General features: G+C 70.0%; 58 protein-coding genes (1 of these 58 cut by a window edge). 29 read left to right on the top strand and 29 right to left on the bottom strand.

Features of this window, described 5'->3' with window-relative positions; translation table 11 throughout:
• On the bottom strand, positions 1-744 hold the beginning of the coding sequence (locus NQ151_RS00835) for a DEAD/DEAH box helicase (protein ID WP_257526720.1). The gene continues 1,089 nt to the left of window position 1, outside the view; the window shows 744 of its 1,833 coding nt (coding positions 1-744); its start codon is at positions 742-744; the stop codon falls past the left edge of the window.
• 68 nt (positions 745-812) lie between these two features.
• Here NQ151_RS00835 and NQ151_RS00830 point away from each other — a divergent pair, with 68 nt between their 5' ends.
• Positions 813-1,685: an SGNH/GDSL hydrolase family protein gene (locus tag NQ151_RS00830; RefSeq protein ID WP_257526719.1), complete on the top strand. Its 873-nt coding sequence runs from the start codon at positions 813-815 to the stop codon at positions 1,683-1,685.
• Positions 1,686-1,702: 17 nt separating this feature from the next.
• Positions 1,703-1,924 (top strand): hypothetical protein, encoded by a 222-nt coding sequence (locus NQ151_RS00825; RefSeq protein WP_257526718.1) that lies wholly within the window; start codon positions 1,703-1,705, stop codon positions 1,922-1,924.
• A 132-nt stretch (positions 1,925-2,056) separates the two neighbouring features.
• Here the strand turns inward: NQ151_RS00825 and NQ151_RS00820 are convergent, their stop codons facing one another.
• On the bottom strand, positions 2,057-2,572 hold the full coding sequence (locus tag NQ151_RS00820; protein ID WP_257526717.1) for a glycosyl-4,4'-diaponeurosporenoate acyltransferase CrtO family protein: 516 nt from the start codon (positions 2,570-2,572) through the stop codon (positions 2,057-2,059).
• Positions 2,573-2,777: 205 nt separating this feature from the next.
• Between NQ151_RS00820 and NQ151_RS00815 the strand changes: the two genes are divergently transcribed.
• A complete protein-coding gene (locus tag NQ151_RS00815) occupies positions 2,778-3,221 on the top strand; it encodes a bleomycin resistance protein (protein ID WP_257526716.1) in 444 nt (147 codons plus the stop codon).
• Here NQ151_RS00815 and NQ151_RS00810 read toward each other — a convergent pair.
• On the bottom strand, positions 3,218-4,024 hold the full coding sequence (locus tag NQ151_RS00810) for a TrmH family RNA methyltransferase (RefSeq protein ID WP_257526715.1): 807 nt from the start codon (positions 4,022-4,024) through the stop codon (positions 3,218-3,220). The two genes, NQ151_RS00815 and NQ151_RS00810, sit on opposite strands and share 4 nt — an antisense overlap.
• A gap of 371 nt (positions 4,025-4,395) precedes the next feature.
• Here NQ151_RS00810 and NQ151_RS00805 point away from each other — a divergent pair, with 371 nt between their 5' ends.
• The gene (locus tag NQ151_RS00805; protein ID WP_257527801.1) at positions 4,396-5,235 is read left to right on the top strand and encodes a Sir2 family NAD-dependent protein deacetylase; all 840 of its coding nucleotides are present in this window, start codon (positions 4,396-4,398) and stop codon (positions 5,233-5,235) included.
• A gap of 35 nt (positions 5,236-5,270) precedes the next feature.
• On the top strand, positions 5,271-5,891 hold the full coding sequence (locus NQ151_RS00800; RefSeq protein ID WP_257509910.1) for a histidine phosphatase family protein: 621 nt from the start codon (positions 5,271-5,273) through the stop codon (positions 5,889-5,891).
• Here NQ151_RS00800 and NQ151_RS00795 read toward each other — a convergent pair.
• From NQ151_RS00795 to NQ151_RS00775, 5 genes are read right to left on the bottom strand one after another with little or no spacing between them, the layout of a single operon-like run.
• Entirely contained in the window at positions 5,888-6,676 is a 789-nt protein-coding gene (locus NQ151_RS00795) for an HpcH/HpaI aldolase/citrate lyase family protein (protein WP_285891718.1), read from the bottom strand. The genes NQ151_RS00800 and NQ151_RS00795 overlap by 4 nt on opposite strands.
• A 26-nt stretch (positions 6,677-6,702) precedes the next feature.
• Positions 6,703-7,206: a MaoC family dehydratase gene (locus tag NQ151_RS00790; protein WP_257509912.1), complete on the bottom strand. Its 504-nt coding sequence runs from the start codon at positions 7,204-7,206 to the stop codon at positions 6,703-6,705.
• A 5-nt stretch (positions 7,207-7,211) separates the two neighbouring features.
• Complete coding sequence (locus NQ151_RS00785) at positions 7,212-8,381, bottom strand: acyl-CoA dehydrogenase family protein (RefSeq protein WP_257509913.1); 1,170 nt, start codon at positions 8,379-8,381, stop codon at positions 7,212-7,214.
• Positions 8,378-10,291, bottom strand: coding sequence for an acetyl/propionyl/methylcrotonyl-CoA carboxylase subunit alpha (locus NQ151_RS00780; RefSeq protein WP_257526713.1), 1,914 nt, complete (start codon positions 10,289-10,291; stop codon positions 8,378-8,380). Before NQ151_RS00780 ends, NQ151_RS00785 begins: the two co-directional genes overlap by 4 nt.
• 1 nt (position 10,292) lies before the next feature.
• Positions 10,293-11,864, bottom strand: a complete 1,572-nt coding sequence (locus tag NQ151_RS00775; protein WP_257526712.1) for a carboxyl transferase domain-containing protein — start codon at positions 11,862-11,864, stop codon at positions 10,293-10,295.
• A gap of 107 nt (positions 11,865-11,971) precedes the next feature.
• Between NQ151_RS00775 and NQ151_RS00770 the strand changes: the two genes are divergently transcribed.
• Positions 11,972-12,568: an SACE_7040 family transcriptional regulator gene (locus NQ151_RS00770; RefSeq protein ID WP_257526711.1), complete on the top strand. Its 597-nt coding sequence runs from the start codon at positions 11,972-11,974 to the stop codon at positions 12,566-12,568.
• 31 nt (positions 12,569-12,599) lie between these two features.
• Here NQ151_RS00770 and NQ151_RS00765 read toward each other — a convergent pair whose 3' ends face one another.
• From NQ151_RS00765 to NQ151_RS00755, 3 genes are read right to left on the bottom strand one after another with little or no spacing between them, the layout of a single operon-like run.
• Complete coding sequence (locus NQ151_RS00765) at positions 12,600-13,913, bottom strand: dihydrolipoamide acetyltransferase family protein (protein WP_257526710.1); 1,314 nt, start codon at positions 13,911-13,913, stop codon at positions 12,600-12,602.
• The gene (locus tag NQ151_RS00760) at positions 13,910-14,920 is read right to left on the bottom strand and encodes an alpha-ketoacid dehydrogenase subunit beta (protein ID WP_257526709.1); all 1,011 of its coding nucleotides are present in this window, start codon (positions 14,918-14,920) and stop codon (positions 13,910-13,912) included. Before NQ151_RS00760 ends, NQ151_RS00765 begins: the two co-directional genes overlap by 4 nt.
• Positions 14,917-16,053: a thiamine pyrophosphate-dependent enzyme gene (locus tag NQ151_RS00755; RefSeq protein WP_257526708.1), complete on the bottom strand. Its 1,137-nt coding sequence runs from the start codon at positions 16,051-16,053 to the stop codon at positions 14,917-14,919. The genes NQ151_RS00760 and NQ151_RS00755 overlap by 4 nt, the downstream gene beginning before the upstream one ends.
• 168 nt (positions 16,054-16,221) lie before the next feature.
• Here NQ151_RS00755 and NQ151_RS00750 point away from each other — a divergent pair, with 168 nt between their 5' ends.
• Positions 16,222-16,695, top strand: coding sequence for an Lrp/AsnC family transcriptional regulator (locus tag NQ151_RS00750; protein ID WP_257526707.1), 474 nt, complete (start codon positions 16,222-16,224; stop codon positions 16,693-16,695).
• A gap of 178 nt (positions 16,696-16,873) precedes the next feature.
• Here NQ151_RS00750 and NQ151_RS00745 read toward each other — a convergent pair whose 3' ends face one another.
• Positions 16,874-17,893 carry a DMT family transporter gene (locus NQ151_RS00745; RefSeq protein WP_257526706.1) on the bottom strand — a complete coding sequence of 340 codons (1,020 nt, stop codon included), beginning with the start codon at positions 17,891-17,893 and terminating at the stop codon, positions 16,874-16,876.
• A 73-nt stretch (positions 17,894-17,966) separates the two neighbouring features.
• On the opposite strand from NQ151_RS00745, the gene NQ151_RS00740 reads away from it, so the two are divergent.
• Complete coding sequence (locus NQ151_RS00740; RefSeq protein ID WP_257526705.1) at positions 17,967-18,527, top strand: CGNR zinc finger domain-containing protein; 561 nt, start codon at positions 17,967-17,969, stop codon at positions 18,525-18,527.
• Here the strand turns inward: NQ151_RS00740 and NQ151_RS00735 are convergent.
• Positions 18,487-19,386 carry an alpha/beta fold hydrolase gene (locus NQ151_RS00735; RefSeq protein ID WP_257526704.1) on the bottom strand — a complete coding sequence of 300 codons (900 nt, stop codon included), beginning with the start codon at positions 19,384-19,386 and terminating at the stop codon, positions 18,487-18,489. The two genes, NQ151_RS00740 and NQ151_RS00735, sit on opposite strands and share 41 nt — an antisense overlap.
• A gap of 70 nt (positions 19,387-19,456) precedes the next feature.
• Here NQ151_RS00735 and NQ151_RS00730 point away from each other — a divergent pair, with 70 nt between their 5' ends.
• Positions 19,457-20,200, top strand: coding sequence for a 3'-5' exonuclease (locus tag NQ151_RS00730; RefSeq protein ID WP_257526703.1), 744 nt, complete (start codon positions 19,457-19,459; stop codon positions 20,198-20,200).
• Between the two features lie 102 nt (positions 20,201-20,302).
• Here NQ151_RS00730 and NQ151_RS00725 read toward each other — a convergent pair whose 3' ends face one another.
• The 3 genes from NQ151_RS00725 to glgA all read right to left on the bottom strand — a co-directional run bounded on the left by NQ151_RS00725 (position 20,303) and on the right by glgA (position 22,649).
• Positions 20,303-20,554, bottom strand: coding sequence for a type B 50S ribosomal protein L31 (locus NQ151_RS00725; protein WP_257509925.1), 252 nt, complete (start codon positions 20,552-20,554; stop codon positions 20,303-20,305).
• A gap of 97 nt (positions 20,555-20,651) precedes the next feature.
• Positions 20,652-21,446: an ABC transporter ATP-binding protein gene (locus NQ151_RS00720; RefSeq protein ID WP_257509926.1), complete on the bottom strand. Its 795-nt coding sequence runs from the start codon at positions 21,444-21,446 to the stop codon at positions 20,652-20,654.
• Positions 21,447-21,455: 9 nt separating this feature from the next.
• Positions 21,456-22,649 carry a glycogen synthase gene (glgA, locus tag NQ151_RS00715; protein WP_257526702.1) on the bottom strand — a complete coding sequence of 398 codons (1,194 nt, stop codon included), beginning with the start codon at positions 22,647-22,649 and terminating at the stop codon, positions 21,456-21,458.
• 75 nt (positions 22,650-22,724) lie between these two features.
• On the opposite strand from glgA, the gene glgC reads away from it, so the two are divergent.
• Together glgC and serB are read left to right on the top strand one after the other, a co-directional pair.
• Positions 22,725-23,969 (top strand): glucose-1-phosphate adenylyltransferase, encoded by a 1,245-nt coding sequence (gene glgC, locus NQ151_RS00710; protein WP_257526701.1) that lies wholly within the window; start codon positions 22,725-22,727, stop codon positions 23,967-23,969.
• A gap of 33 nt (positions 23,970-24,002) precedes the next feature.
• Positions 24,003-24,635, top strand: coding sequence for a phosphoserine phosphatase SerB (gene serB / locus NQ151_RS00705; protein ID WP_257527800.1), 633 nt, complete (start codon positions 24,003-24,005; stop codon positions 24,633-24,635).
• A 155-nt stretch (positions 24,636-24,790) separates the two neighbouring features.
• Here the strand turns inward: serB and fabG are convergent, their stop codons facing one another.
• The gene (fabG, locus tag NQ151_RS00700; RefSeq protein ID WP_257509929.1) at positions 24,791-25,501 is read right to left on the bottom strand and encodes a 3-oxoacyl-ACP reductase FabG; all 711 of its coding nucleotides are present in this window, start codon (positions 25,499-25,501) and stop codon (positions 24,791-24,793) included.
• A 112-nt stretch (positions 25,502-25,613) separates the two neighbouring features.
• On the opposite strand from fabG, the gene NQ151_RS00695 reads away from it, so the two are divergent.
• From NQ151_RS00695 to NQ151_RS00680, 4 genes are read left to right on the top strand one after another with little or no spacing between them, the layout of a single operon-like run.
• Entirely contained in the window at positions 25,614-26,195 is a 582-nt protein-coding gene (locus tag NQ151_RS00695; protein WP_257509930.1) for a DUF4190 domain-containing protein, read from the top strand.
• 41 nt (positions 26,196-26,236) lie between these two features.
• Positions 26,237-26,599 (top strand): DUF3099 domain-containing protein, encoded by a 363-nt coding sequence (locus NQ151_RS00690; RefSeq protein ID WP_257526700.1) that lies wholly within the window; start codon positions 26,237-26,239, stop codon positions 26,597-26,599.
• On the top strand, positions 26,596-26,799 hold the full coding sequence (locus NQ151_RS00685) for a hypothetical protein (RefSeq protein ID WP_257509932.1): 204 nt from the start codon (positions 26,596-26,598) through the stop codon (positions 26,797-26,799). Before NQ151_RS00690 ends, NQ151_RS00685 begins: the two co-directional genes overlap by 4 nt.
• An 11-nt stretch (positions 26,800-26,810) precedes the next feature.
• Positions 26,811-27,698, top strand: a complete 888-nt coding sequence (locus tag NQ151_RS00680) for an SURF1 family cytochrome oxidase biogenesis protein (protein WP_257509933.1) — start codon at positions 26,811-26,813, stop codon at positions 27,696-27,698.
• Positions 27,699-27,734: 36 nt separating this feature from the next.
• Here NQ151_RS00680 and NQ151_RS00675 read toward each other — a convergent pair whose 3' ends face one another.
• On the bottom strand, positions 27,735-29,333 hold the full coding sequence (locus NQ151_RS00675; protein ID WP_257509934.1) for an ABC-F family ATP-binding cassette domain-containing protein: 1,599 nt from the start codon (positions 29,331-29,333) through the stop codon (positions 27,735-27,737).
• 170 nt (positions 29,334-29,503) lie between these two features.
• Here NQ151_RS00675 and NQ151_RS00670 point away from each other — a divergent pair, with 170 nt between their 5' ends.
• The 6 genes from NQ151_RS00670 to NQ151_RS00645 all read left to right on the top strand — a co-directional run bounded on the left by NQ151_RS00670 (position 29,504) and on the right by NQ151_RS00645 (position 35,230).
• Positions 29,504-30,193 (top strand): DedA family protein, encoded by a 690-nt coding sequence (locus tag NQ151_RS00670; protein ID WP_257526699.1) that lies wholly within the window; start codon positions 29,504-29,506, stop codon positions 30,191-30,193.
• A 188-nt stretch (positions 30,194-30,381) separates the two neighbouring features.
• The gene (locus NQ151_RS00665; RefSeq protein WP_257526698.1) at positions 30,382-31,410 is read left to right on the top strand and encodes an iron-siderophore ABC transporter substrate-binding protein; all 1,029 of its coding nucleotides are present in this window, start codon (positions 30,382-30,384) and stop codon (positions 31,408-31,410) included.
• Between the two features lie 5 nt (positions 31,411-31,415).
• Positions 31,416-32,462 (top strand): FecCD family ABC transporter permease, encoded by a 1,047-nt coding sequence (locus NQ151_RS00660; RefSeq protein WP_257526697.1) that lies wholly within the window; start codon positions 31,416-31,418, stop codon positions 32,460-32,462.
• The gene (locus NQ151_RS00655; RefSeq protein WP_257526696.1) at positions 32,459-33,484 is read left to right on the top strand and encodes a FecCD family ABC transporter permease; all 1,026 of its coding nucleotides are present in this window, start codon (positions 32,459-32,461) and stop codon (positions 33,482-33,484) included. Before NQ151_RS00660 ends, NQ151_RS00655 begins: the two co-directional genes overlap by 4 nt.
• The gene (locus NQ151_RS00650; protein WP_257526695.1) at positions 33,481-34,341 is read left to right on the top strand and encodes an ABC transporter ATP-binding protein; all 861 of its coding nucleotides are present in this window, start codon (positions 33,481-33,483) and stop codon (positions 34,339-34,341) included. Before NQ151_RS00655 ends, NQ151_RS00650 begins: the two co-directional genes overlap by 4 nt.
• Positions 34,328-35,230 (top strand): siderophore-interacting protein, encoded by a 903-nt coding sequence (locus NQ151_RS00645; protein WP_257526694.1) that lies wholly within the window; start codon positions 34,328-34,330, stop codon positions 35,228-35,230. Before NQ151_RS00650 ends, NQ151_RS00645 begins: the two co-directional genes overlap by 14 nt.
• Positions 35,231-35,457: 227 nt before the next feature.
• Here NQ151_RS00645 and NQ151_RS00640 read toward each other — a convergent pair whose 3' ends face one another.
• The 7 genes from NQ151_RS00640 to sufB form a co-directional block, all read right to left on the bottom strand.
• Entirely contained in the window at positions 35,458-36,819 is a 1,362-nt protein-coding gene (locus NQ151_RS00640; protein WP_257526693.1) for an MFS transporter, read from the bottom strand.
• On the bottom strand, positions 36,816-37,991 hold the full coding sequence (locus NQ151_RS00635) for a MalY/PatB family protein (RefSeq protein WP_502883544.1): 1,176 nt from the start codon (positions 37,989-37,991) through the stop codon (positions 36,816-36,818). Before NQ151_RS00635 ends, NQ151_RS00640 begins: the two co-directional genes overlap by 4 nt.
• Positions 37,992-38,093: 102 nt before the next feature.
• Positions 38,094-38,423 carry a metal-sulfur cluster assembly factor gene (locus NQ151_RS00630; protein WP_257509958.1) on the bottom strand — a complete coding sequence of 110 codons (330 nt, stop codon included), beginning with the start codon at positions 38,421-38,423 and terminating at the stop codon, positions 38,094-38,096.
• Between the two features lie 9 nt (positions 38,424-38,432).
• Entirely contained in the window at positions 38,433-39,203 is a 771-nt protein-coding gene (gene sufC, locus NQ151_RS00625; protein WP_257509959.1) for a Fe-S cluster assembly ATPase SufC, read from the bottom strand.
• Between the two features lies 1 nt (position 39,204).
• Positions 39,205-39,531, bottom strand: a complete 327-nt coding sequence (locus tag NQ151_RS00620; protein ID WP_257509960.1) for a non-heme iron oxygenase ferredoxin subunit — start codon at positions 39,529-39,531, stop codon at positions 39,205-39,207.
• Positions 39,528-40,718 carry a Fe-S cluster assembly protein SufD gene (gene sufD, locus NQ151_RS00615; RefSeq protein WP_257526692.1) on the bottom strand — a complete coding sequence of 397 codons (1,191 nt, stop codon included), beginning with the start codon at positions 40,716-40,718 and terminating at the stop codon, positions 39,528-39,530. Before sufD ends, NQ151_RS00620 begins: the two co-directional genes overlap by 4 nt.
• The gene (gene sufB / locus NQ151_RS00610) at positions 40,718-42,136 is read right to left on the bottom strand and encodes a Fe-S cluster assembly protein SufB (protein WP_257509962.1); all 1,419 of its coding nucleotides are present in this window, start codon (positions 42,134-42,136) and stop codon (positions 40,718-40,720) included. The genes sufD and sufB overlap by 1 nt, the downstream gene beginning before the upstream one ends.
• A gap of 250 nt (positions 42,137-42,386) precedes the next feature.
• On the opposite strand from sufB, the gene NQ151_RS00605 reads away from it, so the two are divergent.
• On the top strand, positions 42,387-43,319 hold the full coding sequence (locus NQ151_RS00605) for a COX15/CtaA family protein (RefSeq protein ID WP_257526691.1): 933 nt from the start codon (positions 42,387-42,389) through the stop codon (positions 43,317-43,319).
• A gap of 84 nt (positions 43,320-43,403) precedes the next feature.
• Positions 43,404-43,850 carry a dinucleotide-utilizing enzyme gene (locus tag NQ151_RS00600; RefSeq protein WP_257526690.1) on the top strand — a complete coding sequence of 149 codons (447 nt, stop codon included), beginning with the start codon at positions 43,404-43,406 and terminating at the stop codon, positions 43,848-43,850.
• A 148-nt stretch (positions 43,851-43,998) separates the two neighbouring features.
• On the opposite strand, the gene NQ151_RS00595 is transcribed toward NQ151_RS00600, so the two are convergent.
• Positions 43,999-44,856, bottom strand: a complete 858-nt coding sequence (locus tag NQ151_RS00595; RefSeq protein ID WP_257526689.1) for an endonuclease domain-containing protein — start codon at positions 44,854-44,856, stop codon at positions 43,999-44,001.
• Positions 44,857-45,072: 216 nt separating this feature from the next.
• Positions 45,073-45,996 carry a heme o synthase gene (locus NQ151_RS00590; RefSeq protein ID WP_257510118.1) on the bottom strand — a complete coding sequence of 308 codons (924 nt, stop codon included), beginning with the start codon at positions 45,994-45,996 and terminating at the stop codon, positions 45,073-45,075.
• Positions 45,997-46,259: 263 nt separating this feature from the next.
• On the opposite strand from NQ151_RS00590, the gene tkt reads away from it, so the two are divergent.
• From tkt to pgl, 6 genes are read left to right on the top strand one after another with little or no spacing between them, the layout of a single operon-like run.
• A complete protein-coding gene (gene tkt / locus NQ151_RS00585; RefSeq protein WP_257509966.1) occupies positions 46,260-48,359 on the top strand; it encodes a transketolase in 2,100 nt (699 codons plus the stop codon).
• The gene (gene tal / locus NQ151_RS00580; protein WP_257526688.1) at positions 48,356-49,471 is read left to right on the top strand and encodes a transaldolase; all 1,116 of its coding nucleotides are present in this window, start codon (positions 48,356-48,358) and stop codon (positions 49,469-49,471) included. The genes tkt and tal overlap by 4 nt, the downstream gene beginning before the upstream one ends.
• Entirely contained in the window at positions 49,468-51,093 is a 1,626-nt protein-coding gene (locus tag NQ151_RS00575) for a phosphoglucose isomerase-related protein (RefSeq protein WP_257526687.1), read from the top strand. The genes tal and NQ151_RS00575 overlap by 4 nt, the downstream gene beginning before the upstream one ends.
• An 8-nt stretch (positions 51,094-51,101) precedes the next feature.
• Entirely contained in the window at positions 51,102-52,652 is a 1,551-nt protein-coding gene (gene zwf / locus NQ151_RS00570; protein ID WP_257509969.1) for a glucose-6-phosphate dehydrogenase, read from the top strand.
• Entirely contained in the window at positions 52,649-53,596 is a 948-nt protein-coding gene (locus NQ151_RS00565; protein WP_257526686.1) for a glucose-6-phosphate dehydrogenase assembly protein OpcA, read from the top strand. Before zwf ends, NQ151_RS00565 begins: the two co-directional genes overlap by 4 nt.
• Positions 53,589-54,374, top strand: a complete 786-nt coding sequence (gene pgl, locus NQ151_RS00560; RefSeq protein WP_257509971.1) for a 6-phosphogluconolactonase — start codon at positions 53,589-53,591, stop codon at positions 54,372-54,374. The genes NQ151_RS00565 and pgl overlap by 8 nt, the downstream gene beginning before the upstream one ends.
• A 194-nt stretch (positions 54,375-54,568) precedes the next feature.
• Here pgl and NQ151_RS00555 read toward each other — a convergent pair whose 3' ends face one another.
• The gene (locus NQ151_RS00555; RefSeq protein WP_257509972.1) at positions 54,569-54,922 is read right to left on the bottom strand and encodes an RNA polymerase-binding protein RbpA; all 354 of its coding nucleotides are present in this window, start codon (positions 54,920-54,922) and stop codon (positions 54,569-54,571) included.
• 1 nt (position 54,923) lies between these two features.
• Positions 54,924-55,172 carry a preprotein translocase subunit SecG gene (gene secG, locus NQ151_RS00550; RefSeq protein WP_257509973.1) on the bottom strand — a complete coding sequence of 83 codons (249 nt, stop codon included), beginning with the start codon at positions 55,170-55,172 and terminating at the stop codon, positions 54,924-54,926.
• Between the last annotated feature and the right edge of the window lie 122 nt (positions 55,173-55,294).

Genomic DNA, 55,294 nt, shown 5'->3' with positions numbered 1-55,294 from the left:
GGTACGCCAGCGCATCTGTCCGGCATAGACCAGGAACAGCACCGGACGCACGACACCGTCGGCCAACGCCCGCCCGTAGCCGTAGTTGTAGTCGGTGCGGGAGAGACGGATGCCTTTGGAGTTCGGGTGATATTCCACGAATGGAATGGGCGCGGTGTCGCTGCGGAACGGCGTACCGGACAGCAGCAGCCGGCGCGTGGCGCGGTGGTACGACTCCCGCAGCGCCTCCCCCCAGCTGAGGGCGTCACCGCCGTGGTGCACCTCGTCGAGGATCACCAGGGTGCGCGCGTCCTCGGTCAGGCGCTGGTGCACGGAGGACTTCACCGCGACCTGCGCGTACGTCACCGCGACGCCGTGGTAGTGCCGGGCCGGGGCGACGTGACGGTTGCTGAAGTTCGGGTCGAGGCGGATGGACACGCGCGCCGCGGCATCCGCCCACTGGGTCTTCAGGTGCTCGGTGGGCGCCACCACGACGATGCGGTCGATGATGCGCCGCCGCAGCAATTCGGTGGCAAGTCTCAGCGCGAACGTCGTCTTTCCAGCACCCGGCGTCGCCGCCGCGAGGAAATCGCGGGGTCCGCCGCCGGCGCCATCGGGGCCGTCCATGGCGAAGTACTGGTCGAGCGCTTCGGCCTGCCAGGCCCGCAGGCGCTGGGCTGTGCCCCACGGTGCGCGCTGCGGGAAGGATGGCGAGAGGTGCTCGGCAGCGAAACTGCCGAAATGCTCCTGCTGCTGCTCATCCACGACGGACCAGCCTAAGTCAGTCACTGAGGGGCTAGCCTCGGAGTCGGTCACAAAGCCGAGGAGGAACCATGCGGCCCAACGATCCAACCCCTGAAGATCAGCTCCCCCCGTTCGCCCCGAGCGACATCGCGCACCCCTGGCGGCGCATGGTCGCGATCGGCGATTCGTTCACGGAGGGAATCGGCGACCCCGATCCCTCTTCCCCCGGCGGGCACCGCGGCTGGGCCGACCGCGTCGCCGAAGTGCTGGGCTCGCAGGTGGACGACTTCGCCTACGCCAACCTGGCGGTGCGCGGCAAGCTCATCGGGCAGGTCATCGCCGCGCAGATCGAGCCGGCGCTGGCCCTCAACCCCGACCTCATCACGTTCTCCGCCGGCGGCAACGACGTGATCCGCCCGGGCTCGGACCCTGATGCCGTCGCCGCCCAGTTCGAGGATGCCGTCATGCGGCTGACCTCCACCGGCGCGACCGTGCTGGTGTTCACCGGGATCGACACGAACTTCACGCCGGTCTTCCGCGGCATCCGCGGTCGCGTGGCGATCTACAACGAGAACATCCGCGCCATCGCCGAGCGCTACGACTGCATCGTGGCCGACCAGTGGGCGCTGAAGGAAGTGCAGGACATGCGCTTCTTCGACGACGATCGGTTGCACTACAACACGCTCGGCCACCACGAGGTCGCCCGTATGGTGATGCGGGCGCTCAACGTGCCCAACGACCTGCAGCCGATGCAGCCGGAACCGCTCCCGCGCCCCACCTGGCGTGCGGCCCGGGTGAACGATTTCGTGTGGGCACGGTCGCACCTCATGCCGTGGGTGCTTCGCCGCGTGCGGCATCAGTCCTCCGGCGACGCGATCACCGCCAAGCGTCCCGATGCCCTGCCGATGACGACGCTCGCGCCGGGACCGGATGCCGCGGCGACGCCGGGCAAGCCGGCGTAGGGTCGGCGGCCGTGGCTATGAGCGGTCAAGCTGACCAGACGCGGCTTCGGTCGGCGCTGCGATGGATCAACGTCGCGGCCGTTGTCGCCGCGGCCCTGCTCGTTGCCCTGTTCGTCGTCGGCCTGCTCGGTGCGAACTCGGCGCAGCTCGTCGCCGCGGGCATCGGCTTTGCCGGGGTGATGGCGGGCTGGTCAGCGGGTTACGCGGTGATCACGTCGAAGCTGCGCGCCGCGCCGTAGCTGCACTCTGCGACGATGAGCAGATGAGTTCGACTGCAGCGGATCCGGCACTCGTCCCCGAGTTGCTCCGGCTCCCCCGCGGACAGGCCTTCCCAATCCTTTGCCGTGCCGAGGAGAGCCGACAGCAGTCCTTCAGCGTCCGCTTCCATTGATGTTGGTTCGGCGGCTGGTGATCCTAAAGCGGGTGATGCGCTGGATCATGACGGGATACAAGTGAAGTATCGTCCCGAGAAGCAGGATCTGTGCAGCACCTCGAGGGTGTGATGTAGCCGCGGCCACAATGGCCAGTACTGCGGTGGCGGAGAAGCCGAGAAGGTGACCGGTTTCGGACTTCTCGCTCCCTCTAAGGAAGCGGGCTCTCCACGATTCTCCTTGCTCTGTTCGACGCATCTGTTTGATGAGCCTGTTCCAGCCGACGAGGTCGAGCAAGCGCCGGAGTGCCTCCGCTCCTAGCAGGGTGTAGATCCGTGGCTCGAACGGTGTGACCCGGTAGCGGTAGCGGGCAACGTCCACCAGCGCTGGACCTGTCAGGAGCGCCATGAAGAGAAAGGCGCCCTGCACAACGAACGCGTAGACGAGGTGATCGGGTCCTATGGCGAACCAGCCGGCGACCGCTAGTCCGAGACCGAATACCAGGCCCGCAGTCACCGAGCCAGTTTGTCCGCTACGCGCTGCCATCACATCAGCCCTGTGACCGGAGATCCATGCTTCGTCGGCTATTCATCGGTGCGTGCTGCCGCTCTTATTCGACGATGCCCCGTTGTCATGCCCCCGAGTCTAGCCAGCGCCTTCCTCCGGGCTGTCCCTTGGGGCGATCCGCCGCGCCCGAGTAACACTCTGCAACGATGAGTGGATGAGTTCGCCTGCACCGGATCCGGCACTCGTCCCCGAGTTGCTCGTCAGTGACACGAGCAGGAGCATCGAGTTCTGGTGCGGACTCTGCGGGTTTGAGATCGCCTATCAACGCCCCGAAGAGGGCTTCGCCTACATCACCCTCGGCTCCGCGCACATCATGCTCGAGCAACGCGGCATCGGCCGGAATTGGATCACCGCACCGCTGGAGAATCCGCTTGGACGAGGCATCAACTTCCAGATCAGCGTCCCCAGCCTCCACCCGATCTTGGCCGCGCTGCGCGAGCACTCCTCCCCCCTGTTCATGGAACCGGAGACGAAGTGGTACCCCATCGGGAACCACGACGAGGCCGGGGTGCGTCAGTTCCTCGTGACCGATCCCGACGGGTACCTCATCCGCTTCCAGGAGTCACTCGGACACCGGCCGCGCAGGCAGACGCCCTAGCTGCGGCCGTCGTGCGTCAGCGACCACAGCGCCACCGCGCTCGCGGCCGCGACGTTGAGCGAGTCGACGCCGCCGAACATCGGGATCGTGACGACGGTGTCCGCCGCTTCCAGGGCGCGGCGCGACAGTCCGTCGCCCTCGGCGCCGAGCATCAGCGCCACCCGCTCGGGTCGGGCTGCGGCGAACTCGTCCAGCGGCACGGCGCCGTCGGCGAGCGCGAGGGCGGCGAGGTGGAAGCCCGCCTCATGCAGGATGCCGCGCGCTTCGGGCCACTCCGGCAGCCGCGTCCACGGCACCTGGAACACCGTGCCCATGCTCACCCGCACACTGCGGCGGTACAACGGATCGGCGCAGCGCGGCGACACCAGCACGGCATCCGCTCCCAGCGCCGCGGCGCTTCGGAACGCCGCGCCCACATTGGTGTGATCGACGATGTCCTCGAGAACGACGACCAGCCGGGCGCCGGCGACGACATCGGCCACTGCGGGTTCGGCGGGACGGTGCATGGCGGCGAGCGCGCCACGATGCACGGCGTAGCCGGTGAGCTGCTCGGCCACTTCGGGCGGTACGACGTACACCGGTGCGTCGCCGGCGACCTCGCGGACATCCTCGAGCCACTTCTCCTGCACCAGCACCGACCGCGGCCGGTGCCCCGCCGCGACGGCTCGCGCGATCACCTTCGCCGACTCCGCGATGTACAGGCCGCCTTCCGGCTCCAGCACGCGGCGGAGCGCGACGTCGGTGAGGTCCCGGTAGTCGGCGAGCCGCGGATCGGTCGGGTCGTCGATGCGCTCGATAGGCATTGCTCCACTCTCCCACGCGGTGCCGCAGTCGCCGGGATGCGGAGATCCGCCGGAGAGGGCCCCTGGCCCCCAGGCATCCGCATTCCGGCCGATCACCGCACTCCGGCAAACTCTGCGAGCCCTGATGCCGAAACGAGGAGATCCGCCGGAGCGAGGGCCCCTGGCGCCCAGGCATCCGCATTCCGGCAGATCACCGCACTCCGGCAAAACCCCGGATGCCGAAACGAGGAGATCCGCCGACGCGAGGGCCCCTGACCCCCAGGCATCCGCGTCCCGGCAGATCACCTCATCCCGGCACACCCGAAGCCGAACCCGGAGCCAGCCGTAACCTCCCGGCAAACTCGGGAGCCTAGACTCGGCGGGTGACCACGGTGCTGCAACTCGACGCGCCGACCGCTGAGCTGGTCGGCACTGCCGTCGCCGCGCTCGCCGGCAGGCGCATCGCGGTGCTCACCGGCGCCGGGGTGTCCACCGACTCCGGCATCCCCGACTACCGCGGCGAGGGCGCACCGGCGCGCACCCCGATGACCGCGCAGCAGTTCCTCTCCAGCGAGGCGGCCCGGCGCCGCTACTGGATCGGCAGCCACCTGGGCTGGCGGGCCTTCGCGAGCGCCTCCCCCAACGCCGGGCACACCGCGCTCGCCGCCCTCGAGAACGCCGGCATCGCGACGGGCGTCGTCACGCAGAATGTCGACGGCCTGCACGTACGCGCCGGCAGCCGCCGCGTCGTGGAACTGCACGGCACCATGCGGCGGGTCTTCTGCACGCACTGCGGGCAGGTGTTCGACCGCCGCGACCTCGCCGTGCGTGTCGAAGCCGCCAACCCCTGGCTCGATGTCCCCGACGACGTACTGCTCGGTCCCGACGGGGACGTGCTGCCCGAGACGGCGGACGGGTTCGTCGTTCCCGACTGCAGCGTGTGCGGCGGCATGCTCAAGCCGGACGTGGTGTTCTTCGGCGAGTTCGTGCCGATCGAGCGCTTCCAGGAAGCCGAGCAGCTCGTCCGCACCAGCGAAGCCCTGCTGGTGGCGGGCTCGTCGCTCGTGGTCAACTCCGGCGTCCGCCTGGTCGAGCGCGCACGGCGCCGCAAGCTCCCGGTCGTCATCGTCAACCGGGGCATCACCCGGGCCGACCAGCATGCCACCGTCAAGATCGACGGCGGCACGAGCCCGGTCCTCACCGCACTCGCCGAGGCGCTCGCCGCACAGTGAGGCTTCTCCCTGGAACCCGCGGTTAGGCTCGAAACGTGACCCTGCTGACCCTTGTGCGCCACGGCGAGACCGACTGGAACCGCGCCAGGCGCATTCAGGGAGCCACCGACATCCCGCTCAACGACACCGGTCGCGCGCAGGCACGCGAAGCAGCCGAACGCCTGCGGGCACGCCTGGACCCGGCCGCCCCGGTCTTCGTGGTCTCCAGCGACCTGTCCCGCGCCCGAGAAACCGCCGAGATCATCGCCGACGCGTTAGGCCTTCCGGCGCCGAAGCTGTATGCCCAGTTGCGCGAGCGCGCGTATGGCGAGGCTGAAGGGGTGGATGCCGCGGAGTTCCTGGAGCGGTGGGGAGACTGGCACGCCGCCGAGATCCCCGGCGCCGAACCGCTGCCGGACCTGCGTGACCGCGCCCTGGCGGGCCTGCAGCAGATCGCCCGTGACGTGCGCCGCACCACGGCGCCTGGTTCGGCATCCGTCATCGCCGTCGCGCACGGTGCGCTGATCCGCGAGATCATCCGCCACGCCACCGGCGGACAGCTCCCCCCGGTGGGTTTCCGGCTGCCGAACGGGTCGAGCTACGACCTGCTGCTGGAGCGCGACCGGCTGCGGCTGCTGTCGGATGCCGGGGTCCCGGCCGACGCTCGCGCCGTTTAGCGTCCGTCTTCCGCGCGGCGCAGCAGGGTGCGGGCGTGCCGCAGCACCGGCTCGTCCACCATGCGCCCCCGGTATGTGAAGACCCCGCCCTCGCGCTGCGCGGCCACCAGCACGTCGCGCGCCCACGACAGCTGCTTCTCGGCGGGCCGGTAGGCGGCGCGGATCACCGCCACCTGGGTGGGGTGGATGCAGGCGGTTGCTGCGAATCCGCTCGCGGCGGCATCCGCGGCCTCACGGGCGAGCCCCCTCACATCGGCGATGTCCAGATGCACTGCGTCGATGGCTGCCTTGCGCTGGGCCCCCGCCGCCACCAGTACGCGCGAGCGGGCATAGCGGGCGACGTCGCGGTAGCGCCCGGTGGGCTTGCGGCTGGACGTGCCGCCGAGCGAGGCGACGAGGTCCTCGGCGCCCCACATCAGCGCCGTGACGTTCTCCAGGGCCGCGATGCGCTCGACCGCGTCCACCCCGCGCGCGGTCTCGCACAGCGCGATGACGCGGTACCGGCCGTCGATGCGGGCGATGCGCTCGGCGGACTCCGCCTTCGCGATCATGATCGTGCGGATGTCGGTCTGCGACAGGGTGGCCAGGTCCGCCTCGAAGTCGGGCGTTTCCACCGGGTTGACGCGCACGATCACCCGCTCCGGGTCGAGGTCGGCGTCGATCAGCGCGCCGCGGGCGGCGGTCTTCGCGGATGCCGCGACGGCGTCTTCCAGGTCGATGATCACCCCGTCGGCGCGCGCCAGCGCCGACGCGAACCGCTCGGGCCGGTCGGCGGGGCAGAACATCAGCGCCGGGCCGGCGTCGAATGCGCTCACGCGGGGTCCTCCTCGTGGGTGCGGCACCACATCAGTGCCGTGCGGGTCGCGATGGCCACCACCTCGCCGTCCTGGTTGCGCCCGGTGTGGCGCATCGTCACGATGCCCTCACCGGGGCGCGAGGCGGACAGGCGGGTATGGATGATCTCGGTGTCGGTGTAGAGCGTGTCGCCGGGGAACAGCGGCGCGGGAAAGGTGATGTCGGTCAGTCCCAGCTGGGCGACGAGCGTGCCCTGCGTCAGCTGTCCGACGGATGAGCCGATCATGGTGGCCAGCGTCCACATCGAGTTGACCAGCGGACGGCCGAACGGCTGCGTGCGGGCGTAGGCCTCATCCACGTGCAGCGCCTGCGCGTTCATCGTCAGCGCCGAGAACAGTGCGTTGTCGGCCTGCGTGATGGTGCGGCCGGGGCGGTGCAGGTAGCGCGACCCGACCTCGAACTCCTCGAACCACAGCCCCCGCTGCACGATCTCGCGCGCCGCCTCCGGGGTGTGGGCCATGTCGTTCACGCTACCCCGAGCGCGCGGGCGATGACGAGCAGCTGCACCTCGGTGGTCCCCTCGCCGATCTCCAGGATCTTGCTGTCGCGGTAGTGGCGCGCGACGGGGTATTCGTTCATGAACCCGTTGCCGCCGAAGATCTGCGTCGCGTCGCGCGCGTTGTCCATAGCCGCATCGCCGGAGACGAGCTTGGCGACGGCCGCCTCGGTCTTGAACGGCCGGCCCGCGTCGCGCAGATGCGCGGCCTGCAGCCATGCCAGCCGCGCAGTGTGCACGCGGGCCTGCATGCGGGCGAGGGTGAATTGGATGCCTTGACGGGTGGCGAGCGCGGATCCGAACACGACCCGCGACCCGGCATAGGCCAGCGCCGCCTCCAGGCATCCTTCCGCCGCTCCCGTGGCCAGAGCGGCGATCGCGATGCGGCCCTCGTCGAGGATGTGCAGGAAGTTCGCCAGGCCCCGGCCGCGCTCGCCCAGCAGGTTCGCCTCCGGCACCCGGCAGCCGTCGAAGGTCAGCGGGTGGGTGTCCGACGCGCGCCAGCCGACCTTGTCGTAGGCGGGCCCGACAGTGAACCCCGGCGTGCCGCTCGGCACGATGATCGTGGAGATCTCGGGCCGCTCGCCGTCGCGGCCGGTCACGGCGGTGACGGTGACGAACCGGGTGATGGGGGTGCCGGAGTTGGTGATGAACTGTTTGCTCCCGTCGATCACCCACTCCCCGTCCTCTTGACGTGCCGTGGTGCGGGTGGCGCCGGCATCCGACCCCGCCTCCGGCTCGGTCAGCCCGAAGCCGGCCAGCGCGCGTCCGGCCAGCAGGTCGGGCAGCAGCTCGGCGCGCTGCGCGTCGGTGCCAAACCGGAACACCGGCATGGCGCCCAGACTCACGGCCGCTTCGAGGGTGATCGCGATCGACTGGTCGGCGCGGGCGAGCGCCTCGATAGCGAGGCCCAGGGCGAGGTAGGTGCCGCCCTGCCCGCCGACCTCCTCGGGGAACGGCAGCCCGAACAGACCCAGCTCCCCCATCTGCGCCACGACGTCCATCGGCAGCGTGTGCGTGCGGTCGGCCTCGTACGCCTGGGGCGCGACGACCTCGTCGGCGAACGCGCGCACCATGCGGGCGAGCTCGATCTCGTCGTCTTCCAGCGGATACGAGCGCAGGTCGATGGGTCCGGTCATGGCGTGTCCTCCTCGGGGATGTCGTGCATCTCGGCGAGCACCTCGTCGCGGCGCACCTGCGCGCCGACAGCGACGAGGATCCGTGCCACGCCGTCGTGTGGCGCGGTCACGGTGTGCTCCATCTTCATGGCTTCGATCGTCACGAGGCGGGCGCCGGATGCCACCCGCGCGCCGTCCTCGGTGTGCACCGCGACCACCGTTCCCGGCAGCGCCGCCCGCACGTGCGGTTCGGCGGGTGCTTCGGTGTGCGAGCGCCGCGCACGGCGCCGTCGCGATGCCTCACGGCGGGGCACCGGTCGCAGCCGCTGGGTCTCGCCGCCGGAGTGCACCCACACATCGCCGTCGGCGTCGCGGGCGACCGTGGCGCCATCGATGGGGGCAGCGGATGCCGCGACGAGCTGCCCCGCCTCCGTCTGGAACACGTGCTGTCGCGGCTCGTGCCTGCCCCCGAGGCGCCAGCCGTCGCCGCGGTGCCAGGGCGATGCATCCGGCGGCGCGGGTGTCTCCAGGAACGCGGCCGCCGCGGCGAGCGCGCGGACGGACGGGGCGGGGGCGACCACCGGCGGCATCGCGTCGATGACGTGGGTGTCGAGGTCCCCGGCGCGCACGGCGGGCCGGGCCAGCAGCGACCGCAGGAACGCGATGTTGGTATCCACGCCGAGCACGACCGTCTCGGCGAGCGCGGCATCCAAGCGCCCCAGTGCCTGAGCCCGGTCGGCGGCGTGGGCGATGACCTTCGCGATCATCGGGTCGTAATCGGCGGTGACGACCGATCCGGTCTCCACCGCCCCATCGACCCGCACGCCCTCGGGCGCCCGCCAGGCGATCACCTCGCCGGTGGCGGGCAGGAACCCGCGTGCCGGGTTCTCGGCGTACACGCGCGCCTCGATCGCGTGTCCTGTCAGGCGCACCTCGTCCTGCCGGAACGCCAGCGGCAGGCCCGCCGCCACCCGCAGCTGTTCGGCGACGAGGTCCACCCCGGTGATGAGTTCGGTCACCGGGTGCTCCACCTGCAGCCGCGTGTTCATCTCGATGAAGAAGAACTCCTCCGGCCGGTCTGCCGCCATGAGGAACTCCACCGTGCCCGCCCCGCGGTAGCCGACGCTCGCCGCGGCCCGGCACGCCGCCTCACCGAGGCGCTGCCGGGTGGCTTCGTCGACGGCGGGTGACGGGGCCTCCTCGATCACCTTCTGGTGCCGGCGCTGCAGTGAGCACTCGCGCTCGCCGAGGTGCACGACCGCGCCGTGCGCGTCGGCGAGCACCTGCACCTCGATGTGACGGGGACGCTCGATGAGTCGCTCCAGCAGCAGCGTGTCGTCTCCGAACGCGGCGGTGGCCACGCGGCGGGCCGCGGCGAGCGCGTCGGGGAGCGCGGCGGCATCCGCGACGACCTGCATCCCCTTGCCGCCGCCGCCGGCCGACGGCTTCACCAGCAGCGGGAACCCTTGCGCCGTCGCGGCCGCGATGATGGCGGCATCCGTCATCCCCGCGGCGCTGAGCCCGGGGACGACGGGCACCCCGTGTCCGGCGACGTGCTCCTTGGCGCGGATCTTGTCGCCCATCACCCGCAGCGCGTGCTCCCCGGGGCCGATGAACACCAGGCCGGCGTCGGTGCACGCCCGGGCGAAGTCGGCGTTCTCGGAGAGGAACCCGTACCCGGGGTGCACGGCCTGCGCCCCGGCGTCGCGGGCCGCGGTCACGACGGCGACCGCGTTCAGGTACGACGCCGCCGCGGCGGCGGGCCCGATGCGCACGGCGACATCGGCCTCACGCACATGGGGTGCACCGGCGTCGGCGTCGCTGTAGACGGCGACCGAGCGGATGCCGAGACGGCGCAGCGTCCGGATGATCCGCCGCGCGATCTCGCCGCGGTTGGCCACGAGCACGGTCTGGAACAGGGGCGCGTCCATGTCACATCCGGAACAGGCCGAAGCCGGGGTCGGGGAGCGGCACCCGCGAGACGACGTCCAGGGCCAGCCCCAGCACGTCGCGGGTGTCGACGGGGTCGATGATGCCGTCGTCCCACAGCCGGGCGGTGGCGTAATACGGGTCGCTCTGCAGGGCGAACTGCGCCCGCACGGGTGCTTCGAAGGCGGCGCGGTCCTCGGCGCTCCAGCTTTCGTCCCGGGCCGTGAGTTGGTCGGCTTTCACGGTGGCGAGCACGGATGCCGCCTGCGCGCCGCCCATCACCGAGATGCGGCTGCCCGGCCAGCTCCACAGGAACCGTGGCGAGTAGGCGCGGCCGCACATGGCGTAGTTGCCGGCGCCGAAGGAGCCGCCGATCACGACGGTGAGCTTGGGCACCCGGGTCGTGGCGACCGCGGTGACCATCTTCGCGCCGTCCTTGGCGATGCCGGCAGCCTCGGCGTCGCGGCCCACCATGAACCCGGAGATGTTCTGCAGGAACACCAGCGGAATGCCTCGTTGGTCGCACAGCTCGATGAAGTGCGCGCCCTTGAGCGCCGATTCGCCGAACAGCACCCCGTTGTTGGCGAGGATGCCGACCGGGTGACCGTGGATGCGGGCGAACGTCGTGATGAGGGTGGTGCCGTACTCCCGCTTGAACTCGTGCCCGCTGTCGCCGTCCACGATGCGGTCGATGACCTGGCGGGCGTCGTAGGGCTGGGCCACGTCGACCGGGACGATGTCGTAGAGGTCGGCGGCCGGCGCCTGGGGCTCGGCCGGCTCGTGCACCCGCCACGCGGGGTCCGCCGGCGGCGGCAGTGTCAGTACGATGTCGCGGATGATCTCCAGGGCGTGCTCGTCATCCTCGGCGAGATGATCGGCGACGCCGGACCGGCGGGCGTGCAGTTCTCCCCCGCCCAGCTCCTCCGCCGTGACGACCTCGCCGATGGCCGCCTTCACCAGCGGCGGCCCGCCCAGGAAGATCGTGCCCTGTCCGCGCACGATGACGGTCTCGTCGCTCATCGCCGGCACATACGCACCACCGGCGGTGCACGATCCGAGCACCGCCGACAGCTGCGGGATGCCGGCGGCGGACAGCCGCGCCTGGTTGTAGAAGATGCGGCCGAAGTGGTCGCGGTCGGGGAACACCTCGTCCTGCATCGGCAGGTAGGCCCCGCCGGAGTCGACGAGGTAGATGCAGGGCAGCCGGTTCTCCAACGCGACCTCCTGCGCGCGCAGGTGCTTCTTGACGGTGAGGGGGTAATACGTGCCGCCCTTGACGGTGGCATCGTTGCAGATCACCATCACCTGACGGCCCTGCACCAGGCCGATCCCGGCGACGACGCCGGCGGCGGGCGCCTGAGCGTCGTAGAGTCCTTCTGCCGCCAGCGGAGCCAGTTCCAGGAACGCGCTGCCCTCGTCGAGCAGGCGCGTGATCCGCTCCCGGGGCAGCAGTTTGCCGCGGGCACGATGCCGTTCCCGGGCCGCGTCTCCCCCGCCGGCGGCCACGGCGGCGAGGCGCGTGCGCAGGCTTTCCGCGAGTTCCCGCTGAGTGGGTTCGGCGACCGGTGCGCTCATGCTGTCTCCGTCGACGTCACGATCGCGTCACACCCGCTTGTGAGGCGGGCGAGGCACGTGGTTAGTTGTCCCTAACCGAGACTTCAGGTTAGCGAGGATTAACTGAGATGGCAACGGGACCGACCCACCGCGACCGCGCGAAGGCGGACCGCCAGGCGGCGCTCGTGCGCGAGGCCGCTCGGCTGTTCGCCGACCGCGGGTTCGCCGGGGTGAGTCTGGAGGATCTGGGCACGGCCGTCGGCTTTTCCGGCCCGGCCGTGTACCGGCATTTCCCCAACAAGCAGGCTCTGCTGGGCGAGATCCTGGTGGGAGTGAGCCGCACCCTGCTCGAGGGCGGCCGCGAGGTGGTCGCCGCAGGCGGTACCCCCGACGAGGCGCTGGATGCGCTCATCGCGTTTCATGTGGACTTCGCGCTGTCGTCAGCGGACGTCATCCGCGTGCAGGACCGGGAGCTGGCCAGCCTCGGCGACGCCGACCTCCACACCGTGCGTCGCCTGCAGCGCGAATACGTCGAGCTGTGGGTCGAGGTGCTCTCGCGCCGTCGGCCGTCGCCGTCGGCCGCCGACCAGCGGGTGCGCGCGCATGCCTGCTTCGGACTCATCAACTCCACGCCCCACAGCCTGCAGGCCGCCCGTGACGGTTCTGCGGACGCAGATGTGCGAGGCATCCTGCGCGAGATGGCGCGCGCCAGCCTCACCGCCTGAGGACGGCCGCACTCCCCCGGCTCGCAGCAGGTCACGCGACCAGCATCGCCCGGCCCGGCTCCCGCAGCAGCGCGCCCACCTCCGCCAGGAACCGCGCACCCTGCTCGCCGTCGACAAGCCGGTGGTCGAACGACAGGCTGAGGGTCAGCACATCACGCAGCGCGATCTGCCCGTCGTGCTCCCACGGGGTGCGTCGCACGGTGCCCAGCGCCAGGATCCCCGCCTCACCCGGATTGAGGATCGGGGTGCCGGCATCCACTCCGAACACGCCGACGTTGGTAAGGGAGAACGTCCCGCCCGCCAGTGCAGCCGGCGCCGTACGGCCGGCACGCGCGGTCTCGGTCAGCTGCGTGATCGCGTCGGCGAGTTCGACCAGCGTGAGGGTGCCGGCATCCTTCACGTTCGGCACCACGAGCCCCCGGTCGGTGGCCGCGGCGATGCCCAGGTGCACCCGGTGGAACTGCACGATCTCCTCGCCCTCCCAGCGGGCGTTGAGCATCGGATGCCGCGGCAGTGCGAGGCACACCGCCTTGGCGACGACGGCGAGAATGCCGATGCGGTGGCCGGTCAGCTGCCGGTCCTCGCGCAGCGAGGCGAGCAGCCGCATCGTCTCGGTCACGTCGACGGTGAGAAAGACGGTGGCGTGGGGCGCCGTGAAGGCGCTGCGCACCATTGCCTCGGCGGTGTGACGACGGATGCCGCGAACGGGGATGCGGGTGACCTCGCCCTGGGTCGCCGGGGGCGGTGTATCCGCGTGCCGCGCGAACGCCTCGACGTCGGCGCGGGTTGCCAGGCCCTCGGCTCCGGTGGGGGTCACCTGTGCCAGATCGACGCCGAGTTCCCTGGCCAGCCGGCGCACCGGCGGAGTGGAGCGGGGGCGCTCGCCGTGCGGGTGCTCAGGTTCCAGGGTGCGGACGGCATCGTGCGGCGCCGCCTGCAGTACATCGGCGTCGGCGGCGACTGCTGTGCGGATGGTGCGCCTGCGGCGTTGCGGGCGGCCGGAGGATGGCGGTGCGGCGCCGTAGCCGACCAGATGCGCGGCCGGCGCGGGTTCGGCGGTCTCCGGTTGGGGCGCCGGGGTCGCTTCGGCGAGCGCGTCGGTCTCGGTCGTGACCTCGACCGAGACGATCACGCTGCCCACGGCGATCACCTCGCCGGGTGCCGCGTGCAGCGCCGCGATGCGCCCCGCGTGCGGCGAGGGCAGCTCCACAATGGCCTTGGCGGTCTCCACCTCCGCGAGGGTCTGGTTCAGCGTCACCTCGTCACCCTCCGCCACGAGCCAGGTCACCAGCTCCGCCTCCGGCAGGCCTTCACCCAGATCCGGCAGCCGGAACTCGGCGATCACAGCTCCACCCCGGTGAGGCTGTTGGGCCGCTGCAGCACCCGGTCCACGGCGTCGAGGATTCGGTCGAGGTCCGGCAGGTGGTGTCGCTCGAGCTTCGCCGGCGGGTAGGGGATGTCGTGCCCGGTGACCCGCACCGGCGGCGCCTCGAGGTGGTGGAAGCAGCGCTCGGTGATGCCGGCGGACACCTCCGCGCCGACGCCGGCCTCCCCCGGCGCCTCGTGGGTGATGACGACGCGTCCGGTCTTGCGCACGGATGCCGCGACGGTGTCGTAGTCCACCGGCGACAGCGATCGCAGGTCGGTCACCTCCAGCGACAGCCCGTCGTCCTCCGCGGCCGTGGCCGCCTGCAGTGCAGTGGTGACCTGTGCGCCGTAGGTGACGACCGTGGCATCCGTCCCCTCCCGGACGATCCGCGCCAGGCCCATCGGCGGGGCGTCGGCCAGGTCCGCGTCGAGGTCGACCTCGCCCTTGGCGTGATAAAGCCGCTTCGGTTCGAAAAAAACGACCGGGTCGTCGGAGGCGATCGCCTGCCGCAGCATCAGATAGGCGTCCGCCGGGTTCGACACGGCGACCACACGCAGCCCCGAGGTGTGCACGAAGTACGCCTCCGGTGACTCGGAGTGGTGCTCGGCGGCCCCGACACCGCCGGCCCAGGGCAGGCGCACCGTCAGCGGCATCCGCACCGCCCCACGCGTGCGATAGTGCATCTTGGCGACCTGGCACACGATCTGGTCGAAGGCGGGGTACACGAAGCCGTCGAACTGCAGCTCGACCACCGGGCGGAACCCGCGGAACGCCAGGCCGACCGCGGCGCCCATGATGCCGGATTCGGCCAGCGGCGTATCGATCACCCTCGCGGCGCCGTGGCCGGCCAGCAAGCCGTCGGTCACCCGGAAGACGCCGCCGAGCGCACCGATGTCCTCGCCCAGCAGCAGCACGGCCGGGTCGTCGGTCAGCGCGCGATCCAGCGCGGCGTTGAGGGCCTTGGCCATCGTGAGTTCGGTCATCGCTGGTCCTCCTCGAATCCGGCGAGATAGGCGGCATAGGCGCGGCGCTGACGCTCCAGCCCGGTGTGCGGCTCGGCGTACACCTCGTCGAAGATCGTCAGCGGCTCCCGGGTGCGGTACGACAGGCAGGCAGCGCGCATCTGCGCGGCCAGGTCGTCGGCCTCCGCGGCGATATCGGCGGCGGCGGCATCGTCCAGCGCGCCTCGTGCGCGCAGCAGCGTCTCGACGCGGGTGAGCGGATCGCGCCCGCGCCACAGTTCCAGCTCGGCAGGGTCGCGATAGCGGGTGGGGTCGTCAGCGGTGGTGTGGGGACCCATGCGGTAGGTCACCGCCTCGATGTAGGCGGGACCGGCGCCGCTGCGGGCGCGCTCCAGTGCCCACCGCATCGCCGCGAAGCCGGCCAGCACGTCGTTGCCGTCGATACGCAGGCTCGGGATGCCGAACGCGGGTGCGCGCCCGGCCAGCGGGAACCGCGATTGCACCGCGACCGGCTCGGAGATGGCCCACTGGTTGTTGCAGCACACGAAGACGACGGGCGCGCCGAAGGATGCCGCGAACACCATCGCCTCGTTGACATCGCCCTGGCTGGACGCCCCGTCCCCGAAGTACGCCACCGCGACATCGTCCGCTCGCGCGCCGTCGGGCCGGGCGGAGCGCTGGATGCCCATCGCGTAGCCGACGGCGTGCAGGGTCTGCGCGCCGATGATGATCTGAGGACCTGCCGTGCCGCGGGCGAACGGGTCGCCCATCGACTGCTCTTCGCCGCGCCAGACCTGGATCAGCTGGGTGGGGGTCGCCCCCCGCACCAACTGCACGCCCAGCTCCCGGTAGCTCGGGAATACGAAGTCACTGCTGCGCAGGGCGCGCGCCGTGCCGACCTGTGCGGCCTCCTGACCCAGGCTCGGTGCCCACAGCCCGAGTTGCCCCTGCCGCTGCAGCGCCACGCCCTCGGTGTCCAGGCGTCGGGTGCGCACCATGTCGCGGTAGAGGTCCGACAGCAGCGCGTCGTCGACGTCTGTCGCCCAGCGATCGAGTGCCGGATCCGAGACGCGCTCGCCGTCGGGCGTGATCAGCCGGGCTACACTTCCGACATCGGTTGCGGGCTGGGCCGCTGTGCTCGGGGGATACGCCATCGTCGCCTCCGTCCCGGCATCCCTCGTGAGGACGCCGTCGCGTGTGCGCCGGCCTCGTCGCCGACTGCGGTGAGCGTACGTCGCACGAGCACCTAGCTCAAGCATCCCGGTCAATCTTGAGCATGTTGCGCATTTTATGCGCACAAACCCGTGCTACCGTTGAGCAGTATGACGACTCTCGACCATGTCGACCTCGCCCTTTTGGACGCCCTCGCCGACGATCCGCGCGCCACTGTCGTGGCCCTGGCGGACCGCCTCAGCCTGTCGCGCAACACCGTACAGGCACGGATGTCCAAGCTCGACCGCGCCGGGGTGTTCCTCTCGTACGAGCGGGCGATCGCCCCGCACGCCCTGGGTTACCCGATCGAGGCGCTGCTCGAGGTCGTCGTACGGCAGCCGGATCTCCCGCAGATCACCCAGCACCTCGCCGACATCCCCGAAGTGATCCAGGCGCACGGCGTGAGCGGTCAGGTGGATCTGGTCGTCCGGGTCGCGGCACGCGACACCCAGCACCTGTTCGACATCGACGCCCGCATCCTCGGCATCGACGGGGTTGAGCGCACCGAGACATCCCTCGTCATGGACGAGGTCATCGGCTTCCGGGTGCGCCCGCTCATGGCGCTGGCGGGCCAGCAGGGCTGACGCGCCCGCGCCACGTCTTCGGGGATCTACACAACTTCGGAGCCCACAGCCCGAATCCCTCCGAAGAACCGCAGTTCTCCGAAACTGTGGCACACGGATGCCGCCCGCTCCCCGATCGAATGGGGCCCGGACCCCCGATATGTGACAGGCGAGGCCCTCATCGTGCCCGGGGCGCGGGTTAGAGGACGGGCGAGCCCGCGGCGACGCTCTTGGGCGACGCGGGCGACGAGACGGCAGCGGATGCCGGTGACGCGGGCGCCGCGGCATCCATCCGTACCAGCACCACACCGGTGAGCACCAGCGCGCCCCCGACGAACTGCACCGGCGCGGGCGCCTCGCCCAGGAGCAGCCAGGCGAGCATCAGCGTGAACAGCACCTCGGACAGACCGACGAACGATGCCACGCGCGCGCCGGTCCGCGGCACGGCCATGACCCCCAGGGCGTAGCCGACGGTCGTGCCGAGCGCGGCCACCCAGCCGAGCGGGACCCACCACGGCAACGCCATCCCTGCCACCACGACCGTCACGGCGGGCGCGGCGAAGGGCAGGATGCCCGTCAGCAGCAGCACGCCGACGAGGGCGGTGCCGGTCAGCAGCCCGCCGGCGGCGAGGGCCAGCGGCGGGAGCCGGTCGCCACTGCGCTCGGCGATCGCGAAGTACGCCGCCGCACACACCGCGGCGCACAGCGCCAGCAGAGTGCCGAGCAGGTCGAAACGCGCGCCGGTGAGGTCCACCACGAGCACGAGTCCCGTCATCGCGACGACCGACCCGCCGATGACCAGAGCGGACGGTGCCCGCCGCGTGCGCAGCCATACCCAGCCGACCAGCAGCACGGGCGCGATGTACTGGATGAGCAGGGCCACGGCCACCGGCATCCGCTGCATGGCCCCGAAGTAGAACAGCTGACAGCCGGCGACCGCGGTCAGCCCGAAGGCGATGACGATGCCGCCGTGGCGGCGGAGGAATCCGCGCTCCCGGCGGATCGCCCGCACCAGCGCCGGGGACAGGATGAGCCCGGCCAGCCCCATGCGCACCAGCAGCGCGGCCCCCACGGACCACCCCGCCTCCAGCAGCGGCTTCACCAGCGGTCCGCTCGAGGAGAAGGCGAAAGCCGAGGTCACGGCCATGATCAGCCCCGACGTCGCGACGCGTGGCGTCCCCGCGACGGCGAGCGAGGATGCAACAGTGGATGTGGTCATTGCGCGCCTGGCCTGTCAGGAGTGTCGTGTGGTTCACTGGTGACGGTACGCCCTACCCACGTCAGGGGTCAACATGCTTTTCGCTCGTGACACCACGCTGGCCCTCGCGGCGGCGGTCGACCTGGTCAACACCATGCCCGAAACCGACGTCGACGGCGCGGACCGGCTCGAAACCCGGGAGGATCTGCAGCGGTTCCTCGCCGTGCACCCCTACACCGGGTCGTTCACCCACGACCAGCGCGAAGTGGATGCCGTGCGCGGCATCCGCCCCCGGCTGCGCGCGCTGTGGCTGACCGATCGGGCAGGGGCGGTCCCCCTCGTCAACGCCATGCTGCGCGATGGTCACGCCCTGCCGCAGCTGGTGATCCACGAAGGCTACGACTGGCACATCCACGCCGCCGGGGACGAGGCGCCGTTCGCCACGCGCATCCTGGTGGAGACGGCGATGGCGTTCGTCGACATCATCCGCTCCGACGCCTATGAACGGGTGCGGGAATGCTCAGCCGACGACTGCCTCTCGGTGTACATCGACTACTCCAAGAACGGCTCGAAGCGCTACTGCGACACCGGCAACTGCGGCAATCGCATGAACGTCAACGCGTACCGTCGTCGGAAGGCTGCAGAAAGCGCCTGATGGCCTCGGCCGCCGGCTGCGGCGTCTCGTAGTGGATGAGGTGCCCGACGCCGTCGATCTCGACCAGCTGCGCGTCCGGGAACAGCGTCACAAGGTGCCGCTCGGCCTCGATCGGGGTGATGTCGTCCTGCACGGCGGCCACCAGCAGCGTCGGCTGGGCGATGGCGGGCGCGTGCGCGCGGATGTCGTTGGACACCGACGCGAGGAACGCGTCGTGCAGCACATCGCGGTCGGCGAAGCGGGAGAAGTAGGTGTCGTGCTGGTCGTGCACGAAACGGCGCAGCGCCTTGTCGCGGGTCTTGGCCATCGACATGCTCATGACCCGCACGATCAGGCGGCTGCGCAGCAGCGCGCTGCCCAGCGACTTCGGAAGCTTCGCACCGGCGAAGTAGTAGAACACCGCCAGGCGCGTCAGGATGCCGCGCGGGCCTTCCAGCGCCGGCGCGCCGATCGGGTTGACCAGGATGACGCGCGGGGTCGCCAGTCCGCCGGCGACGGCCGCGGCGACGACGATCGATCCGAACGAGTGGCCGAGGATCACCGCGCCGGGCGCGGTCGCCGCGACGAAGTCGGTGAGCCACTGGGCGTAAGCGGCCAGATCGTGGCGGCGGTGCGGCAACGGCGCGGTCTCGCCGAACCCCGGCAGGTCGGGCATGAGGATGCGGATGCCGTCAAGGTGGGCGACCACCGGCTCAAGGCCGTGGTGCTCGCCGCGGAAGCCGTGCACCGCGACGATCGTCTGCTCCGCATCGGCCGGACCGTATTCCCAGTAGGCGGTCACGCCGCCCTGCACCTGCACCTCGTGGCGGCGCACCGGGATGCGCGCGAGCGACTGTGCGTACGGGTGCGCGGCGGTCATCCATCGAGTCTACGAGCCCCTGGCGGTGCGCCTCGCCGCCGATGTCGCCGGCCGCCTCTAGCGTTGGGGCATGACGATGTGGCAACCCGAGCCGCTCCTCGATTTCCCCGAGCCCGAGCGCATTCCCGCGTGGACGCGGCTGGTGGGCGTGTTCGATCTGGAGACCACCGGTGTCGACGTGGAGACCGATCGCATCGTCACGGCCCACGTCGGCGTGATCGACGGCTCCGGTGCCGTCGTGCATGCCCGGGACTGGATCGCGGACCCCGGCGTGGAGATCCCCGAGGGCGCCACCGCGGTGCACGGCATCACCACCGCGCACGCGCGTGCCGAGGGGCGCGCCGCGCCCGAGGTGGTCGCCGATGTGGTCGCGGCGCTGCGCGGCCTGTTCGCCGCCGGCATCCCGGTGGTCGCCTACAACGCGTGCTACGACTTCTCGCTGCTCAAGCACGAGGCGGTGCGCCACGGCATCCGCCCGCTGAAGACCCCCGGGCCGGTCATCGATCCGCTCGTCGTCGACAAGGCACACGACCGCTTCCGGCGCGGCAAGCGCACGCTCGAGGCCGTCGCGGCGCACTACGCGGTGCCGCTGGAGGGCGCCCACGACGCCTGCGCCGACGCCGTCGCCGCCGGCCGGGTGGCACAGGCGCTCGCGGAGCGCTTCGGCGCGCAGCTGCCGCCCACCGCGCAGGAGCTGCACACCCAGCAGATCGCCTGGGCTCGCGCCCAAGCCGCGAGCCTGACGGAGTATTTCGTCAAGATCGGCCGGCTCGATGCGGACGACAAGCTCGACGGCAGCTGGCCGGTGCGCTGACGCGCGGTCCCGCCGGTCGTTGAGCGAGCGCAGCGAGACGAAACGCGCGCGCAACGCGCAACGAGAAAGGCCCCGCCGAAGCGGGGCCTTTCTCGCGGCGACTTACTTGGTGCCGAAGTTCTTGAAGCGCTGGTTGAACTTCTCGACGCGACCGGCCGAGTCCATGATGCGCTGCTTGCCCGTGTAGAACGGGTGCGAGGCCGACGAGATCTCGACGTCGATCACGGGGTACTCGGTGCCCTCGAACTCGACGGTCTTGTCGCTGGTGACGGTCGAACGGGTGAGGAACAGGTCTCCCGAGCCGAGATCGCGGAACACGATCGGACGGTAGTCGGGGTGGATGTCAGTCTTCATGAGATGTCCTTGAGGTGATGCTCTGGATTTTGCCAGAACGGTCAAAGTCTGAGGTGCGAGTGCACCAAGGGTCGATTCTATCAGCCGTTCGGGCTGCTCAGGAACCGGCGAACTCTGCCCGTGCGGCGTAGCGGCCGCCGACGACGTGCAGCGCGATCGGCATGCCGAACGTCTCCTGCAGATTCTCCGGCGTGAGGGTGGTCTCGAGGGGGCCCGCGGCGACCACGGCGCCGTCGCGCAGCAGCAGCACGTGCGTGAAGCCCACCGGGATCTCTTCCACGTGATGGGTCACCATCACCATGGCGGGGGTGGTCGGTGCCTGCGCGTAGCCGCTGAGCAGCCCGAGCAGCTCTTCGCGTGCACCCAGGTCCAGGCTCGCGGTCGGCTCGTCCAACAGCAGCAGTTCCGGGTCGGTCATCACGGCACGGGCGATCTGCACCCGCTTCTGCTCGCCGTCGGACAGCGTGCCGAACGTGCGGTCGGCCAGGTTCTCGAGCTTCCATTCGGCCAGCACGCGCAGCGCACGACGCTCGTCGATGTCCTCGTACGCCTCGTGCCAGCGGCCCAGCACCGAATACGCCGCGGTGAGCACGACGTTGAGCACCGTCTCCTCCGGCGGCACGCGGCGTGCCATCGCGGACGAGGCGAAGCCGATGCGGGGACGCAGCTCGAACACGTCGGTACGGCCCAGCCGCTCGCCCAGAATGGTGACCGCGCCGGACGTCGGGTGCAGCAGCGAGGCGGCCAGCTGCAGGACGGTGGTCTTGCCGGCCCCGTTGGGTCCGAGGATCACCCACCGCTGATCGTCGGTGACGGTCCAATCGACGCGATCGACGATGTTCCGGTCATTCCGGCGGACGACGACGTCGGAGAACTCGAGAACTTCAGCCATGACCCCAGCCTAACGGCCGGCGCCGGCCACCTCCGCGTAAAGCGCCGCCGTGCTGTCGGCGATCGCCTGCCAGCTGAAGTCGTCGGTGGCCCGACTGCGACCGGCGCGACCGTACGCTGCGGCGCGTTCCGGATCGGACACCACCTCGGTGAGCACCGCCGCGAGGTCGGAGACGTACTTGTCCGGATCGATGGGGGTGCCGGTGCCGTCCTGCACCTGCTCGATGGGCACCAGTCGACCGGTCACGCCGTCGACGATCACCTCGGGGATGCCGCCGGTAGCCGTGCCGACCACGGCGGCACCGCACGCCATCGCCTCGAGGTTGACGATCCCGAGCGGTTCGTACACGGACGGGCAGACGAAAGTGGTCGCCGCCGACAGCAGCGTGCACAGCTCATGCCGGGACAGGTGCCGGTCGATCCAGACGACCCCGGAGCGGGTCTCCTGCAGTCCGCGCACGAGCTCCTGCACCTCCGCCATGATCTGCGGGGTGTCTGGCGCCCCGGCGCACAGCACCAGCTGCACCTCGGGGGGCAGCAGAGCCGCGGCGCGGAGCAGATACGGCAGGCCCTTCTGGCGGGTGATGCGACCGACGAACACGACACTGGGCCGTGCGGCATCCACCCCCAACTCGGTGAGCAGTTCGGGGTCGGAGACCGGATGCCACGCATCGACGTCGATGCCGTTGTAGATCACCCGCACCTTGTCGGGATCCAGCGCCGGGTAGCTGCGCAGAATGTCCTGCCGCATGCCCTCGCTCACCGCGACGATCGCGGCGGCGCCTTCGTAGGCGGTCTTCTCGATGTAGCTGGAGATGGCGTAGCCGCCGCCCAGCTGCTCGGCCTTCCAGGGCCGCAGCGGCTCCAGCGAGTGCGCCGTGACGATGTGCGGGATGCCGTGCAGCAGCGAGGCCAGGTGGCCGGCGAAGTTGGCGTACCAGGTGTGACTGTGCACGACGTCGGCACCGGCGATGTCGCCGACGATCTCGAGGTCGGTGCCGAGGGTCTGCACGGCGCCGTTGGCGTCTGCCAGCTCGGCCGGCACCCCGTACGACACGGTGCCCTCCTCGTCGCGGTCGGCGCCGAAGGCCCGCACCCGCACCTCCAGCTGCGCACGCAGCGATTTGACCAGTTCGGTGACGTGGACCCCTGCCCCGCCATAGATCTCCGGCGGGTATTCCTTGGTGACGATGTCGACGCGCATGCCACGAACGCTAGTACAAGCGCAAGTGTTTGCTCCCTGCTGGTTCGCCGGTTGACGGGGCCATAGTGTTGAGTCATGCCTGCGACCCCGAAGGTCTTCGGAATCATCCTCGCCGGAGGCGAGGGCAAACGTCTCATGCCGCTCACCGCGGACAGAGCCAAGCCCGCGGTGCCGTTCGGAGGCCAGTACCGCCTGATCGACTTCGCGATCTCCAACCTCATCAACTCGGGGTTGCGCCAGATCGTCGTGCTCACCCAGTACAAGTCCCACAGCCTCGACCGTCACATCTCCCAGACGTGGCGCATGTCGCCGCTGCTGGACTCCTATGTCGCTTCCGTGCCCGCGCAGCAGCGCCTGGGCAAGCGCTGGTTCTCCGGATCGGCCGACGCCATCCTGCAGAGCCTCAACCTCATCAATGACGAGAAGCCCGACATCGTCGCGGTGGTCGGCGCCGACCACGTGTACCGCATGGACTTCCAGCAGATGCTCGACGCGCACATCGCCTCGGGGCTGCCTGCCACCGTCGCCGGCATCCGCCAGCCCATCTCGATGGCCAACCAGTTCGGCGTGATCGAAGTCACCGATGACGACCCCACGAAGATCAACCGGTTCCTCGAGAAGCCGCAGAACCCCACCGGCCTGCCCGACGCGCCGCACGAGGTGCTCGCATCGATGGGCAACTACATCTTCACCACCGACGCGCTGATCGCGGCGGTCGAGGCCGATGGCGAGGTGCCCACGTCCAACCACGACATGGGCGGCGACATCATCCCCTACTTCGTGGACCGCGGCGAAGCCGGCGTCTACGACTTCAAGCGCAACGAGGTGCCGGGCTCCAACGATCGCGACCGCGACTACTGGCGCGACGTGGGAACGATCGACTCGTTCTTCGACGCGCACATGGATCTCATCTCCACGCTGCCGGTGTTCAACCTGTACAACACCGATTGGCCGATCCACTCGCAGACGGTCAACTCGCCGCCGGCGAAGTTCGTGCGCGACTCGGTGGGACGCATGGGCAACGCGATCGATTCCATCGTGTCGCTGGGCTCGGTGCTGTCTGGCACGCACCTGGAACGCAGCGTCGTGGGGCCATGGGCTCTCACCGGTGGCGGCTCGACCATCACCGACTCGATCCTGTTCGACCACGTCTCCATCGGCGCGGGGGCACGGGTGCACCGGGCCATCCTCGACAAGAACGTGCGGCTGGTGGACGGCGCCACGGTAGGCGTCGACCGGTCGCGAGACCTGTCGCGCGGGTTCACCGTTACCGACTCCGGCATCACGATCGTCGGCAAGAACACCGTCGTCGATCGCTGACCCGCCTCGGGCGGGCACTAGCGTGGAGGCGTGATGCCTGCCCGGTTCCTCGTCGTGTTCGACGCCGACTCCACGCTCATCCGCAACGAGGTCATCGAGCTCATCGCCGATGAAGCAGGGCGCGGCGCCGAGGTCGCTGCGGCGACCGAGGCGGCAATGCGCGGCGAGGTCGACTTCGCCGCGAGCCTGCGCTCACGCGTCGCACAGCTGCAGGGTGTGCCGGTGGCATCCTTCGCGCGGGTACTCGCCCGAGTGGAGCCCACGCCGGGAGCGCAGGCGCTGATCGACGAGATCCACGACCGCGGCGGCGTCGCCGCGGTGGTCTCCGGCGGGTTCCACGAGATCCTCGACACCGTCGCCCCGGGCCTCGCCGTCGACGTGTGGCGCGCCAACCGGCTCGTCGCCGCGGACGGGGCACTGACCGGCGTCGTCGATGGCGGGATCGTGGATGCCGCCGCCAAGGCCGCCGCACTGCGCGAGTGGGCCACCCATCACGGGGTGCCCCTGTCGCGCACCATCGCGATCGGCGACGGCGCGAACGACCTGCAGATGATGGCGGCCGCCGGCCTGGGCCTGGCCTTCAACGCCAAGCCCGCGGTGCGGGCCCGCGCCGACCTGGTCATCGCCGGGCTGGACCTGCGCGAAGTGATCCCGCTCCTGCCTTGACGCGTCTCCCTGGCACAGGAGAACTCACCGGCACAGGACAATTGCGGCCGAAACGTCCTGTGTCCGGGAGTCCTCCTGTCTTGGGGAGACGCTGGGCCGGTGGTGGATGTCGGATGCCACGCCCGGCGTGAGGGCGAATTGATCCCGGCTGCGGGTCAGTGACCCATGCCGAGGCCCCCATCGACGGGGATCACGGCACCGGAGATGTAGGCGGCGTCGTCGGAGGCGAGCCAGGCGACGACGCCGGCGACCTCGTCGGCCGTCGCGAAGCGGCCGGCGGGGATGTTGCGCTTGTACTCGGTCTGCGTCTGCTCGGGCAGGGCGGCGGTCATCTCTGTCTCGATGAACCCGGGCGCCACGACGTTGGTGGTGATGCCGCGACCGGCCAGCTCGCGCGTGAGGGACCGGGCGAACCCCACCAGAGCGCTCTTGGACGCGGCGTAGTTGGTCTGCCCGGCCGAGCCGTACAGGCCCACGACGCTGGAGATGAGGATCACGCGCCCCCAGCGAGCGCGGAGCATCCCCTTCGACGCGCGCTTGACCACCCGGAACGTGCCGCCGAGGTTGGTGGCGACGACGGAGTCGAAGTCGTCCTCGGTCATGCGCATCAGCAGCGTGTCTTTCGTGATGCCGGCGTTGGCGACGACCACCTCGACCGGGCCGAGCTGCTGCTCCACCTCGGTGTAGGCGGCATCCAACGACGCGGCATCCGTCACATCGGCCCGCACCGTCAGGGTGCCCTCCGGGCCCTCGCCGGAGCGTGCTGTGACGGCCACCCGGTACCCCTCGGCGACGAAGCGCGCGGCGATCGCGCGGCCGATGCCGCGGTTGCCTCCGGTGACGAGGACGACGCGTGCGGTGGTCATGAACCAGCTCCCTGATGTGCGCGGATACGAAACCGCCCCAGCCTAACGCCGCGCCCGTTTCGCGGCCCCCGACGGCACTAGGCTGAAGGCAGGTTCTAGGAAAGGCACGCCGTTGAGCACTCCGGACAGCACTCCCCCCGCCGAAGGCACGAACGAGCCGGCGCCGCCGACTCCTCCTGCGTACAGCCCCCCGCCGTACACCCCGCCGCCCGCCTACAGCCCGCCGCAGACGTACGCCCCGCCAACCGGGCAGCCGTCGTACCCCGCAGCCCAGCAGCCCTACCCCGCAGCGCAGCCGCCGTACCCGGCGCAGCCGCCGTACACCGAGCAGCCGGCATACGGCGCGCCCGCAGCGCAGCCCGGCGCGTACCCGCCGCCCGCCTACAACGCGTACGGGCAGGCTCCGTACGGCGCTGGCTACGGCTACAGCGGCGTGAAGACGAACGTGCTGGCGATCGTGTCGATGATCGCGAGCATCGTCGGCGCGGTCGGCATCCTGCCCATCATCGGCTCCATCGCCGGTGCGATCATGGGCCACATCGCCCTCAAGCAGATCGCCACGACCGGCGAGAAGGGCCGCGGCATGGCGCTGGCCGGCGTGATCGTCGGCTGGGTGGGCCTGGGGCTGGTCGCCCTGATCATCCTGATCTTCGTGCTGGCCGCGATCGGGGTATCCAACTCGACGATGTACTGACCGGTTCCGGCCCGCCGCGCGCGGCGTAGGCTGGATGCACCGTGAAGAAGTCGACCAGAGCGCAGTCAGCCACCTCGCTTCCGCCCGCTCCGCGGGATGATGCGAGTTCGCGGATGACCACCTACTACATCACGATGGGCGTGCGTGCCGCGTGCTTCGTGCTGATGGTGCTCATCACGCCCTACGGCTGGCACACGGCCGTGCTCGCGCTGGGCGCGATCGTGCTGCCGTACTTCGCGGTGGTGCTGGCCAACGTCGGCAAGGACACCCGGTCGCGCGTCGCAGAGAACCCGGAGCGGGCCATCACTGCTGCCGCTGCCCCGCCGCAGTCGCCCGCCGAGCGGCCTGACGTGATCAGGCTCGACGAACAGCCACCATCGGAACCCGGAGCGATTCAGAAGTGACCGACAGCGTCTGCTCGCGCGCCGGATGCCAGGCCGCGGCCCGGTGGCTGGTGGTGTGGCGCAACCCCCGCATCCACCCCGCCGACCGCCGCAAGCTCTGGTCGGCCTGCGACGAGCATGTCGACTATCTGAGGGACTACCTGGCCGCGCGCGACTTCCCGGTCGCGGTCGAGCCGCTCGTCGAGGCGGGTACCCCGTGAGCCGTCGGCCGATGCCCACCGCCGCACGGTGGGCGGGGTACGTGGCCGTGGCCATCGTCTTCGCGATCGCCTGCGCCTACCTCTCGCAATGGCAATTCGACCGCAACGAGGCGCGCAGCACGCAACTGGAACTCGTGGCCGAGAACTACGACGCCACTCCGGTGCCGCTGGCCGAACTCCTCCCCGCCGGGGGCGAATTCGACCCCGGCGACCAGTGGCATCCGGTCACTCTCGTCGGCGAGTATGACACGGCCTCACAACTTCTCGTCCGCAACCGCCCGCACGGCGGCACGTCGGCGTACGAGGTGCTGGTGCCCTTCCACACCGACGACGGTCGCGTCCTGTTGGTGGACCGCGGCTGGGTGCGGCCGGGCAGCGACCAGCCGGAGCCCGATGTCGTGCCGGCGGCTCCGGAGGGACCCGCCACCGTCGTAGTGCGCCTGAAGGCGGGCGAGGCCCTCCCCACCTCCGGTCGCTCGGCCCCCGAAGGTCAGGTCCCCACCATCCATCTGCCGCTGATCGCCGACCAGATCGACGGCGGCGATGATCTGGTGCGGGATGCCTACGGTCTTCTCATCAGCGAGGATCCGGCCCCGGCGACCGTGCCGAACGCCATCGCCTCACCGTCCGAGGACCCGGGTCCCCACCTGTCGTACGCGATCCAGTGGATCCTCTTCGCGATCATGGGCTTCATCTTCATCGCGTACATGATCCGCTCCGAACTGCGCCACCGCCGCGAGGACGCCGCCGACCGCGCGGACGCCGCGGCAGCAGCAGCGCACGCGGGCGATCCGGATGCGCCGGCACCGCGCCCCGCACGCCGACCGCGGCCGGAGAAGAAGCGCCGCGACCGCGACGCCGAGGCCGAAGACGCCCTGCTGGACACCGCCGGCCGCTGAGCCGCCCGCCCTGAGGGCGGCGCGGACGTCGGCCGGTCAGGCGAGCGTGATCAGGTCCGCGTAGTCGCGGCCCCAGAGGTCCTCGACGCCGTCCGGGAGGATGAGCACCCGCTCGGGGTTGAGGGCATGCACTGCGCCCTCGTCGTGCGAGACCAGCACGACAGCGCCCTCGTAGTGCGACAGCGCATCGAGGATCTCTTCGCGCGACGCAGGGTCGAGGTTGTTGGTGGGCTCATCCAGCAGCAGCATGTTGGCGCTGGAGACGACGAGCGTCGCCAGCGACAGTCGCGTCTTCTCGCCACCGGAGAGGACAGATGCGGGCTTGAGCACGTCGTCACCGGTGAACAGGAACGAGCCGAGCACCTTGCGCGCCTCGGTCGCGTTGATGTCCGGAGCGGCGGACATCATGTTCTCGAGCACCGACCGGTTCACATCGAGGTTCTCGTGCTCCTGCGCGTAGTAACCGATCTTCAAGCCGTGCCCGGGCTCCAGGCGTCCGGTGTCGGGCTGGTCGACGCCGGCGAGGATGCGCAGCAGCGTCGTCTTGCCCGCTCCGTTGAGCCCCAGCACCACGACCTTCGAGCCGCGGTCGATCGCGAGGTCGACGTCGGTGAAGATCTCCAGCGACCCGTACGACTTCGACAGACCGGTGGCCATGAGCGGCGTCTTGCCGCACGGCGCCGGCTTGGGGAAACGCAGCTTGGCCACGCGGTCCTGCTGACGCACGTCGTCCAGGCCCGCGAGCATCTTCTCGGCGCGCGCGACCATCTGGTGCGCGGCAGCCGCCTTGGACGCCTTCGCACCGAACCGGGCAGCCTGCAGCTGCAGGACGGTGGCCTTCTTCTCGACGTTGACGCGCTCCTTCTTGCGGCGCTCCTCGTCGGCCACCCGCTGACGCAGGTAGTTCTTCCAGTTCATGTTGTAGACGTCGATGACCTGGCGGTTCGCGTCGAGGTAGAACACGCGGTTGACCGTCTCCCCGACCAACTCCACGTCGTGCGAGATCACGATGAGCCCGCCCTTGTAGTTCTTGAGGAACTCGCGCAACCACACGACGCTGTCGGCGTCGAGGTGGTTCGTCGGCTCGTCGAGGATCATCGTCTCGGCGTCGGAGAAAAGGATGCGGGCCAGCTCGATGCGGCGACGCTGCCCACCGGAGAGGGTCGACAGCGGCTGGTCGAGGATGCGGTCCGGCAGCGACAGGTTGTGCGCGATGGTGGCCGCTTCGGCCTCGGCGGTGTAGCCGCCCAGGGCCTCGAACCGCTCGGTGAGGTTGCCGTACTTGCGCATGGCCTTCGCCGCGGTATCCGCATCGTCCGATGCCATCGCCAGCGACGCCTCGTGCATGCCGATGGCCAGCTGCCCCAGACCGCGGGCATCGAGGATGCGGGTGCGGGCGAGGTCTTCGGGGTTGCCGCTGCGGGGATCCTGCGGCAGGTAGCCCAGTTCTCCGGAGCGGTCCACCCTGCCGTCGGCAGGCTGCAGATCGCCGGCCAACACCTTCGTGAGGGTGGTCTTTCCCGCCCCGTTACGGCCGACGAGACCGATCTTGTCGCCGTCGGACACGCGGAAGGAGACATTCGACATAAGCACGCGGGCGCCTACGCGGATCTCGAGGTCGTGTACGGCAAGCACAGCGAACGTCCGTTCTCAAAGGGGGTGGTGGGGTCTGGCGCGGGGCCAGCCTCCCAGTATAGGTCGGGCCACCTGGGCGCCCGCCCGACGCCCCAAGACACCACCAGCGGGTGACCCTGTGCTACTTCAGAGGGATGCGGGAGCGCGCGCCGGGTTCATAACGTCGCGGTATGGACGTCGTCAACGAGCTCATCCTGCAGGCGGTGGCCTCACCGTGGCTGTACCTCCTCATGCTCACCCTGGCCATCGTGGACGGGTTCTTCCCGCCGGTGCCGAGCGAGACGGTGCTGGTCGCCGCGGCCGCCGTGACAGTGTCGGCGGGGGGTCCGAACCTGATCCTGCTGGCGACGGTCGCCGCCGCCGGTGCGCTGATCGGCGACAACCTCGCCTACGCGATCGGTCACTCGGTCGGCACGCGGCGGTGGGCCTGGATGCGCCGGCCGCGGATGGCCGCCACCTTCACGTGGGCAAGGACAGCCCTGGATCGCAGCGGTGCGCCGCTGATCATCGGGGCCCGCTACATCCCCGTCGGGCGTGTCGCCGTGAACATGTCCGCCGGAGCGCTGGGCTTCGGATGGCGCCGCTTCCTCCCGCTCAGCGCCATCGCCGCCGTCACCTGGGCGGCGTACAGCACGGGTCTCGGACTGGTGGCGGGCCACTGGCTTGCCGACCAGCCGCTGCTCAGCGCCCTCGCCGGCATCCTGCTGGCGCTGGTCATCGGTGTCGCAATCGACCGGGTCGCCGCCATCCGGCGCCGCAGGCACGCCCGCGGGACTGCCTCGCCCCGCGAGCTTCACGACGTCATCGCCCACCGCATCACTTCGCCCCTGGGTCCGGGGGCGGACGGCACCGCAGGCTGATGTACCCGCGGGCACCGCGTCCATAGCCTCATCGGACAGGCGTCGGTCTCGCCGCCGTGCTCACCCTCCTGCTGGCCGCACTGCGCTGCAACCGACCTGGTCGAGTTAGATTCGGCACATCACAGGGACAGGAAGTAAAGTAAGCCTGCCCTAACATTGTCGGGCTCACTCAACCATCGGAGGTTGCCATGCCCCGCACTCGCTTCGCAGTCGCCACCGCCGCCGTCGCCGCGGCCACCCTGCTGCTCTCCGGCTGTGCCGGCAACACCCCCGAGGATGCCGGCGGCGAGGCCGGATCGTCCGATGGGACGTTCCCCGTCACGATCGAGCACGCACTCGGCGAGACGACGATCACGGAGAAGCCCGAACGCGTCGCCACCGTCGCGTGGGCGAACCACGAAGTGCCTCTGGCCCTCGGCATCGTTCCGGTCGGCATGGCCAAGGCGGCGTGGGGCGACGATGACGGGGACGGCGTGCTGCCGTGGGTCCAGGAGCGCCTTGAGGAGCTCGACGCCGAGACCCCGGTGCTGTTCGACGAGACCGACGGCATCGACTTCGAAGCCGTCGCCGACACGAACCCCGACGTCATCCTCGCCTCCTACTCCGGCCTGACTCAGGAGGAGTACGACACGCTGTCGAAGATCGCGCCGGTCGTCGCGTTCCCCGAGATCCCCTGGGCCACCTCGTGGGAGGACATGACGCTGCTCAACTCCGCTGCGCTCGGTCTCGCCGAGGAAGGCGAGCAGCTGGTCGAGGATCTCCACGCCGAGATCGACACCGCCCTTGCGGCGCAGCCGGGACTTGCCGATGCGAAGGTGCTGTTCTCCTACCTGGATGCCGCAGACCTCAGCACCGTCGGCTTCTACACGAGCCACGACACCCGGCCGGGCTTCCTGGAGAGCCTGGGACTGCCCGCACCCGCCGTAGTGACCGAGGAATCCGAAGGCACGGACGCGTTCTACGTCACCGTCAGCTCGGAGCAGGCCGACCGCTTCGCCGACGTCGACGTGTTCGTCACCTACGGCTCCGCCGACGGGGCGATCATCGAGCAGCTGCAGGCTGACCCGCTGCTCTCACGCATTCCCGCCATCGCCGAGGGCCGCATCGCGATCCTCGAGGACTCCACGCCGCTCGCGGCATCCGCGAACCCGTCGCCGCTGTCGATCGGCTGGGGCATCGACGAGTACTTCGCGGTGCTCGCGGGCGCGCTCGGCTAGACGAGGTGACCGCCCTTCGCACTCCCGCACCGCTGCCGGAGACCGCCGCTCTGCGGCGTCCGGTAGCGGTGCGGCTGGCGTGGGTCGGAGCAGGCGCCGTGGTGCTGGCATTGGCCGTCGTGGCATCCGTCGCCTTCGGCGTGCGGGATGTATCCCTCGCAGAGATCCTCCAGGCCTTCGGCGGAGACACCGACGGCATCGCGCAGGCGGCGGTCGTGGCGCGACTGCCGCGCACCGTGCTGGCGATCGTGGTCGGGGCGGCGCTGGCGATGTCAGGGGCGACGATGCAGGCGGTCACCCGCAATCCGCTGGCTGACCCGGGCATCCTCGGAGTCTCCGGCGGCGCGAGCCTGGCCGTCGTGGTCGGCATCGCCTTCTTCGGTCTGTCTGCGCCGTACAGCGTCATGGCCGTCGCGATCGCCGGCGCCGCCGGTGCGGCGGTCTTCGTCTACAGCGTCGGTTCGCTCGGCCGCGGCGGTGCCACCCCGCTGAAGCTCACGCTCGCCGGTGCTGCCACCTCCGCGGCGTTCATATCGCTGGTCAGCGCGGTGCTGCTGCCGCGGGTGGACGTGCTCGAGACGTTCCGCTTCTGGCAGATCGGCGGCGTCGGCGGCGCCACCTGGGACCGCATCGGCGCGCTGCTGCCGGTGCTCGCCATCGGCGCGCTGATCTGCCTGGCCACCGCGCGCGGCATGAACTCGCTGGCGCTGGGCGACGATCTTGCCGCCGGTCTCGGCGAGCACGTCGCGCGCACGCGGCTCATCTCCTCTGCCGGCGCCATCGTGCTGTGCGGCGCGGCGACCGCGATCGCCGGCCCCATCGGCTTCGTCGGCCTGGTGATCCCGCACCTGTGCCGGCTGCTCATCGGCACCGACCACCGCTGGCTGCTGCCGTTCTCCGCCGTCGCGGGGGCAGCGCTGCTCGTGGCCGCCGACGTCGTCGGGCGGGTCGTCGCACGCCCGTCCGAGATCGAGGTCGGCATCATCACCGCTCTCATCGGCGCGCCGGTGTTCATCTGGATCGTGCGCCGCCAGAAGGTGAGAGAACTGTGACCGCGCAGCTGATCCGCGCCGGCAGGAAGTCGCGGCTGCGTCGGCGGGCATCGGTGACCTGCCTTCTCGTCGCGCTGATCGCGGTGGTCTACGCGCTGAGCCTCATGATCGGGCAGACCTTCTACTCCCCCGGCGAAGTGCTCGCTGTCATCTTCGGGCAGACCGTGCCCGGCGCGTCGTTCACCGTCGGTGAGCTGCGCCTTCCCCGTGCGACGCTCGGACTGTTCGCCGGCTTCGCCCTGGGGCTGGCCGGCGCGACCTTCCAGACGATGCTGCGCAACCCGCTCGCCTCCCCCGACATCATCGGCATCACCTCCGGCGCGAGCGCTGCCGCGGTGATCGGCATCATCGTGCTGGCGCTGGACGACAGCGCTGTCTCGCTGCTCGCCCTCGGCGGCGCGCTGCTGGCCGCGGCGGTGATCTACCTGCTGTCCAACCGGGGCGGGTTCGCCGGCACGCGGTTGATCCTGATCGGCATCGGCATCGCGGCGATGCTCGACAGCGTCGTGACGTACGTCCTCTCGCGTGCTGCGGCCTGGGACCTGCAGACGGCGATGCAGTGGCTCTCGGGCAGCCTCAACGGCGCAACGTGGTCCACCGTGTTGCCGGTGCTCGGAGCGTGCGTTCTCATCGTGCCGATCATGCTCAGCCAGGGGCGCAATCTCGGGGCGCTGCGACTCGGCGACGACACGGCCGCCGCGCTGGGCGTGCACATCAGCGGCACGCGGGTGCTGCTGATCGTCGGCGCGGTGACTCTGCTGGCCTTTGCGACCGCCGCCGCCGGCCCCATCGCATTCGTCGCGTTCATGGCGGGACCCATCGCGGCCCGCGTCGTCGGCTCCGGCGGGTCGTTGCTGCTGCCGGCCGGGCTGGTGGGCGCGCTGCTCGTACTCGTGGCAGACCTGATCGGTCAGTTCGCGGTCGGCAACCGGTACCCGGTCGGCGTCATCACCGGCATCCTCGGTGCGCCCTACCTCATCTACCTTCTCGTCAGGACCAACCGCTCGGGAGGCTCGCTATGAGCACCGCCCACACCCTTACCGCCGAGGCGCTCACCCTCGCATACGGTGATCGCACCGTGATCGACGGTCTCGACCTGGAGATCCCGCCCGGCCGCATCACCGCGATCGTCGGGGCCAACGGCTGCGGCAAGTCGACCCTGCTGCGCGCGCTGGCCCGGCTCATCTCGCCCACGTCCGGTCAGGTGCTCCTGGACGGCAAGGCGCTGCGCGGGCAACCGACGAAGGAGATCGCCCGCACGCTGGGGCTCCTTCCGCAGAGCCCCATCGCGCCGGAGGGCATCGCCGTGTCGGACCTCGTCGGCCGGGGGCGGCATCCGCATCAGAAGCTGATGGCGCGGTGGAGCGAACACGACTACGCCGTCGTCGCGCAGGCGCTGAGCGACACCGGCACCACGGATCTGGCAGACCGTCCCGTGGACGAGCTGTCGGGTGGGCAGCGGCAGCGGGTGTGGATCGCGATGGCGCTGGCGCAGGAGACCGACGTGCTGCTGCTGGACGAGCCGACGACGTTCCTCGACGTGGCGCACCAGGTCGAGGTGCTCGACCTGCTGACCGACCTCAACCGCAACCGCGGCACGACGATCGTCATGGTGCTGCACGACATCAACCTCGCCGCCCGCTACGCCGATCACGTGTTCGCGCTGCGCTCCGGGCGCGTCGTAGCCTGCGGTGCGCCGTCGGAGGTCATCACCGACGATCTCATCCGCGACGTGTTCGATCTGGATTGCGTCGTCGTCCCCGACCCTGTTTCGGGATCCCCGATCGTTCTGCCTCGCGGCCGCCATCACGTCCTGCCCGCGCCCGACGCGGCAGTGCCCGAACCGACCGCACCTGGAGATCCCGATGGCAGCCGCTGACACGTCCCGCTTCTTCCGCGCGCGGGTGAGCGCGATCACGGACCTGACCCCCAGCTTCCGCCGGTTCACGTTCGCCGGCGACGACCTCGCCGAGTACGGCGACCCAGGATTCGACCAGCGCGTGAAGATCGTGTTCCCGACGCTGACGGTGGGGCTGGATGCCATGCCGACCGGCGAGGACTGGTACCTGCAGTGGCGGGACCTGCCCCAAGACGCCCGGCCGCCGTTTCGCACCTACACGACCCGCGCCGTGCGCGCGGACGCGCACGAGGTCGACATCGACATGGTGGCCCACGACGTGCAGGGACCGGCATCGGCGTGGATCGAGCGCGCGGTCGTCGGCGACGAGGTGCTGATCTTCGCGCCCACCGTCGCGCACACCGGTGTGAGCTTCGGGATCGACTTCGTCCCGCCCGCACGCACTGACCACATGCTGCTGGCCGGCGACGAGACCGCCGCGCCCGCGCTCGCCGTGATCCTGGAGCAGCTGCCCGAGGAGGCGTGCGGAGTCGTGGTGCTGGAAGTCCCCGACCCCGCCGACGCGGCGTACCTGCCGCATCACGCCGGGTTCGAGTACGTCATCAGTGCGCGCAGCGACGACCGCCACGCGCACCTGCTGCCGTCTGTGGCCGATGCCGCCGCGCGCCTGGCACCGGCCGGTCGCGGAGCCGCGGTCGAGGAGATCGACGTGGACAACGAGATCCTCTGGGAGGTCCCCCGCACCGCGAAGGGCGGCGCCGCGCTCAAGAGCGCCCCGCTGTACGCGTGGCTGGCCGGCGAGTCGGGGGCGATCAAGACGCTGCGGCGTCAGCTCGTGTCTGAGCAGGGCGTCGACCGCCGCGCGGTCGCGTTCATGGGCTACTGGCGCCTGGGCAAAGCGGAGAACTGAGCCGCGGCATCCGCCCGTCCCGCCCGCCCTCCCCGCCCTGCCCGCCCTCCCCGCCCTGCCCGCCCTGCCGCGCCGCAATTTCGGAGAACGGCAGTACTTCGGATCGATCCGCGCGGTCGGCTCCGAAATACTGCAGAACTCCGAAGAACTGGCGAAAGGATGCCGCACCGCGGGCTCCCCCGAATACTCACTCGGCGGCGCGAATACTCACTCGGCGGCGCGAATACTCACTCGCGGGCGGGCTCGTGGGCGTGCCCGAGCCGGAGACCGGGGATCAGCGCCAGCAGCGCCACCGCGGCACCGATCCCGAAGACCACCGGGTACGCGACGCCGGTGCCGACCAGGGCGGTGAACACGATCCCCATGGTCGCGATCACGACGGCCGACCCGATCGAGTCCGAGATCGACAGCGCCGACGAGTTGAACCCCTGGTTCTGCGGCGTCGAGTACGCCAGCGTCAGCACGGTCAGGCGCGGGTACATCAGCCCCATGCCGGCGCCGGCCAGCGACCAGCCCACGACGAGCACGACCGGTTCGAGGTGCCACAGCGCCGTCACACCGGCGATCGCGATCGCCGCGAACAGCAGCACCGTGCCGAGCACGGTGATCCGGGCGTTGCCGAGCAGGTCGCCCCAGCGGCCCTGCACCGCGGCGCCGAGCGCCCACAGCAGCGCGGCGGCGGTCAGTCCGAGCCCCGCCCACACCGGCGAGAATCCGTAGTCGTCGATCAGCAGCTTCGGCACGTAGATCTCGGCACCGAACAGCGAGCCGGCGATCAGCGCGCGCATGAGCACGACGCTGGGCAGACCCCGGCCGCTGGTGAGCGTGCGCCGCGGCAGCAGCGGCCGCGTGGTCACGAGCACCAGCAGGACGGATGCCGCCACCACCAGTGGCATCCACGCACCGGCTTCGCCCGCCAGGCTGAGGGCCAGTGCTCCGGCGGCGACGAGCGACGCCCACACCAGGCGGGCGGTGATCGGCGAGCGGTCCGGGTGCGCCGTGGTCAGGTCGGTGCCGCGCAGCCGCAACCACACCAGCAGGAACGCCACGACGGTGAGCGCCGCGACGCCCAGGAACACCCAGCGCCAGTGCAGGAATTCCGCCACCGCACCGGCCAGCACCGGACCCACCAGCGACGGCACCACCCAGGCGGCGGAGAACGCCGCGAACACGCGACCGTGCAGCTGCGCGGGAAAGATGCGCGCAACCACGACGTACAGCGCCACGGTCTGGCCCCCGGTGCCGAGCCCCTGCAGCAGTCGGCCGGCGACGAGCACCTCCATCGTGGGGGCGAAGCCCGCGACGATCAGCCCCGCCGCGAACAGCACCACCGCGCTGGTCAGCGGCGCGACCGGACTGGACCGGTCGCACCAGGCACCCACGACGACCATGCCGATCACGCTGGTCGCGAGGGTCGCCGAGAACGCGACGGCGTACAGCGCTTCACCGTCGAGGTCGGCGCTGACCACCGGCATGACGGTCGTCACGGCCAGGGCCTGCGTCGCGGCGAGGAAGATCATCGCGACCGCGCCGACGGTCACCCAGACGTACTGCGGCGCCCAGATCCCCGCGGTGCGCTGACCGCTCACGCTCGGACGAGCGCGCCGATGCGCCCGACGGCCTCGCGCAGCACCTCGGGCGAGCACCCGAAGTTGATACGCACGTACCCGGCACCCTCCGCCCCGAAGGCGGGCCCGTAGTGCAGCGCGACCCGAGCCTCCCGCAGGATCTTCGCCGCCGGGTTGTCGCCCCAGCCCAGCGCGCTGAGGTCGACCCAGGCGAGGAAGCCGGCGTCGGGGATGCGGTAGCGCGCACCGGGCACGTGCTCGGCGAGCAGGCCAGCCAGCAGCCGGCGGTTCTCGTCGAGCGCGGCGCGCAGGCTCAGCAGCCACTCATCGCTCTCGGGCGCGAACGCAGCCACGTTGGCGAGGGCACCGAACAGGCCGGTGCGCCACTCCACCTCGGCCGGCATGGCCTGGACGACGGCGTTCGTCTCCGCCGCCGCGGTCACCATGACGGCGCACTTCAGCCCGGCGAGGTTGTAGGTCTTGCTGGCACTGGTCACGGCGTATCCGGTGCGCGCCGCCACCGGCGACGACGCCAGATAGGGCGTGAACCGGGCGCCGGGGTGCGTCAGCGGCGCGTGGATCTCGTCGCTGATGACGGTGGCTCCGAATCCGGCGGCGATGTCAGCGAGGGCCGCGAGCGTCTCGCGCGAATGCACGGTGCCGGTGGGGTTGTGCGGGTTGCACAGCAGCATCGCCCTGGCTCCCCCGGCGAACGCTGCCTCCACCCCCAGCAGGTCCAGCTCCCAGCCGTCACCGGTGTCCACGAGCGGCACGCGCTCCACCACGCCGCCCGCCTCGAGGATGCAGTCGGCGAACGGCGGGTACACCGGCGGGGTGATCACGACGCGGTCGCCGGGCGTGATCGTCGCGCGCAGCAGTTCCACGACGCCCATCATGACGTCGGCGGTGGAGCGCACCCGCTCCGGCGTGACCTCCCAGTCCCAGTGCCGACGTGCGTACGCGCTGAAGGCGGTGCGGATGCCGGGGTCGGGCGGGGTGTAGCCGGTGTCGCCGCGGGCGACCGCCTGCGTCAGCACGTCGGTGATCGCCGGGGCGAGCGCGAAGTCCAGTTCCGCCACGAACAGCGGCAGCACATCGTCGGGGTACGTGCGCCACTTCGTGCTGCTGCGCTGGCGCAGCAGCTCGAGCGGCGGCGCCTGCAGCGGCGGTGCCTGCAGAGGGGTGTCGTTCACGCTGTGGCCAATCGTCCCGGGGTTCAGGCGCGCGACGGCGCGCTGCTCCACCTTGACATGAGAACGGGCCGACACCGTTGTCCGGTGTCGGCCCGTGTCGCGTCAGATGGCGAAGCCGAGGGCTCGCATCATGTCCCGACCGTCGTCGGTGATGCGTTCTGGGCCCCACGGCGGCATCCACACCCAATTGATGCGGAAGCGGTCGACGACCTGGTCCAGCGACTGCGCTGTCTGCTCCTCGAGCACATCCGTCAGCGGGCACCCCGCCGACGTCAGCGTCATATGGATGATCAGGGCGTCGTTCTCGTCGTCCCACGCCAGGTCGTAGATCAGACCGAGGTCGACGACGTTGATCCCGAGTTCGGGGTCCATGACGTCTTTGAGCGCCTCGGTGACCTCGTCGTACTTCTCTGGAGAGAGGGTGGCGGTCATGATGCGATTCTACGCATCCACGTCGGTCACGGGCTCGAGGTAACGGTCGTACCCCTCGCTCTCGAGACGGTCGGCCAGCTCGGGGCCGCCCTCCTCGGCGATCCGTCCCGCGACCATGACGTGCACGAAGTCGGGACGGATGTAGCGGAGGATGCGGGTGTAGTGCGTGATCAGCAGCACGCCCAGACCGGTGTTCTCCTTGGCGCGGTTGACGCCTTCGGAGACGATCTTCAGCGCGTCGACGTCCAGACCGGAGTCGGTCTCGTCGAGCACCGCGAGCTTGGGACGCAGCAGCTCCAGCTGCAGGATCTCGTGGCGCTTCTTCTCGCCGCCGGAGAAGCCCTCGTTGACGTTGCGCTGCGCGAACTTGGGGTCCATGCGCAGGTTCTTCATCGCGCCCTTGACGTCCTTGGTCCAGGTGCGGATCGCGGGCGCTTCGCCATCGATGGCGGTCTTGGCGGTACGGAGGAAGTTCGTCACCGTGACGCCGGGGATCTCCACCGGGTACTGCATCGCCAGGAACAGGCCGGCGCGGGCGCGCTCGTCGACGGTCATCGCCAGCACGTCGTCACCGTCGAACGTGATGGAACCGCTCGTGACGGTGTACTTGGGGTGGCCGGCGATCGTGTAGGCGAGGGTGGACTTGCCCGAGCCGTTGGGGCCCATGATGGCGTGCGTCTCACCGGTGCTGATCGTAAGGGTCACGCCGTTGAGGATGGGGGTCGTTCCCTCATCGGTCTCGACCGTCACGTGCAGGTCGCGGATCTCGAGGACAGACATGTCAGACTTCCTTCTTCAGGTTCGGGTCGATGAGCACATCGTCGCCGTCGATCTGGACGACGTAGACGGGGACGGGCTCGTACGCGGGGAGATTGAGGGGCTTGCCGGTGCGGAGCGAAAACGCCGAGCCGTGAGCCCAGCATTCGAGGGTCTCACCCTCCACGAACCCCTCTGACAGCGAGATGTCGCCGTGCGTGCAGGTGTCGCCGATCGCGTGCACTTCACCGTTCGAGTCGAGCACGACCGCGATCGGCACGCCCTCGACCTCGAAACGGCGGGCAGCGTCCTGCTCCAGCTCGCTCAGCGCGCAGATACGGGTCGCGCTCATGCCTGCCCGCCTGCTTCGAGCTCGGCGAGAATCGCGGCGGTGAGCTCGGCTTCCAGGGAAGGGATGCCGGTCTTCTGCACGATTTCGCCGAGGAAGCCGACGACGACCAGGCGCCGCGCTTCTTCCTCATCGATGCCGCGAGCCTGCAGGTAGAACAGCTGCTCGTCGTCGAAACGTCCGGTGGCGCTGGCGTGACCTGCGCCCTGGATGTCACCGGTCTGGATCTCCAGGTTCGGGATCGACTCGGCGCGGGCGCCGTCGGTGAGCACGAGGTTGCGGTTGGCCTCGTAGGAGTTGGTGCCGCTGGCATCCGGTCCGATGAGCACGTCACCGATCCAGACGCTGCGAGCATCCGCACCCTGCAGCGCGCCCTTGTAGAGCACGTCGCCGGTCGTGTGCGGGCCCTTGTGGTGCATGAACACCTGGCTCTCCAGGTGCTGGCCGGCGTCGGAGAACGACACACCGTACAGCTTGCACTCGGAGCCGGCGCCGGCCAGCTCCACGGAGGGGTTCACGCGCACGACACCGCCGCCGAGGCTGACCACGACGTGGGTGAGGGTGGCGTCTCGGTCCACGCGCGCCTGGTGGGATGCCACGTGCACAGCATCCTCGTCCCAGCGCTGCACCGACACCAGGTTCAACCGGGCGCCGTCGCGGACGATGATCTCGACGTTCTGGGCGTACTGGGCGGCACCGGAGTGGTACAGCAGCACGGTCGCGGCCGAATTTGGCATGGCCTCGACGATGATGTGCGCGTTGGCGTGAGCCGTCGCGTCGCGACCGACCAGGTCGATGCGCAGCGTGCCTTCGTGCTCCTCGTTCGCCGGGATGCGCACGTGCAGCGCGTCGGGCGTGCGCTTCCAGGCGATCGCCGCGGTGCGGTCCTCGGGACGGAAGACCTCACCCCGTGCGGCCGCGTCGGGTCCGATCGATTCGACGCGGAACTGCGCCGGCACGTCGAAGCGGTACTCCACCGCGTGCGCGGCGGAGTCCTCGTCGACGAACACGGTGCCCATACGGGCGATCGGGCTGTGCTTCCAGTTGACCTCGCGGCCGGTGGGCACGTCGAAATCGGCCGGGTCGAAGGAGGTGGGTCGCTCGGAGCGGGTCTGCACCGGAACGAATGCCGCGGCAGGGTCGATATGGCCCTCCGCGCGGGTGGCGGGGGCCTGGGTCGCTGTCGTCATCAGCCGACGGATCCTTCCATGCCCATCTCGATGAGCTTGTTCAGCTCGAGGGCGTACTCCATGGGCAGTTCACGGGCGATGGGCTCGATGAAGCCGCGGACGATCATGGCCATGGCCTCGTCCTCCGGCATGCCGCGCGACTGCAGGTAGAACAGCTGCTCTTCGCTCACCTTCGACACGGTCGCCTCGTGACCCAGCTGCACGTCGTCGACACGGATGTCGATGGCGGGGTAGGTGTCCGAACGCGACTTGGTGTCCACCAGCAGCGCATCGCAGCGCACCGTGTTGGCGGAGTGGTGCGCATTGGCATCCACCCGCACCTCGCCGCGGTAGCCGGCACGGCCGCCGCCGCGGGCGATGGACTTGGAGATGATCGACGACTGCGTGTACGGCGCCATGTGGATCATTTTCGCGCCGGCATCCTGGTGCTGGCCGGGACCGGCGAAGGCGACCGAGAGGGTCTCCCCCTTCGCGCGCTCTCCGACGAGGAAGATCGAGGGGTACTTCATGGTGACCTTGGAGCCGATGTTGCCGTCGACCCACTCCATCGTCGCGCCTTCGTGGGCGATGGCCCGCTTGGTGACGAGGTTGTACACGTTGGTCGACCAGTTCTGGATCGTCGTGTACCGAACGCGAGCGTTCTTCTTCACGATGATCTCCACGACCGCGGAGTGCAGCGAGTCGGACTGGTAGATCGGGGCGGTGCAGCCCTCGATGTAGTGAACGTAGGAGCCTTCGTCGGCGATGATGAGCGTCCGCTCGAACTGGCCCATGTTCTCCGTGTTGATGCGGAAGTAGGCCTGCAGCGGGATCTCGACGTGCACGCCCGGGGGGACGTAGACGAACGAGCCGCCCGACCACACGGCGGTGTTCAGTGCGGCGAACTTGTTGTCGCCGGCCGGGATCACGCTGCCGAAGTACTCGGTGAAGAATTCGGGGTGCTCGCGCAGGGCGGTGTCGGTGTCCATGAAGATGACACCCTGGTCCTCCAGTTCCTTCTGGATCTGGTGGTAGACGACCTCGGACTCGTACTGCGCGGCGACGCCGGAGACCAGGCGCGCACGCTCCGCCTCGGGGATGCCGAGACGCTCGTACGTGTTCTTGATGTCCTCCGGGAGGTCTTCCCAGGTCTGCGCCTGCTTCTCGGTGGAGCGCACGAAGTACTTGATGTTGTCGAAGTCGATGTCGCTGAGGTCGGCACCCCAGGTCGGCATCGGCTTGCGCTCGAACAGCTGCAGACCCTTCAGGCGGGCCTTGAGCATCCATTCGGGCTCGGCTTTAAGAGCCGAGATGTCGCGGACGACAGCCTCGCTGAGACCGCGCTTGGCGGTGGCACCGGCGGCATCGGCGTCGTGCCAGCCGAACTCGTACACCCCCAGCCCTTCAAGCTCGGGACGATCGATGAGCACATCCGACATGACGATTCCTCCTCTGGGCCGCAACGGTGTATCCGTCCCGACATTCCCTGTTCCCCCGCGGAGTTCAAAGGGTGGGATGCCGCTTCCGGGCCCGCTAAACCGGCGCGAATCCGCGCCTAGACTGTGAGTGGTGTCCGGCGCTTGCGCGCGGCATCCCCACCCCACGAGTCTACAGGCAACGCCGGTGCCACGGCGTGGCCACGGCGCCCGGCCGATCCCGATCCGGTGCGCTTTCCCAGGAGGCGACGACATGGCCCACACGGCTGCGACCACGACACCGGCATCCCGGTTCCGCGATTGGCTGCCCGACCGGGTGGATCGCCGTATCCGCGTGTTCGCGTGGCTGTCCTTCCTGGCCGAAGTGCTCATCATCGCCACCGGCGGTGCGGTGCGCCTGACCGGCTCGGGCCTGGGTTGCCCGACGTGGCCGACGTGCACCCCGGATTCGCTCGTGAACACCCCTGAGATGGGCATCCACGGCGTCATCGAGTTCGGCAACCGCACGCTGACGGGGCTCGTCGGCATCCTCGCGGTCATCGTCGTCGTGCTGGTGTGGCGCATGCGCGCCCAGCGCCGCGACCTGTTCGTGCTGTCGCTGATCGTGCTCGGCGGCGTCGTCGCGCAGGCCGTCGTCGGCGGCTTCACGGTGCTGACCGGACTGAACCCGTTCATCGTGAGCTTCCACTACGTCGCCTCGGTCGTGCTGGTCTGCGTGTGCGCGGCGTTCCTGGTGCGGATGAACGCCGCCCCGGGGCCGCGCGAGCGCGCCGTGCCGACCTGGTACGCGATCACCACCCACGTCACGACGCTCGTTCTGGCGCTCACGATCGTCTTCGGTGTGCTGACCACCGGCGCAGGGCCCCACTCCGGCGATGCCGCCGCCGGACGCAACGGCTTCAATGCCGAGCTGCTGGAGCACATCCACGCGTGGCCGGGCTATGCCCTGCTCGTCCTGGTGCTCGCGCTGACGATCACCGCGTGGGCGAAGCGCCTGCCCACCCGCACCTGGATCACCACGCTCCTGGGCGTCGTGCTCGTTCAGATCGCGGTGGGGCTCTACCAGGCCCGCAATGGCTTGCCCGAGCTCGCGGTCGGTGTGCACATGGTGCTCGCCGCCCTCACCGCGGCGGCGATGACCGTCGTCGTGCTGCACCTGAAGGCGCCGCGCACAGCCGACGCATAGCCCACTCAGGGGAGCCGTCCGGGTCGGTGGGGCACGCTGGAAAGACGTGGCGGTATGCGCCGCGTCCCCCAGTCAAGGAGCAGTATGTCTTCCCGTCCCCGTCTCGTCCGCAGCATCCCGTTCTGGGTTCTGATCGCGGGATCGCTCGCCAGCGGCATCGCCGGCGCCCTCATCCTCACCGATCGTCTCGGCGTCATGAGCTCTGCGCTGACTGACGGAACCGCCACCGGCGTCGAGGTCTACGTCGGCCAGATCGAGGCCGTCTTCGGCGCGATCCTCGTCGGTGCCGGCATCGTGGGCCTGGCCCTCGCGCTCACCGTCGCTTCGCTGCGTTCGGCCGTGCCCGCCGCCGTCGCCGCCGCTCCCGTCGCCGCGGAGTCCATCGACTGGTCGGCCGAGCATGCCGCCGTCGACGCTTCGGACGCTCCGAACGAGCCCGTCCGCACCACTGCCACCACCCACGAGGAGCCCGCCATCACGCGCACGCCCGCGGATGGCACCGGGGCAGACGCCGCAGCTCCCCGCGCCTGATCGCCTGATCGCCTGATCGCCCCGATCGCGCGATCGGCCCGCGTCTCTCGCCGCGCCACGTCTTCGGAGAAATCCCGATTCTCGGACCCGGATCCCCGGTTGCATCCGAAATCGCGTCGTTCTCCGAAGACGTGGCGCGGCGTTTGCGTCACCGGGCGAGGTGCAGGCCCTGCCCGACGGCGCGGGAGATGAGGTCCTGCACGGCGGGCCAGTCGCCCAGGACCTGCTCGTACGTGACCCGGATGACGTGGTACCCGTGCAGCATCAGCGCCGCGTCGTGTGCGACATCGTCGGCCCGCTGACGGTGGATGTGCTGCCTGCCGTCGACCTGCACGATGAGCCGCTGCCCGATGAGGAAGTCGACGCGGTGCCCCAGGATCCACACCTGCGGCAGGATCCGCACTCGCAACCACCGCAGTCGCGCCGCGAAGATCGTCTCCAGTCCCGACCCGGCGAACGACTGCGCCTGGTCGAGCAGAACACGGGATGCCGCATCCAGCGGCAGCCGCTCGAGAGCGGCCCGCACCACCAGCCCCTGCTGCAGTGCCGACTCCCACACCGCCAGCGCCGCCTCGTGGGGTTGGCACGCCGCCACGAGCGCCAGAAGGTTCTCGATCGGATCCACCAGGGCGTCCGGATGCCGCGGCACGAGCGGCATCGCCCAGTGCACGAGCGCCCGCGAGTCCTTGTGTCCGGCCGCGTGCGGATCGGCTGCCACGTGCGGACGATCCTCCCGCAGCACCCACAGCCCGCGTCGCCGGGCCTGCGTCAGGCACGAGAGCACGACGCCGTCGCGAGCGGCCGCGACGAGCTCGGCATCCGCATCGGGCACGGCGACCCAGTCCCGACGCACCCGCACGAGTATTCCGCGCTGCAGCGCGAGACGGATGCAGTGGCGCGACCATCCCGCCCGCTGCAGACTGGCCACCCGGGCGACTCCGCCGCGAGAGGCGACCCCCTCACGCAGTGCCCGTATCGCCGTCTCGGTCCGGATCGTCGCGCTCATGGCGCCCACCCTGCCCGGCACGGCACGCACCCCGCGTCGCCGATACCGCGATCCGTGGACGACTGCGGCGATCTCGCGCCTATGGAGGAGACACTGCGCCGCGGCATCCGCTCGCCATTGCTTCGGGGAACGCCACGACTTCGGACCGGATCAGCCGCCCGGCTCCGAATTACCGCAGTTCACCGAAGAACTGGCGCGACGGATGGCCCGTGCGCCCTAGAAGGGAAGAAGCGGGTCGATCGCGATCGCGACGAACAGCAGCGTCAGGTACGTGATCGACGCGTGGAACACCCGCATGGGCTTGGGTTCGGTGCCGCGCACCGCGCGGTTGTAGAGCACGTGGGACTCATACACGAACCAGCCGCCGAAGACCACGGCCGACACCGAGTAGACCAGGCCCATCTCGGCGACGGGGATCAGCAGCAGCGAGCAGGCGACGGTTGCCCACGCGTACAGGATGACCTGCAGCCCGACCTGCGTGCCGTTGCGGGTGGCGCCGAGCATGGGCACGTCGACCTCGGCGTAGTCGCCCTTGTACTTCATCGACAGCGGCCAGTAGTGCGGCGGCGTCCACAGGAACACCAGCGCGAACAGGATGAACGGGCTCCACGACAGCGAACCGGTCACCGCGGACCAGCCGATCAGCACGGGGAAGCACCCGGCGATCCCGCCCCAGACGATGTTCTGCTCGGTGCGGCGCTTGAGGATGATCGTGTAGATCACGACGTAGAAGAAGATCGCGAAAGCCGACAGCGTCGCGGCGAGCCAGTTGGTCGTCAGCAGCAGCCAGACGGTGGATGCCACAGCCAGCACCCACGAGAAGATGAGCGCGTTGCGGGGTGAGATCTCACCGGTGACGATCGGGCGCCCGGCAGTGCGCTTCATGTGCGCGTCGATGTCACGGTCGAGATACATGTTGAACGCTGCGGCAGAGCCGGCGCTCAGCGACCCGCCGATGACGGTGGCCAGCACGAGCCAGAGGTTGGGCAGCCCGCCCTGGGCGAGCACCATGACCGGAACGGTCGTGACCAGCAGCAGCTCCAGCACGCGGGGCTTGGTCAGCGCGACATAGGCGCGCACCGTCCTCCCGAACGAGGGTGCCGTCGTGCGCACACTGCTCGACGTCGTCGTGATGTCCATTGCCCCCGCCAGTTGCCGCTTGTACTGCCGCCCCAGTCTATGGCATGGCCCCGCAGCGGCCACCCGGGCCGCCTCGGTCGGGACGGCCGTCAACGCGTGATCGATCCGTGTCACGAGGTCACGGGAATAGCCTGGGCCTGAGCCCGCTTCGGTATGCTGAGTACACGCGCGCCGGTGCCACCGGTCTTCCCTTCACTCCACTCGGATGCGGGCTGCGGACCGGCATCCTCACCTGGTGCTTTCCCCTTGAGAAAGGCGACCTAGTGTCGGAGTTGCAGTGGGACGAAATCGATCGGCGCGCGGTGGACACCGCGCGTGTGCTGGCGGCGGACGCAGTGGAGAAGGTCGGCAACGGCCACCCCGGCACCGCGATGAGCCTCGCTCCGGCGGCCTACCTGCTGTATCAGCGGGTGCTGCGCCACGACCCGACGGACACCCACTGGCTGGGCCGTGACCGGTTCATCCTCTCCGCCGGCCATTCCTCGCTCACGCAGTACGTGCAGCTGTACCTCGGCGGATTCGGCCTGGAGCTGGACGACCTGAAGTCGCTGCGCACGTGGGGCTCGAAGACTCCCGGTCACCCCGAGCTCGGTCACACCGACGGTGTGGAGATCACGACCGGGCCGCTCGGTCAGGGGCTGGCCTCCGCCGTCGGGTTCGCCTACGCCGCCCGCTACGAGCGCGGCCTGTTCGACCCTGAGGCTCCCGCCGGTCAGTCGCCGTTCGACCACTACGTGTACGTGATCGCCGGCGACGGCGACCTGCAGGAGGGCATCACCAGCGAGGCGGGCTCGCTCGCCGGCCACCAGCAGCTGGGCAACCTGATCGCGATCTACGACTCGAACCAGATCTCCATCGAGGACGACACCAACGTCGCCTTCACGGAGGACGTCGCCGCGCGCTACGAGGCGTACGGCTGGCACGTGCAGACGGTCGACTGGAAGCGCACCGGCGAATACGTCGAAGACGTCGCCGAGCTGTATGCCGCGATCGAGGCGGCCAAGGGCGAGACCGACCGTCCCTCGATGATCGTGCTGAAGACGATCATCGGCTGGCCCGCCCCCGGCAAGCAGAACACCGGCAAGATCCACGGCTCCGCCCTGGGCGCCGATGAGCTGGCCGCGACGAAGAAGGTGCTGGGCTTCGACCCCGAGCAGTCCTTCGTCGTCGCCGACGACGTGATCGAGCGCACCCGGGGCCTGGCCGAACGGGTCGCCCCCGAGCGCGCCGCGTGGCAGGAGGCCTTCGACGCGTGGGCTGCCGCCAACCCCGAGCGCAAGGCGCTGCTGGATCGCCTCGAGGCGCACGAACTCCCCGCCGACATCGCCGAGGCGCTCCCCTCGTTCGAGGCGGGCAAGGCGGTCTCCACCCGCGCCGCCTCGGGCCTGGTCATCAACGCCCTCGCCGAGCAGCTCCCGGAGCTGTGGGGCGGGTCGGCGGACCTCGCCGAGTCGAACCTCACCACCATCAAGAGCGCCAAGAGCTTCATCCCCGCGCAGTGGTCCACCCACGAGTGGTCGGGTTCGCCCTACGGCCGGGTGCTGCACTTCGGCATCCGTGAGCACGCGATGGGCGCGATCATCAACGGCATCGTGCTGCACGGGCCGACTCGCGCCTTCGGCGGCACGTTCCTGATCTTCAGCGACTACATGCGCCCCGCGGTGCGTCTGGCCGCTCTGATGAACGTGCCCTCGATCTTCGTGTGGACGCACGACTCGGTCGCCCTCGGTGAGGACGGCCCCACCCACCAGCCCATCGAGCAGCTGGCGACCCTCCGCGCGATCCCGAACTTCACGGTCGTCCGCCCCGCCGACGCGAACGAGACGGCCGCGGCGTGGCTGGAGATCCTCCGCCGCAACGGCGGCCCCGTCGGCATCGCGCTGACCCGCCAGAACATCCCGGTGCTCCCGCGCGGCACCGGCGACGCCGAGGGCGACCAGTTCGCCCCGGCCGACCAGACCGCGAAGGGCGCCTACATCCTCGCGGAGGCCCCCGGCGGCACGCCCGACGTGATCCTCATCGCCACCGGCTCCGAGGTGCAGCTGGCCGTCGCCGCCCGCGAGACCCTTGCCGCCGAGGGCATCAACGCCCGCGTCGTTTCAGCGCCCTCGTTGGAGTGGTTCGCCGAACAGGATGCCGCGTATCGCGAGCACGTCCTGCCGGCCGCCGTGAAGGCGCGCGTGTCGGTCGAGGCGGGTTCCCCGCTCACCTGGCGCGGCATCGTCGGCGACGCGGGCCGCTCGGTCGCCATCGATCACTTCGGCGCATCCGCTGACTACAAGACCCTGTTCGAGAAGTTCGGCATCACCGCCGAAGCCGTCGTCACCGCGGCGCGCGAGACGCTCAAGGAGACCCACGCATGACCACCCCCACCGCCCAGCTGTCCGCAGCCGGCGTCAGCATCTGGCTCGACGACCTCTCCCGCCAGCGCATCACCACCGGCAACCTGCAGGGTCTGATCGACACCCGCAACGTCGTCGGAGTGACCACGAACCCGACGATCTTCCAGGGCGCGATCTCCGCCGGCATCGGCTACGAAGAGGCCATCGCGGCACAGGCATCCGCCGGCGCCTCGGCGGACGACACGATCTTCGCGCTCACCACGACGGACGTGCGCGACGCGTGCGACATCTTCCGCCCCATCTACGACGCCACCAAGGGTGTCGACGGGCGCGTATCGATCGAGGTCTCCCCCGACCTCGCCCACGACACCGCCGCGACGGTCGCGCAGGCCAAGCAGCTGTACGCGGCCGTTGACCGCCCTAACGTGCTGATCAAGATCCCCGCCACCAAGGCAGGGCTCCCCGCCATCACCGAGACGATCGCCGCCGGCATCTCCGTCAACGTGACGCTGATCTTCTCGCTCGAGCGCTACGCCGACGTGATCGACGCGTACCTCGCCGGGCTGGAGCGCGCCCACAGCGGCGACTTCGACCTGTCGCACATCCATTCCGTCGCCTCCTTCTTCGTCTCCCGCGTGGACACCGAGGTCGACAAGCGCCTCACCGCCCTCGGCACCGACGAGGCCCTCGCCCTGAAGTCGCAGGCCGGCATCGCCAACGCCCGACTGGCTTACGAGCTGTTCGAGCAGAAGTTCGCCGAGAAGCGCGCGCAGGACCTGCTGAAGGTCGGGGCCAACGTGCAGCGGCCGCTCTGGGCCTCCACCGGCGTGAAGGACCCGGCCCTGCCGGACACCCTGTACGTCACCGAGCTCGTCGCACCGGGAACGGTCAACACGATGCCGGAGAAGACACTGCAGGCCACGTTCGACCACGGTGAGATCACCGGCGACGCCGTCACCGGTGCCTACGCTGACGCCCACCGCGTGTTCGACGAGCTCGCCGGCCTCGGCATCGACCTCCTCGATGTCACCCAGGTGCTCGAGGACGAGGGCGTCGAGAAGTTCATCGCCTCGTGGCACGATCTGCAGGGCACCGTCACCGCGGCGCTCGAAGGGTCCAAGGCGCAGGCATGACCTTCGACATCCGGGTCACGGGACACGCCAAGGCGGCCGTCGAGCACACCCTGCCCAGCCTCGTCGCCAGCCTCGTCGCCAGCGGGATCACCGCCGGCGACGGGAGCCTGTGGGGCCCGGAAGCCGAAGCCGAGGCATCGCAGCGCCTCGGCTGGGTGCAGGCGGTCAGCGTCTCGCGTCCGCTGGTGCCCGAGATCGTCGCCCTGCGCGAGGAGTTCCTCTCGCGCGGCATCACGCGGGTGGTCCTCGCCGGAATGGGCGGATCGTCGCTGGCGCCCGAGGTGATCTCGCAGACCAACGGCGTGCCGCTGGTCATCCTCGACTCCACCGCGCCCGGCCAGGTGCTCGCCGCGATCGACGGTGACGCCGAAACGGGCGGCCTCGCCGAAACCGTACTCGTGGTGTCGTCCAAGTCCGGATCCACCGTCGAAACCGATTCCGCCAAGCGCGCCTTCGAGACGGCATGGCGGGATCTGGGCATGGACCCGACCCAGCACATCGTCGTGGTCACCGACCCGGGTTCGCCGCTGGACGTGTCGGCTCGCGCCGACGGATACCGCGTCTTCAACGCCGACCCCACCGTCGGCGGCCGCTACTCGGCGCTGACGGCCTTCGGCCTGGTGCCCACCGGGCTCGCCGGCGTCGATATCGCGGAGCTCCTCGACGAGGCCGAGGCGACGCTGCTGGAAGTGGCCATCGACAGCCCCGACAACCCGGCGCTCGTGCTGGCGGCGGCCATCGCCGGCGGGCAGCCGCGCCGCGACAAGCTGGGCCTGGTCACGGACGGCACCCACCTCGTGGGACTGCCCGACTGGATCGAGCAGCTCGTCGCGGAGTCGACGGGCAAGAACGGCACCGGCATCCTGCCGGTCGTGCTGCTGCCGGTCTCCCCCGAACTGGAAGCCAAACCAGCCGATCTGCAGATCCTGCGGCTCGTCGACGAAGCGAACGAGTTCCACCTGTTCGAGCAGCACGAGGGCGAGATCCTCGTCAGCGGCTCGCTCGGTGCCCAGCTGGTGGTCTGGGAGTACGCCACCGCGATCGCGGGGCTGCTGCTGGCCATCAACCCGTTCGACCAGCCCGATGTCGAATCGGCCAAGACCGCCACCCGCGGCCTGCTCGAGGCCCGCCCGGAGCCGTCCGTTCCTGCATTCGTGCAGGATGGCGTAGAGGTGCGCGTGTCGGACCCGACCCTGGCGGCATCGGGCACCATCGCCGGCGTGCTCGAGGCGCTGTGGGATCAGGTGACCGCCGACGGCTACGTGTCGCTGCAGGCATACGTCGACCGCCTCGCACTGTCGCACCTGTCCGGCCTGCGCGAGATGGTGGCCGCGGACAGCGGACGCCCGACCACGTTCGGCTGGGGACCGCGGTTCCTGCACTCGACGGGGCAGTACCACAAGGGCGGCCCCGCGAACGGGGTGTTCCTGCAGATCCTCGACGGCGGCGAAGTGGATCTGGAGATCCCCGGTCGCCCGTTCACGTTCGGACAGCTGATCCGCGCGCAGGCTGCAGGCGATGCCGCAGTGCTCGCCGCCCACGGGCGCCCCGTCGTCACGTTCACCCTCACCGAGCCGCTGGCCGAAGTGCTCACGCTGTTCGAAGCCGTCCTGGAGGACTGATCCCACCGATGACCGTCGAGATCCAGCGCGGCCGCAATCCGCTGCGCGATCCGGACGACCGTCGCCTGAACCGCATCGCCGGTCCGAGCGCGCTCGTCATCTTCGGCGTGACAGGCGACCTGTCACGCAAGAAGCTCATGCCCGCCGTCTACGACCTCGCCAACCGGGGGCTGCTGCCGCCCGGCTTCGCGCTGGTCGGCTTCGCCCGCCGCGACTGGGGTGACGACGACTTCGCGCAGGTGGTGTACGACGCGGTCAAGCAGCACGCGCGCACCCCGTTCCGTGAGGAGACGTGGAAGCAGCTGCTGCAGGGCATCCGGTTCGTGTCCGGCGAGTTCCACGACCCTGAGGCGTTCCGGCGCCTGCGGGAGACCGTGCACACCCTCGATGTCGAACGCGGCACGATGGGCAACCACGCCTACTACCTGTCGATCCCGCCCAAGGACTTCCCGCTCGTCGCCAAGCAACTGAAGGCATCCGGGCTCGTCGACGACAGCTCCGCCGGCGACTCGAGCTGGCGCCGCGTCGTGATCGAGAAGCCCTTCGGCAGCGATCTGCAGACGGCACGTGCGCTGAACGAGGCGCTGGAAGTGGCCTTCCCCGCCGACTCGATCTTCCGCATCGACCACTACCTCGGCAAGGAGACGGTGCAGAACATCCTCGCGCTGCGCTTTGCCAATGAGCTGTTCGAGCCGATCTGGAACCGCAACTACGTCGACCACGTGCAGATCACCATGGCCGAGGACATCGGCGTGGGCGGTCGCGCCGGCTACTACGACGGCATCGGCGCGGCGCGCGACGTCATCCAGAACCACCTGCTGCAGCTGCTCGCGCTGACCGCCATGGAGGAGCCGATCTCGCTGGATGCCACGCACCTGCGTGCCGAGAAAGAGAAGGTGCTCGCCGCGGTGCAGCTGCCCGAGGACCTCGCCACGGCGGCGGCCCGGGGTCAGTACGCCGGCGGCTGGCAGGGTGGCGAGAAGGTCACCGGCTTCCTCGACGAGGACGGTATGGATCCGGCATCCACGACCGAGACGTATGCCGCGCTCAAGCTGGAGATCGCGACGCGCCGCTGGGCTGGAGTGCCGTTTTACCTCCGCACCGGCAAGCGGCTGGGGCGGCGGGTCACCGAGATCGCCGTGGTGTTCAAGCGGGCTCCGCAGCACCTGTTCCTGCGCAACCAGACCACCGAACAAGGTCAGAACGCGCTTGTCATCCGGGTGCAGCCCGACGAGGGCGTGACGATCCGGTTCGGCTCGAAGGTCCCGGGGGCTGCCACCGAGGTGCGCGACGTCACGATGGACTTCGGCTACGGCCACGCGTTCACTGAGTCCAGCCCCGAGGCCTACGAGCGACTCATCCTCGATGTGCTGCTGGGTGACCCGCCGCTGTTCCCGAGGCACGAAGAGGTCGAGCTCAGCTGGCAGATCCTCGACCCCGTCGAGCAGTACTGGGCAGCGCAGGGCGGACCCGTCGAACAGTATTCCCCCGGTTCCTGGGGCCCGCCGTCGGCGGATGAACTGCTGGCCCGCGACGGCCGCGTCTGGAGGCGCCCATGATCGTCGATCTGCCCGACACCACCGTGTCGCAGGTGGCCCGCTCCCTCGTGAAGGTGCGCGAAGAGGGCGGCGCCGTCGCGCTCGGGCGCGTACTGACGCTCGTCATCGCCACCTCGCACGGCTTGCAGGAGGACGCGATCGAGGCGGCCAACGACGCCTCGCGCGAGCACCCCATGCGCGTCATCGTGCTGATCAGCCGTCGCGAAGGCGACGCGCGCCTGGACGCCCAGATCCGCGTGGGCGGCGACGCCGGAGCCAGCGAAGTGATCGTGCTGCGTGCCTACGGCGACGCCGCCAGCAACCCCGACAGCCTCATCACGGGGCTGCTGCTGCCTGATGCGCCGGTGGTCGCGTGGTGGCCGGATCACCCGCCCACCGTCCCGGCGGAGTCGGACATCGGCCGCATCGCGCAGCGCCGCATCACAGATGCCTCGACGAAGCCCTACTCCAGCGACCGGTTGTCCGCCTTGGGCCGCACCTACGCCCCGGGCGATACCGACCTCGCCTGGACGCGTCTGACGCACTGGCGCGAGCAGCTGGCTGCCGTGCTGGACCAGCCGCCCTACGAGCCGGTGACGGCCGTGGAGGTCGTCGGGGCCGGCAGCTCGCCGTCGACCGCGCTGCTGGCGGCATGGCTGCGGCTGATGCTCGATGTGCCCGTCACGTGGCGGTACGCGGCACCGGAGGAGTGGGACCACGGCATCCACTCGGTGCGTCTCACACGGGCCTCCGGCGACATCCTGCTGGAGCGCACGAACGACGTGGATGCATGCCTGGCCCAGCCGCAGCAGCCCGCGCACGACATCGTCCTGCCCCGCCGCACGCTGCGTGAGTGCCTCGCCGAGGAGCTGCGAAGGCTCGATCCGGACGTCCTGTATGGTCGTGTAATCACGGAGGGCTGGGATCTGCTCGGCCCCGCCGTGACACGGGAGTCACATGGCTGAGTTCTACGCCGAGAAACGGGTGGTCGTTCGCCCCGACCCCGCACACGTCGCACGATCGGTGGCATCCCGCTTCCTCTCCCGCCTGACCAAGCGCGGGCGCGACGGCTTGGTGACTCACGTGGCACTGACCGGTGGCGTGATGGGCACAGCGGTGCTGCGCGCGATCGCCGAGCATCGTAAGCGCGGCGGCGTGAACTGGTCGCTGGTGCACTTCTGGTGGACCGATGAGCGGTTCGTCCCGCGCGACAGCGACGAACGCAACGAGAAGCTGGCGTCGACGATCCTGTTCGACCACATCGACGTGCCGACGGAGAACATCCACGCCTTCCCCGCGTCCGACGCGGGCATCGACCTGGACGGCGCCGCCGAGGCATACGAGCGCGAGCTCGCGCGCTTCGCCGACGACGAGGTCGGCAATCCATGGCCGACGTTCCAGATCGCATTCCTGGGCGTGGGGGCCGACGGCCACATCGCGTCGCTGTTCCCCGATCGCCCGGAGATCCAGATCACCGATCGGGCCGCCGTGGGCGTGCGGGACTCCCCCAAGCCCCCGGCTGAGCGCATCACGCTCACCCGTCCGGTCATCAACTCATCGGCACGCGTGTGGCTCGTGCTCGCCGGGACCGACAAGGCATCGGCGCTCGGCCTGGTGCTCGCCGGGGCCAGCTACGACAGCGTCCCCGCTGCCGGGGCCAAGGGCCGCAAGCGCACGATCATCTTCGTGGACGAGGCCGCTGCCTCCCAGGTGCCGCCAGAGCTCATCGACGGCGAGTACTGAAGAAGGGGTTGCCGCAAGGCATCCCCTTCTTCGTGTGACCGCGCGCCACAGTTTCGGAGTTCGGCAGTACTTCGGAGCCGAAGCCCGGAACCGCTCCGAATTCGTGGCGTTCTCCGAAGTTGCGGCGCGGGACAAGCGCGGGAACGAGAGAAGGGGATGCCGCAAGGCATCCCCTTCTTGGTACGACCGTCAGGTCACAGACCTCGGCGTTCGCGAAGCTGAGTGAGTGCGTCGTCGAGAAGCGTCACTGCCTCTTCGTCGGTGCGACGCTCTTTGACGTAAGCGAGGTGGGTCTTATACGGCTCGGCCTTGGCCAGAGCCGGCGGGTTCTCCTTGTCGCGCCCCGCGGGAAGACCCGAGTGCGGGGAGTCGATCGTCTCGGGGATCTCCTCCTCGGTGATGCCGGCCGCGAAGTAGCGCACCGTCTCGTTGCCGAGAGCGTCCCAGTACGAGACCGAGACGCGGTCGGCGTGGAAGCCGTGATCCTGCTCGCCCATCGGGCCCGCACCCACGCGCGTACCGCGGATCGCGTTACCACCTGTAGCCATGTCAGATTCCCTGGAACTTGGTGATCAGGCCGAGGGCCACGATCGAGACGAACCACGCGAGCGCGAGGATGACGGTGAACCGGTTGAGGTTGCGCTCAGCCAGCCCGGAGGAGCCCATGGCCGACGTCATGCCGCCGCCGAACATGTCGGACAGCCCGCCACCACGCCCCTTGTGAAGGAGGATGAGGAGGGTCAGCAGGAGGCTGGTGATACCCAGCAGCACCTGAAGGGTGAACTCGAGGATTGGCACAGTCTTGGAAGCCTTTCGCTGCGATCCCTGCGGGCCGCACAGGGATCGAGTATACCGGTGCCGTTTCGCCTTAGTCGCACCCCTCGCTCAACGACCGCGAAAATCGCGGCCGCTGAGCGAGG

The organism is Microbacterium sp. zg-YB36, assembly GCF_024623575.2.
Classification (GTDB): domain Bacteria; phylum Actinomycetota; class Actinomycetes; order Actinomycetales; family Microbacteriaceae; genus Microbacterium.
Note: the sequence above shows the minus strand (reverse complement) of the source record. Positions and strands in the feature narration are given on the sequence as shown.

Excerpts from the sequence above, each read along its gene's own strand:
- NQ151_RS00770 (WP_257526711.1), top strand. The coding sequence starts at position 11,972 with ATGGCAACGGGACCGACCCACCGCGACCGCGCGAAGGCGGACCGCCAG.
- sufC (WP_257509959.1), bottom strand. The coding sequence starts at position 39,203 with ATGTCTGTCCTCGAGATCCGCGACCTGCACGTGACGGTCGAGACCGAT.
- NQ151_RS00785 (WP_257509913.1), bottom strand. The coding sequence starts at position 8,381 with ATGACCGGACCCATCGACCTGCGCTCGTATCCGCTGGAAGACGACGAG.
- NQ151_RS00730 (WP_257526703.1), top strand. The coding sequence starts at position 19,457 with ATGACGATGTGGCAACCCGAGCCGCTCCTCGATTTCCCCGAGCCCGAG.
- sufB (WP_257509962.1), bottom strand. The coding sequence starts at position 42,136 with ATGTCGGATGTGCTCATCGATCGTCCCGAGCTTGAAGGGCTGGGGGTG.
- NQ151_RS00665 (WP_257526698.1), top strand. The coding sequence starts at position 30,382 with ATGCCCCGCACTCGCTTCGCAGTCGCCACCGCCGCCGTCGCCGCGGCC.
- fabG (WP_257509929.1), bottom strand. The coding sequence starts at position 25,501 with ATGACCACCGCACGCGTCGTCCTCGTCACCGGAGGCAACCGCGGCATC.
- glgC (WP_257526701.1), top strand. The coding sequence starts at position 22,725 with ATGCCTGCGACCCCGAAGGTCTTCGGAATCATCCTCGCCGGAGGCGAG.
- NQ151_RS00780 (WP_257526713.1), bottom strand. The coding sequence starts at position 10,291 with ATGGACGCGCCCCTGTTCCAGACCGTGCTCGTGGCCAACCGCGGCGAG.
- NQ151_RS00815 (WP_257526716.1), top strand. The coding sequence starts at position 2,778 with ATGAGTTCGCCTGCACCGGATCCGGCACTCGTCCCCGAGTTGCTCGTC.
- tal (WP_257526688.1), top strand. The coding sequence starts at position 48,356 with ATGACCACCCCCACCGCCCAGCTGTCCGCAGCCGGCGTCAGCATCTGG.
- NQ151_RS00775 (WP_257526712.1), bottom strand. The coding sequence starts at position 11,864 with ATGAGCGCACCGGTCGCCGAACCCACTCAGCGGGAACTCGCGGAAAGC.
- NQ151_RS00795 (WP_285891718.1), bottom strand. The coding sequence starts at position 6,676 with ATGTTCTGCCCCGCCGACCGGCCCGAGCGGTTCGCGTCGGCGCTGGCG.
- NQ151_RS00645 (WP_257526694.1), top strand. The coding sequence starts at position 34,328 with ATGGCAGCCGCTGACACGTCCCGCTTCTTCCGCGCGCGGGTGAGCGCG.
- serB (WP_257527800.1), top strand. The coding sequence starts at position 24,003 with ATGCCTGCCCGGTTCCTCGTCGTGTTCGACGCCGACTCCACGCTCATC.
- NQ151_RS00555 (WP_257509972.1), bottom strand. The coding sequence starts at position 54,922 with ATGGCTACAGGTGGTAACGCGATCCGCGGTACGCGCGTGGGTGCGGGC.
- NQ151_RS00620 (WP_257509960.1), bottom strand. The coding sequence starts at position 39,531 with ATGAGCGCGACCCGTATCTGCGCGCTGAGCGAGCTGGAGCAGGACGCT.
- NQ151_RS00680 (WP_257509933.1), top strand. The coding sequence starts at position 26,811 with ATGCCCACCGCCGCACGGTGGGCGGGGTACGTGGCCGTGGCCATCGTC.
- NQ151_RS00740 (WP_257526705.1), top strand. The coding sequence starts at position 17,967 with ATGCTTTTCGCTCGTGACACCACGCTGGCCCTCGCGGCGGCGGTCGAC.
- NQ151_RS00750 (WP_257526707.1), top strand. The coding sequence starts at position 16,222 with ATGACGACTCTCGACCATGTCGACCTCGCCCTTTTGGACGCCCTCGCC.
- NQ151_RS00760 (WP_257526709.1), bottom strand. The coding sequence starts at position 14,920 with ATGACCGAACTCACGATGGCCAAGGCCCTCAACGCCGCGCTGGATCGC.
- NQ151_RS00810 (WP_257526715.1), bottom strand. The coding sequence starts at position 4,024 with ATGCCTATCGAGCGCATCGACGACCCGACCGATCCGCGGCTCGCCGAC.
- NQ151_RS00745 (WP_257526706.1), bottom strand. The coding sequence starts at position 17,893 with ATGACCACATCCACTGTTGCATCCTCGCTCGCCGTCGCGGGGACGCCA.
- NQ151_RS00725 (WP_257509925.1), bottom strand. The coding sequence starts at position 20,554 with ATGAAGACTGACATCCACCCCGACTACCGTCCGATCGTGTTCCGCGAT.
- NQ151_RS00575 (WP_257526687.1), top strand. The coding sequence starts at position 49,468 with ATGACCTTCGACATCCGGGTCACGGGACACGCCAAGGCGGCCGTCGAG.
- pgl (WP_257509971.1), top strand. The coding sequence starts at position 53,589 with ATGGCTGAGTTCTACGCCGAGAAACGGGTGGTCGTTCGCCCCGACCCC.
- NQ151_RS00605 (WP_257526691.1), top strand. The coding sequence starts at position 42,387 with ATGGCCCACACGGCTGCGACCACGACACCGGCATCCCGGTTCCGCGAT.
- NQ151_RS00595 (WP_257526689.1), bottom strand. The coding sequence starts at position 44,856 with ATGAGCGCGACGATCCGGACCGAGACGGCGATACGGGCACTGCGTGAG.
- NQ151_RS00790 (WP_257509912.1), bottom strand. The coding sequence starts at position 7,206 with ATGGCCCACACCCCGGAGGCGGCGCGCGAGATCGTGCAGCGGGGGCTG.
- NQ151_RS00735 (WP_257526704.1), bottom strand. The coding sequence starts at position 19,386 with ATGACCGCCGCGCACCCGTACGCACAGTCGCTCGCGCGCATCCCGGTG.
- NQ151_RS00825 (WP_257526718.1), top strand. The coding sequence starts at position 1,703 with ATGAGCGGTCAAGCTGACCAGACGCGGCTTCGGTCGGCGCTGCGATGG.
- sufD (WP_257526692.1), bottom strand. The coding sequence starts at position 40,718 with ATGACGACAGCGACCCAGGCCCCCGCCACCCGCGCGGAGGGCCATATC.
- NQ151_RS00590 (WP_257510118.1), bottom strand. The coding sequence starts at position 45,996 with ATGGACATCACGACGACGTCGAGCAGTGTGCGCACGACGGCACCCTCG.
- NQ151_RS00650 (WP_257526695.1), top strand. The coding sequence starts at position 33,481 with ATGAGCACCGCCCACACCCTTACCGCCGAGGCGCTCACCCTCGCATAC.
- NQ151_RS00600 (WP_257526690.1), top strand. The coding sequence starts at position 43,404 with ATGTCTTCCCGTCCCCGTCTCGTCCGCAGCATCCCGTTCTGGGTTCTG.
- NQ151_RS00670 (WP_257526699.1), top strand. The coding sequence starts at position 29,504 with ATGGACGTCGTCAACGAGCTCATCCTGCAGGCGGTGGCCTCACCGTGG.
- NQ151_RS00565 (WP_257526686.1), top strand. The coding sequence starts at position 52,649 with ATGATCGTCGATCTGCCCGACACCACCGTGTCGCAGGTGGCCCGCTCC.
- NQ151_RS00630 (WP_257509958.1), bottom strand. The coding sequence starts at position 38,423 with ATGACCGCCACCCTCTCTCCAGAGAAGTACGACGAGGTCACCGAGGCG.
- NQ151_RS00720 (WP_257509926.1), bottom strand. The coding sequence starts at position 21,446 with ATGGCTGAAGTTCTCGAGTTCTCCGACGTCGTCGTCCGCCGGAATGAC.
- glgA (WP_257526702.1), bottom strand. The coding sequence starts at position 22,649 with ATGCGCGTCGACATCGTCACCAAGGAATACCCGCCGGAGATCTATGGC.
- zwf (WP_257509969.1), top strand. The coding sequence starts at position 51,102 with ATGACCGTCGAGATCCAGCGCGGCCGCAATCCGCTGCGCGATCCGGAC.
- NQ151_RS00830 (WP_257526719.1), top strand. The coding sequence starts at position 813 with ATGCGGCCCAACGATCCAACCCCTGAAGATCAGCTCCCCCCGTTCGCC.
- NQ151_RS00755 (WP_257526708.1), bottom strand. The coding sequence starts at position 16,053 with ATGGCGTATCCCCCGAGCACAGCGGCCCAGCCCGCAACCGATGTCGGA.